Source organism: Vibrio sp. Y42_MX_L11, assembly GCF_024181785.1.
GTDB lineage: Bacteria > Pseudomonadota > Gammaproteobacteria > Enterobacterales > Vibrionaceae > Vibrio > Vibrio diabolicus.
Window position 1 is genome coordinate 1 of the sequence record NZ_JAMZAP010000028.1, and the last position, 56,379, is coordinate 56,379.

Annotated in this window: 43 protein-coding genes and 2 pseudogenes; 25 read left to right on the forward strand and 20 right to left on the reverse strand. The window is 44.6% G+C overall.

Annotation, left to right across the window (positions count from 1 at the left end; translation table 11 throughout):
- Nucleotides 1–251: 251 nt before the first annotated feature.
- The 3 genes and pseudogenes from NL643_RS20885 to NL643_RS20895 all read right to left on the reverse strand — a co-directional run.
- Nucleotides 252–530, reverse strand: a pseudogene (locus tag NL643_RS20885) (SgrR family transcriptional regulator); the annotation flags it as partial.
- A 329-nt stretch (nucleotides 531–859) separates the two neighbouring features.
- Nucleotides 860–1,477 (reverse strand): OmpA family protein, encoded by a 618-nt coding sequence (locus NL643_RS20890; protein WP_182033546.1) that lies wholly within the window; start codon nucleotides 1,475–1,477, stop codon nucleotides 860–862.
- Nucleotides 1,478–1,482: 5 nt separating this feature from the next.
- On the reverse strand, nucleotides 1,483–2,796 hold the full coding sequence (locus NL643_RS20895) for a TolC family outer membrane protein (protein ID WP_048625183.1): 1,314 nt from the start codon (nucleotides 2,794–2,796) through the stop codon (nucleotides 1,483–1,485).
- 368 nt (nucleotides 2,797–3,164) lie between these two features.
- Between NL643_RS20895 and NL643_RS20900 the strand changes: the two genes are divergently transcribed.
- The gene (locus NL643_RS20900; RefSeq protein ID WP_301339143.1) at nucleotides 3,165–10,478 is read left to right on the forward strand and encodes a VCBS domain-containing protein; all 7,314 of its coding nucleotides are present in this window, start codon (nucleotides 3,165–3,167) and stop codon (nucleotides 10,476–10,478) included.
- A 161-nt stretch (nucleotides 10,479–10,639) separates the two neighbouring features.
- On the opposite strand, the gene NL643_RS20915 is transcribed toward NL643_RS20900, so the two are convergent.
- Nucleotides 10,640–12,301, reverse strand: a complete 1,662-nt coding sequence (locus NL643_RS20915; RefSeq protein WP_253645099.1) for an electron transfer flavoprotein-ubiquinone oxidoreductase — start codon at nucleotides 12,299–12,301, stop codon at nucleotides 10,640–10,642.
- Between the two features lie 138 nt (nucleotides 12,302–12,439).
- Between NL643_RS20915 and NL643_RS20920 the strand changes: the two genes are divergently transcribed.
- A complete protein-coding gene (locus NL643_RS20920) occupies nucleotides 12,440–13,405 on the forward strand; it encodes an electron transfer flavoprotein subunit alpha/FixB family protein (protein ID WP_253645100.1) in 966 nt (321 codons plus the stop codon).
- 66 nt (nucleotides 13,406–13,471) lie between these two features.
- Here NL643_RS20920 and NL643_RS20925 read toward each other — a convergent pair whose 3' ends face one another.
- The 3 genes from NL643_RS20925 to pdhA are packed head-to-tail and all read right to left on the reverse strand — an operon-like array spanning nucleotide 13,472 to nucleotide 16,687.
- A complete protein-coding gene (locus NL643_RS20925; protein ID WP_047009272.1) occupies nucleotides 13,472–14,620 on the reverse strand; it encodes a dihydrolipoamide acetyltransferase family protein in 1,149 nt (382 codons plus the stop codon).
- On the reverse strand, nucleotides 14,617–15,600 hold the full coding sequence (locus NL643_RS20930; RefSeq protein ID WP_005395620.1) for an alpha-ketoacid dehydrogenase subunit beta: 984 nt from the start codon (nucleotides 15,598–15,600) through the stop codon (nucleotides 14,617–14,619). The genes NL643_RS20925 and NL643_RS20930 overlap by 4 nt, the downstream gene beginning before the upstream one ends.
- A complete protein-coding gene (gene pdhA / locus NL643_RS20935; protein WP_167427578.1) occupies nucleotides 15,593–16,687 on the reverse strand; it encodes a pyruvate dehydrogenase (acetyl-transferring) E1 component subunit alpha in 1,095 nt (364 codons plus the stop codon). Before pdhA ends, NL643_RS20930 begins: the two co-directional genes overlap by 8 nt.
- A 657-nt stretch (nucleotides 16,688–17,344) precedes the next feature.
- Between pdhA and NL643_RS20940 the strand changes: the two genes are divergently transcribed.
- From NL643_RS20940 to yegD, 3 genes are all read left to right on the forward strand, one after another.
- The gene (locus tag NL643_RS20940; protein ID WP_005375836.1) at nucleotides 17,345–17,665 is read left to right on the forward strand and encodes a DOPA 4,5-dioxygenase family protein; all 321 of its coding nucleotides are present in this window, start codon (nucleotides 17,345–17,347) and stop codon (nucleotides 17,663–17,665) included.
- Between the two features lie 324 nt (nucleotides 17,666–17,989).
- The gene (locus NL643_RS20945; RefSeq protein WP_253645101.1) at nucleotides 17,990–18,613 is read left to right on the forward strand and encodes a hypothetical protein; all 624 of its coding nucleotides are present in this window, start codon (nucleotides 17,990–17,992) and stop codon (nucleotides 18,611–18,613) included.
- Nucleotides 18,614–18,725: 112 nt separating this feature from the next.
- On the forward strand, nucleotides 18,726–20,078 hold the full coding sequence (gene yegD / locus NL643_RS20950; protein WP_006742470.1) for a molecular chaperone: 1,353 nt from the start codon (nucleotides 18,726–18,728) through the stop codon (nucleotides 20,076–20,078).
- A 340-nt stretch (nucleotides 20,079–20,418) separates the two neighbouring features.
- On the opposite strand, the gene NL643_RS20955 is transcribed toward yegD, so the two are convergent.
- Together NL643_RS20955 and NL643_RS20960 are read right to left on the reverse strand one after the other, a co-directional pair.
- On the reverse strand, nucleotides 20,419–20,892 hold the full coding sequence (locus NL643_RS20955) for a copper chaperone PCu(A)C (RefSeq protein WP_046875325.1): 474 nt from the start codon (nucleotides 20,890–20,892) through the stop codon (nucleotides 20,419–20,421).
- Nucleotides 20,893–20,985: 93 nt separating this feature from the next.
- Nucleotides 20,986–21,447, reverse strand: a complete 462-nt coding sequence (locus NL643_RS20960; protein WP_065646681.1) for a hypothetical protein — start codon at nucleotides 21,445–21,447, stop codon at nucleotides 20,986–20,988.
- A 438-nt stretch (nucleotides 21,448–21,885) separates the two neighbouring features.
- Between NL643_RS20960 and NL643_RS20965 the strand changes: the two genes are divergently transcribed.
- Complete coding sequence (locus NL643_RS20965; RefSeq protein WP_253645102.1) at nucleotides 21,886–22,935, forward strand: Preprotein translocase subunit SecY; 1,050 nt, start codon at nucleotides 21,886–21,888, stop codon at nucleotides 22,933–22,935.
- Between the two features lie 158 nt (nucleotides 22,936–23,093).
- Here NL643_RS20965 and NL643_RS20970 read toward each other — a convergent pair whose 3' ends face one another.
- Nucleotides 23,094–24,293 carry a DUF5666 domain-containing protein gene (locus tag NL643_RS20970; protein WP_253645103.1) on the reverse strand — a complete coding sequence of 400 codons (1,200 nt, stop codon included), beginning with the start codon at nucleotides 24,291–24,293 and terminating at the stop codon, nucleotides 23,094–23,096.
- A gap of 90 nt (nucleotides 24,294–24,383) precedes the next feature.
- On the opposite strand from NL643_RS20970, the gene NL643_RS20975 reads away from it, so the two are divergent.
- The 3 genes from NL643_RS20975 (at nucleotide 24,384) to NL643_RS20985 (ending at nucleotide 27,283) form a co-directional block, all read left to right on the forward strand.
- On the forward strand, nucleotides 24,384–25,052 hold the full coding sequence (locus tag NL643_RS20975) for a response regulator transcription factor (protein WP_253645104.1): 669 nt from the start codon (nucleotides 24,384–24,386) through the stop codon (nucleotides 25,050–25,052).
- A complete protein-coding gene (locus NL643_RS20980) occupies nucleotides 25,024–26,265 on the forward strand; it encodes a HAMP domain-containing sensor histidine kinase (protein WP_253645105.1) in 1,242 nt (413 codons plus the stop codon). The genes NL643_RS20975 and NL643_RS20980 overlap by 29 nt, the downstream gene beginning before the upstream one ends.
- Nucleotides 26,266–26,353: 88 nt before the next feature.
- Nucleotides 26,354–27,283: an SRPBCC family protein gene (locus NL643_RS20985; protein ID WP_253645106.1), complete on the forward strand. Its 930-nt coding sequence runs from the start codon at nucleotides 26,354–26,356 to the stop codon at nucleotides 27,281–27,283.
- A gap of 147 nt (nucleotides 27,284–27,430) precedes the next feature.
- Here NL643_RS20985 and NL643_RS20990 read toward each other — a convergent pair whose 3' ends face one another.
- The 5 genes from NL643_RS20990 to NL643_RS21010 all read right to left on the reverse strand — a co-directional run bounded on the left by NL643_RS20990 (nucleotide 27,431) and on the right by NL643_RS21010 (nucleotide 34,062).
- Nucleotides 27,431–27,886, reverse strand: coding sequence for a hypothetical protein (locus NL643_RS20990; protein WP_253645107.1), 456 nt, complete (start codon nucleotides 27,884–27,886; stop codon nucleotides 27,431–27,433).
- 12 nt (nucleotides 27,887–27,898) lie between these two features.
- Entirely contained in the window at nucleotides 27,899–29,677 is a 1,779-nt protein-coding gene (locus tag NL643_RS20995) for a S8 family peptidase (protein ID WP_253645108.1), read from the reverse strand.
- A gap of 249 nt (nucleotides 29,678–29,926) precedes the next feature.
- On the reverse strand, nucleotides 29,927–30,268 hold the full coding sequence (locus NL643_RS21000; protein ID WP_012842508.1) for a hypothetical protein: 342 nt from the start codon (nucleotides 30,266–30,268) through the stop codon (nucleotides 29,927–29,929).
- A 7-nt stretch (nucleotides 30,269–30,275) separates the two neighbouring features.
- On the reverse strand, nucleotides 30,276–32,189 hold the full coding sequence (locus NL643_RS21005; protein WP_253645109.1) for a tetratricopeptide repeat-containing diguanylate cyclase: 1,914 nt from the start codon (nucleotides 32,187–32,189) through the stop codon (nucleotides 30,276–30,278).
- Between the two features lie 616 nt (nucleotides 32,190–32,805).
- The gene (locus tag NL643_RS21010; RefSeq protein ID WP_047009261.1) at nucleotides 32,806–34,062 is read right to left on the reverse strand and encodes an aromatic amino acid transport family protein; all 1,257 of its coding nucleotides are present in this window, start codon (nucleotides 34,060–34,062) and stop codon (nucleotides 32,806–32,808) included.
- 381 nt (nucleotides 34,063–34,443) lie between these two features.
- Between NL643_RS21010 and NL643_RS21015 the strand changes: the two genes are divergently transcribed.
- The 11 genes from NL643_RS21015 to nirD all read left to right on the forward strand — a co-directional run bounded on the left by NL643_RS21015 (nucleotide 34,444) and on the right by nirD (nucleotide 47,817).
- The gene (locus NL643_RS21015) at nucleotides 34,444–34,878 is read left to right on the forward strand and encodes a GNAT family N-acetyltransferase (protein WP_253645110.1); all 435 of its coding nucleotides are present in this window, start codon (nucleotides 34,444–34,446) and stop codon (nucleotides 34,876–34,878) included.
- 292 nt (nucleotides 34,879–35,170) lie between these two features.
- Nucleotides 35,171–37,816 (forward strand): nitrate reductase, encoded by a 2,646-nt coding sequence (locus NL643_RS21020; RefSeq protein WP_253645111.1) that lies wholly within the window; start codon nucleotides 35,171–35,173, stop codon nucleotides 37,814–37,816.
- Nucleotides 37,817–37,836: 20 nt separating this feature from the next.
- Nucleotides 37,837–38,742, forward strand: a complete 906-nt coding sequence (cobA, locus tag NL643_RS21025; protein WP_085343667.1) for a uroporphyrinogen-III C-methyltransferase — start codon at nucleotides 37,837–37,839, stop codon at nucleotides 38,740–38,742.
- Nucleotides 38,739–39,692: a glycosyl transferase family protein gene (locus tag NL643_RS21030; RefSeq protein WP_253645112.1), complete on the forward strand. Its 954-nt coding sequence runs from the start codon at nucleotides 38,739–38,741 to the stop codon at nucleotides 39,690–39,692. The genes cobA and NL643_RS21030 overlap by 4 nt, the downstream gene beginning before the upstream one ends.
- A gap of 170 nt (nucleotides 39,693–39,862) precedes the next feature.
- Nucleotides 39,863–40,780 carry a dienelactone hydrolase family protein gene (locus NL643_RS21035; protein WP_253645113.1) on the forward strand — a complete coding sequence of 306 codons (918 nt, stop codon included), beginning with the start codon at nucleotides 39,863–39,865 and terminating at the stop codon, nucleotides 40,778–40,780.
- A 73-nt stretch (nucleotides 40,781–40,853) separates the two neighbouring features.
- Nucleotides 40,854–41,435: an ANTAR domain-containing response regulator gene (locus tag NL643_RS21040; protein ID WP_253645114.1), complete on the forward strand. Its 582-nt coding sequence runs from the start codon at nucleotides 40,854–40,856 to the stop codon at nucleotides 41,433–41,435.
- A 265-nt stretch (nucleotides 41,436–41,700) separates the two neighbouring features.
- Entirely contained in the window at nucleotides 41,701–43,065 is a 1,365-nt protein-coding gene (locus NL643_RS21045) for a CmpA/NrtA family ABC transporter substrate-binding protein (RefSeq protein WP_150918077.1), read from the forward strand.
- 72 nt (nucleotides 43,066–43,137) lie between these two features.
- A complete protein-coding gene (locus NL643_RS21050) occupies nucleotides 43,138–44,103 on the forward strand; it encodes an ABC transporter permease (RefSeq protein ID WP_253645115.1) in 966 nt (321 codons plus the stop codon).
- 11 nt (nucleotides 44,104–44,114) lie between these two features.
- Nucleotides 44,115–44,951: an ABC transporter ATP-binding protein gene (locus tag NL643_RS21055; protein WP_005450080.1), complete on the forward strand. Its 837-nt coding sequence runs from the start codon at nucleotides 44,115–44,117 to the stop codon at nucleotides 44,949–44,951.
- Nucleotides 44,952–44,961: 10 nt separating this feature from the next.
- Entirely contained in the window at nucleotides 44,962–47,481 is a 2,520-nt protein-coding gene (nirB, locus tag NL643_RS21060) for a nitrite reductase large subunit NirB (protein WP_253645116.1), read from the forward strand.
- Complete coding sequence (nirD, locus tag NL643_RS21065; protein WP_253645117.1) at nucleotides 47,482–47,817, forward strand: nitrite reductase small subunit NirD; 336 nt, start codon at nucleotides 47,482–47,484, stop codon at nucleotides 47,815–47,817.
- A 98-nt stretch (nucleotides 47,818–47,915) separates the two neighbouring features.
- Here the strand turns inward: nirD and NL643_RS21070 are convergent, their stop codons facing one another.
- Together NL643_RS21070 and NL643_RS21075 are read right to left on the reverse strand one after the other, a co-directional pair.
- Complete coding sequence (locus NL643_RS21070; RefSeq protein ID WP_253645118.1) at nucleotides 47,916–48,320, reverse strand: PPC domain-containing DNA-binding protein; 405 nt, start codon at nucleotides 48,318–48,320, stop codon at nucleotides 47,916–47,918.
- Between the two features lies 1 nt (nucleotide 48,321).
- A complete protein-coding gene (locus tag NL643_RS21075) occupies nucleotides 48,322–48,897 on the reverse strand; it encodes a TetR/AcrR family transcriptional regulator (protein ID WP_140066583.1) in 576 nt (191 codons plus the stop codon).
- A gap of 145 nt (nucleotides 48,898–49,042) precedes the next feature.
- On the opposite strand from NL643_RS21075, the gene NL643_RS21080 reads away from it, so the two are divergent.
- The 4 genes from NL643_RS21080 to NL643_RS21095 all read left to right on the forward strand — a co-directional run bounded on the left by NL643_RS21080 (nucleotide 49,043) and on the right by NL643_RS21095 (nucleotide 51,875).
- Nucleotides 49,043–49,657 (forward strand): glutathione S-transferase, encoded by a 615-nt coding sequence (locus tag NL643_RS21080; RefSeq protein WP_104970773.1) that lies wholly within the window; start codon nucleotides 49,043–49,045, stop codon nucleotides 49,655–49,657.
- 213 nt (nucleotides 49,658–49,870) lie between these two features.
- Nucleotides 49,871–50,131, forward strand: coding sequence for a hypothetical protein (locus NL643_RS21085; protein WP_253645119.1), 261 nt, complete (start codon nucleotides 49,871–49,873; stop codon nucleotides 50,129–50,131).
- A gap of 29 nt (nucleotides 50,132–50,160) precedes the next feature.
- A complete protein-coding gene (locus tag NL643_RS21090; protein ID WP_253645120.1) occupies nucleotides 50,161–51,354 on the forward strand; it encodes a PP2C family protein-serine/threonine phosphatase in 1,194 nt (397 codons plus the stop codon).
- A 107-nt stretch (nucleotides 51,355–51,461) separates the two neighbouring features.
- Nucleotides 51,462–51,875 carry an ATP-binding protein gene (locus NL643_RS21095; protein WP_240312158.1) on the forward strand — a complete coding sequence of 138 codons (414 nt, stop codon included), beginning with the start codon at nucleotides 51,462–51,464 and terminating at the stop codon, nucleotides 51,873–51,875.
- A 32-nt stretch (nucleotides 51,876–51,907) separates the two neighbouring features.
- Here NL643_RS21095 and NL643_RS21100 read toward each other — a convergent pair whose 3' ends face one another.
- The 3 genes from NL643_RS21100 to NL643_RS21110 form a co-directional block, all read right to left on the reverse strand.
- Entirely contained in the window at nucleotides 51,908–52,099 is a 192-nt protein-coding gene (locus NL643_RS21100) for a hypothetical protein (protein ID WP_012842175.1), read from the reverse strand.
- Between the two features lie 34 nt (nucleotides 52,100–52,133).
- Entirely contained in the window at nucleotides 52,134–52,469 is a 336-nt protein-coding gene (locus NL643_RS21105; protein ID WP_046875350.1) for an Hpt domain-containing protein, read from the reverse strand.
- A gap of 429 nt (nucleotides 52,470–52,898) precedes the next feature.
- Complete coding sequence (locus NL643_RS21110) at nucleotides 52,899–55,049, reverse strand: serine/threonine-protein kinase (protein ID WP_168187769.1); 2,151 nt, start codon at nucleotides 55,047–55,049, stop codon at nucleotides 52,899–52,901.
- A 312-nt stretch (nucleotides 55,050–55,361) separates the two neighbouring features.
- On the opposite strand from NL643_RS21110, the pseudogene tagH reads away from it, so the two are divergent.
- Nucleotides 55,362–56,261: pseudogene (gene tagH, locus NL643_RS21115) on the forward strand (type VI secretion system-associated FHA domain protein TagH); the annotation flags it as partial.
- Nucleotides 56,262–56,379 lie beyond the last annotated feature (118 nt).

The window sequence follows — 56,379 nt, forward strand, 5'->3', positions numbered from 1 at the left end:
TGCTGACGGAAGAAACCAGCTTCAAAGCTGGGATCAAAAGAAAGCAGAAAAAAGCGAACCGTAGCAACAGCTACCTTTCGCAAGTCCTTGCAGGGCAAGGGGTTTCGTAATCTTTCCCTGGTTAGCTCATCTACCCAAGGATACTGGCTGACGATGAGTGTATTTGAATCTTTGTTTTCTTCTGAAACTTCTGCGAGTGCTTGGCTAAGTGCGCTTACAGCGGTGCTACGGTAATGCTCAAGTAACCTCGAGATGACGTCAAAGCTACCATTGTTGATTTCATTACGAATCGTAAAGTAGAGGGCTTGATGTATTGTTACCGTCACTTTTAGTGTGCTGGCTTTCCCACGACCACGACCTGGCTCCCAATGGATCCAATTGTAGCTGTCAAGTATTCTCAGTATATTAGATATGTTGCGTCTAGAAGTTGAAAAAACCAGTTCTAAATCGTCGAGGTTTACCTGATACGTTTGAGAGTGTTTGTAATGTTTTAATAACTGGCTCAATCTACGAAGACATGTTTCTGTCATGTTTTATTATGTTTCCTCAATAGATGATTGATTTATTAAAGCTATATAATAAATTGATTTCATATTGTGGTGAAGAAAGGTGATTGCTTAAACCTCTCAGTGTTATTGATTGGCTTATCTTCTTCCCATTTAAAAGTATTGGTGGTTTTCATTTTGACTCTAATATATTACTACTAATATAGAGTAAAGGCTCACTTTTTAATTTTTGCCATAATATTAGTGAGTTATGATTAATGTTAGTGTTTGTTTTATTAGTTGTGTCTAATTAGTTAGGCGTAATGACATGAAAATACCCCCACTCATCTATGCAAATAAGCAGGGGTATAAGTTTATTTTACTTCTGGGAAGGTAGTGAATATCGTCCACTCATCTTTAACCATTCCTTGCTGGCCGACAACAGTGGCAGTAACGCGGCGGTTTAATGCGTGGCTGACACGATCCATACCCGGCTCTGCTAACTGTGTGTCGCCAAAAGCAATAATTGCTAGGCGGTCACCCGGGATTCCTTTTTCTATCAATAGATTGCGTACATTCTCTGCACGATGGCGAGATAGGTTTAAATTGTATTCTGCACGTCCTACCTTACTTGCGTATCCTTGTATCTCTATAGAAGTGGTTGGATATTTTTTAAGAAATGCAGCCAACTCATCTATCTTGTTTTTAAAAATTTGGTTAATAAGAGCAGAGTCATTATCAAACAAAATCTTAAGTTGGTATTGCTCTTCTTTATGCAAATAGGTTTCACAACCATCATTGTCCACTTCTGCCCCTATTGGAGTACCTGCGCAAAGATCACGAGCGTTTATCACACCATCTTGGTCCAAGTCGTTTAGGTCAGCAATCTGATTCGCCTTTGGTATAGGAATGTACGCCAGCTCATCTTTTGCGTATGCACTATGATGACTCATTATGACTAAAGCCAGAGTGATTAGAAGATTCTTTTTCATTGTATTTAGTACTCCACCGATTGAGTCCACTCTTCCGGTATGTCGACGCGCAATGCGTCTAAAAGCTGCCCGGTTGAAGTCAGGGTTCGATATTGTGCGTATTGCTGCGCAAATTGTGTTTCTAAGTAGTTTTTGCGTGATTCAAACAACTCGTTTTCAGTGTTCAGCAGATCAAGTAGGGTGCGCTTTCCAATACGATATTGTTTTTGGTATGCAATAACGGTGTTTGACATGGAATCAACGTGTTGTATTAAAAAAGACTTTTGTTGTTTAGTCAGCTCAAGAGCGCTCCAAGAAAGGCGGAGCTCTTGCTCCACACTTCGGTATGCTCGCTCTCTGAGGTCTTTCGCTTTATTGAGTTGATAGGCCATACTGTCACTGTTTGCAGAGTCTCGGCCACCGTTGTAAAGGTTGTATCGGACACGAAGCATTGCTTGTGTTTCAGAGTTGAGACCATTTACTCCTCCTACATCATCGTTCCAGCTTTGTTTCGCTTCAAATGAGATGACTGGGAAATAGTTTGCATCCGCTTGTTTATATTGGAACCTGGCAGAATCGACATCTGCGAGTGCTATTTTTATGACAGGATGATTGTCAAAAGCCTGCGATTGGGCCTCGTCTAGAGAATTGGGGATAAAGTTTTGGTCTGCGTGCGGAAAAATAAGGTTAGTTGGTGCCTCACCAACTAAGCGAAAGAATGCTGTTTGAGCGTCTTTATGGTTATTTTGTGCAGCTAAAACATTACTTTGAGCTTTTGCTAAACGAGCTTTAACCTGGTTAAGGTCAGCAACTGAGCCAATTCCTGACTCTGTACGCTTTTTAATATCAGTATAAATTCGCTTATGTGTGTTTAGGTTGCTAGTGGAAAGCGCAGTCAGCTTTTGTGTTTTTACTACATCCAAATAAGCTTTGATGACTTCTAACGCAACATTTTGGGCATCTGCAAGTAACTGATAGCGCACAGACTCTGCATCTGCAGAGGTACGATCAATGTCATATAGGGTTTTTGAACCATCCCAGATCAACTGGGTAAGAGTAATTGCCATATCTTTGCGGGTCATCTCGGTATCACTCTTACCAGTAGAGTCGGAAGGGTGAATGCTCTCGTAACCGATACCCGCGTCAATATCGAGACTAGGTTTATATGCTCCACGTGATTTATCGATAATATAACGACTACTCATATACTCGTTAAACGCACTTTTGATATCAGGGTTCGTTGCAAATGTTGTCGCTATTGCTTGTTCTAAAGTTTGTGCGCTAGAAACCAGTGGTATTAGCAAACCAAAACACGCGATACTAATATTACTTAGCTTCACTAAAATCTCCCCAAATAATTTAACGCCAGTTATTTTTCAAAAATAAATATTAAAGATTACTAATGTTACCCAAGGCAAACGTTTCCCTTTGCTTGCTTTTTTGGAATGTAAGCTGCTATTTCAATGAAAATTTAATGACAAGTTTAAAGAATATTAAAAATAGGTCGCATAACATATGTTTTTACGGTGCAAAATAAAACAAATTTAAAACATGAAAATTATTGATAGGATAATTGCGTGTTTTAGGTGGGTTAATTGATGCTAGCTTACGCCCAATTGTGTATATCGCTTCTTGAAAATAAGTCTTATTACTTTCTTAGTTTTATGGACTTTGAGATTTTTGTATTTACTAAATGAGGTATAAGCTCTTGGTTGGACCATCAAAATTAACCGCACAAACCTATGTTGTAATCGGCCTAGATGGTCAAATTAAAGCTTTTGCGTCTAAAGAAAACTTGTTACCGGGAGAAGTGGTCGTTGAATTAGTAGAGGGGAAGATCCAACCTCAGCATGTATATATTGCTGACACAGAAGGTGAAGCTCAAACTGATTCTACCGACAAGCTTGCGAAAATATTAGAGGCCATCGAAAAAGGACAAGACCCGAGTCAACTAGGTGATGAATATGCTACTGAAGCTGGTGAAATTACGGGTTCAAGTTTGACGGCCTCTGGTACTGTTGAACGAACGGGGGCAGAAGTACTAGCAAGTACTTTTTTTGAAACCGCCGGCGTGACGACAGAGCAAAGTACAACGCTATTTAATATTTCTCGATTCACAACCTCAGAGCTTGGTGAAACTGAAGCGTTGATTGATGGTGAAGATAGAGGTGCCGTTCAAGAAGACGTGACTCTTGGAACTTCTGGCAACCTCAGTGTTACTGATCCAAATACAGGTGAAGCGTTATTCCAATCACAGAGTGAGGTTCAAGATAGTTATTGGGGCGTCTTCTCAATTGATGCTTTCGGTAACTGGAATTATCAGCTGAATAATGAGCACGAAGAAGTGCAGGCTTTGGATCATGACAGTGACCCAATCATCAGAAGTATTACCGTTTTATCTGTAGATGGCACTGAGCATGAAGTTGTGATCTCTATTACGGGCACTGAAGATGCGCCAGTCGTGACGGGCACGTTCACGGGCAAGGTGACTGAAGGCAATCTCGGTGATGTTGCGACCGCAACAGGCACCATTGCTATTACTGATGTCGATAATGGTGACGATCCGATTTTTGCAAACACCAACGTTACGGGCACCTACGGTGAGTTGGTATTGGTGGATGGTCAGTGGACGTATACGCTGGACCAAAGCCAGGTTCAACAGCTGGACGAGGGTGATCAGGTGCAAGACATCATCATTCTCACGGCGACCGATGGCACCCAACAAAACATTGTGATTGATATTACGGGCACCGAAGACACGCCAGTCGTGACGGGCACGTTTACGGGGTCGGTGACCGAAGGTAATCTCGGTGATGTCGCGACCGCAACAGGCACCATCACCATCTCTGATGTTGATAACGGCGACGATCCGATTTTTGCAAACACTACCGTTACGGGTACTTACGGTGAGCTGGTATTGGTGGATGGAAAGTGGACGTATACGCTGGATCAAAGCCAGGTTCAGCAGCTGGACGAGGGTGAACAGGTGCAAGACACCATTACTCTCACAGCGACCGATGGCACCCAACAAAAGATCGTGATTGATATTACGGGCACCGAAGACACGCCAGTCGTGACGGGTACGTTCACCGGCAAGGTGATCGAAGGCAATCTCGGTGATGTCGCGACCGCAACAGGCACCCTTGCTATCTCTGATGTTGATAATGGTGATGAGCCAGTGTTCAGCAACACTACCGTTACGGGCACCTATGGTGAGCTAGCATTGGTGGATGGGAAGTGGACGTATACGCTGGATCAAAGCCAGGTTCAACAGCTGGACGAGGGTGACCAGGTGCAAGACACCATCACCCTGACGGCGACCGATGGCACCCAACAAAAAATCGTGATTGATATTACGGGCACCGAAGACGCGCCTATTGTTGACGGTACGTTTACTGGCAAGGTGAGCGAAGGCAATCTCGGTGATGTGGTGACCGCAACAGGCACCATTGCTATTACTGATGTTGATAATGGCGATGAGCCAGTGTTTAGCAACACTACAGCGACGGGCACTTACGGTGAACTGGTATTGTTGGATGGAAAGTGGACGTATACGTTGAACCAAAGTCTGGTTCAAGAGTTAGATGAGGGTGAGCAGGTGCAAGACACCATCACTCTCACTGCAACCGATGGTACCCAACAAAACATCGTGATTGATATTACGGGCACCGAAGACGCGCCTATTGTTGACGGTGCGTTCACCGGCAAGGTGACTGAAGGTAATCTCGGTGATGTTGCGACCGCAACCGGCACCATTACTATCTCTGATGTTGATAATGGCGACGATCCGATTTTTGCAAACACCACCGTTACGGGCACCTATGGTGAGCTGGTATTGGTGGATGGGAAGTGGACGTATACGCTGGACCAAAGCCAGGTTCAACAGTTGGACGAGGATGAGCAGGTGCAAGACACCATCACCCTGACAGCAACCGATGGCACCCAACAAAGCATCGTGATTGATATTACGGGCACCGAAGACACGCCAGTCGTGACGGGCACGTTCACGGGCAAGGTGACCGAAGGCAACCTCGGTGATGTTGTGACCGCAGCAGGTACCATTACTATCTATGATGTTGATAATGGCGACGATCCGATTTTTGCAAACACCACCGTTACGGGTACTTACGGCGAGCTAGTATTGGTGGACGGGCAGTGGACGTATACGCTGGACCAAAGCCAGGTTCAACAGTTGGACGAGGGTGAAAAAGTACAAGACACCATCACTCTCACGGCGACCGATGGCACCCAACAAAACATCGTGATTGATATTACGGGCACTAATGATGTTCCTGAATTTGTTAGTGGGAGTAATGACAACTTTGGTCTGGATGCCCAAGGTAAAACCGACATCGATAGTTACCAGTTTAGCGTTGATGAAAACAGTCAATCGGGTGTAATTGGAAAAGTAAATGCATTCGATGTCGATCAGGACAGTCAGATAACGTATCACTTAAACGGTCATAGCGAACTGTTTGAAATCAACAGTCTTACCGGTGAGATCAGTGTCAAAAATGGTGCAAATCTGGACCATGAATCTATCGATAACTACCAGCTAGAAGTGGAAGCTCGTGACCAGTTTGGCGGTAAAGACACCGCTCAGGTCGAAGTGTTGGTTCGCGATATTAATGAAGCCCCTATTGCTGAAGATGATAAGGGCATTGAAAAAACAACCAAGACACTTGACCAGAGCAACTGGGATGATAGCACTGATATCACAGTTGATTATTATGTGATTGATACGCGATCTGGAAACAAGGTTTCTGATGCATCGAAAGCTGATTATGTTGGTGACGGCGACCACAAATATGGCGTTAGTTCTGCGCTAGACAGCGGCTCAGACTGGGTTCAAGATGGTCAGATTCGATATGATGATGCAACTGGACAAAGTGAAGCAATGCGCTTCTCCTTCGCTAATGGTCAGGTTGCCGATCATGCTGAAGTTGAAGTGAAAAACCTATGGACAGACACTTCGAACGGTAGCTGGGAGCCTGGTATTGAGCGCGGTGTTTGGAAGGCTTACTACAAAGGTGACTTGGTTGCGACAGGTGTGTTTGAAGGTACCCGTGGTGGTAATCAAGTAGTCAACATCAATGCAGATGGGCGTTTCTTCGATAGTATTGAAATGTCTACTACCAGCTATAAAGACGGTGTCATTGATCCTAAAGGCTCAGAGTACTTTATTACTCAGGTATCAGCGGACCTGACGACCTTTGATGAAGCTTACCAGACCAACGGCTCAGGCACGTTAGAGCTGGATGTTCTGGCGAATGACAGCGACCCGGATGGTGACGCTCTGACTATTATCGACTATCCATCAGAAAGTTTCCTCAGTCTGCAAGATGGTAAATTGGTCTTTGATGCGGCCAAGTACCTAGAGTCACTGCCAGCTGATCAACAAACCCTGAAAACGGGTGAAGTGAAAGATTATACCTTCGAATACACCATCCGTGATGACGACGGCCTGACTGATAAAGCAAAAGTTACCGTTAGTGTGATGGGTGAGCCTATGTCGCTCAGTGATGCACACGCAGCATTGGATGAATCTCAAGTTGATACGGATACTGGCGTACATGCTGAAGGCAACTTTATCGCAAACCTCGGTTCTGCAACGGAGGCTGAATATCACTTCAACGCCGATCAAAACCTAGGTGGTTTCACCAGTGATGGTAAAGAGGTTGTGTTTGAAGTGAGTGCAGATCAGAGCACTCTAACTGGTTATACTGGAACAGGTGCCGACCGCATCAAAGTGGTTCAAGCCAACATAGATAGCAAAACGGGTCATTTCACAGTTGATCAACATATGCCTCTTGATCATGCGGAGCAGGGGGCGGACATGCTGGATATCCGCGCTAGCGTCGAGGTGGATGCCGGAGGTCAGTCTGAGAGTGCCACCTTGCATCTGAATGTGACGGATTCATTACCGTCATCGTCTTCAGCTCACTACGAAATAAATGATGTTGATTCACAAAGTAATAGTGTTGTGATTGCACTTGATGCGTCAGAATCAATGCTCGACTGGGTAACAGATGCAGACGGACAATATGTTACTCGCTGGCAACTTGCTCAAGACTCTATTAAGTCAATGTTTGAGCAATACCAAGATTTGGGTCCAGTAAGTTTTAGAATTGCAACTTACAGCGGACAACCATCTGGCCAGATTTCTGAGTGGCTAGATTCTGCCGAGGCCATTGATTCCTTTATCTCTGGTATACATCCATATGCATCGACGCCATATAACCAGGCCGTTGACCAAATAAATGAAATACTTAGTGATCCAGAAGATGATGCATTGCTTAGTAATACCGATACCCAGCTTTACTTTATCTCAGATGGTCGACCTTCCGATTTTACCTATTGGACAAATCAAACGAACGTGGGAGAAATTCAAACCCGTGAAAACTTGATTAAGTGGTCAACATCAGATGATTTTGAAAGTGAACAGCGTTATCAGGACATAGTGAATGGTCGGGTTCAGCCTACTTCTGAAGAAGAGGGCATCATTCTGCAAAATGCGATGGAAAATGGCATCAGCAGTAGCGGTCAGGATGTTGAAAATATCTGGTCTGTCGGTATCGGTAATGGTGCGTCTCTGGAACACCTGGAGTCGATCGCGACAGATAAAGGCAGTGCTATTGTCGTTGTAGATGATTCTCAGATTGGGGATTTGCTTAGCAAAACGGTCTCAGGCCAGTTGCAAGGTAACCTTCTGGATGACAATGGCGGTGATGCTCAGTGGGTAGATCACATCACTATCGATGGCGAGATATATTACTACAACAAAATAAACGGTGATGTCACTACCAGCGATGGCACGAAAATATCGGATCATTCTCTGGCGCAAATTGATACCAACCACGGCAAGCTGACCATTAACTTTGAAAATGGTCACTACGACTATCAAGCGAGCAATGTTGTAGGTCATCAACAAGAGAAGCTTGACGTTACGGTTATCGATGCTGACGGTGATACTACAAATAGTGAAGTTACCATTGATATCCGAGATCGCGCACCAGAATTCATCAGTGTCGGTGATACAGACCAAACCCATGGCACCGATGCCAACGGTATGCCAACAGAAGATACAGCAAGCTTTGACGTCGCTGAGCAAGAAGTTGGGGTATTAGTCGGCCAGGTGGAAGCGTTTGATCCGGATGGCAGTGACACCATAAAGTATGAATTGAGTGGTGGTGATGCTGATCTATTCCGTGTTGACTCTAATAGTGGTGAGATTTGGCTGAAAGATGGTGTAAAACTGGATCACTCGACTCAGCAAACGTATCAGTTGGAAGTGTCTGCAAGCGATGGTGTGGATACCGATACAACTCAGGTTATCCTGAATGTCACTGAGAACCATGCCCCAACCTCATCTCCAGTTCAGGGCTTTGCTCAGATGGAAGACTTACCGATCAATAAAGTGACGGTAGTGTTCGACCACTCGAACAGCATGACCCGCACCTTTGACGGTGAAAATACCGTGGGTCGTGAGGCAACCGCACCGAAAACTGAATCGAGAGCTTACAAAGCAGCAGCAGCGTTACATTCCATGGTTGAAAACATGATTGCCGATGGAGGAGAATCAAATACCTATATCCGCCTGGTACGTTTCGACGGAGATACATCCACACATAGCTGGCTGACCTTGAGTGAAGTTGAGTTGATGACACGCCCACCAGAGATGAATGGCCGTGATCCAAACGATTTAAGTTTCCAAAATGAAGTGTCAGAATATGTGCGCAACTGGTGTGACGTAGAATACGGTACCAATACGGATTACGATAAAGCTTTAGAGGCTGTAATGGAGCCTGGTGAGGCAAGTAATGCCGTTTACCCTTGGCAGGATGGTTGGGACTATTTCGGTCCAGAAAAACCGTCTGAGAGTAAGGACACCATATTCTTTATCTCAGATGGCGAACCCAACCCTAGCGAGGGCGCTGTTACTTCTCCTGATCTAGCCGAGCGCTGGGAAGATTACAAACAGACTCATGACGCCAAGGTATATGGGATTGGTATTGCTCTCTCTGATAATGTCAAAGCAGCAGAGGCTCTAGATGAGCTTAGCGACAAAGTGGTGTTTATCGACTCAGGTGAAGACTTGGGGCAGTACCTAAACCAGTTCTCTCCCGATCCAATTGCCGGTGAGTTACTGGCGGGAAGCCAGGACGCTGATGGTGATAGCATGACCGTTTCTTTGGCAGAAGGCGATTTCACTCTGCTGGGCGCAGATCTGCACGGTGTAACCGTAAATCAGCCGTTAGTTTCTTCATCCAGTGACGTAGATGGTCAGCTTCATATCCAGACAGCGTTCGGCACTTTGGAAGTGTCATCCAATGGCAGTTATAGCTTTACTCAAAGCGATGAGCTTACTCTACAGGGAGACCAGCAGGCGGATTTGCATTTCTTGTTTAAAGTGTCTGATGGTAAAGGTGGCATAAGTGAAAACGTCTTTACACTTACATTGAACGATTCTGGCACCGATATTGTGCAAACTGAGCGCCATGCGTCGGTGGGAGATGAGTTTGCGAATAGCATCACTGGTGGCGAACGCATTGATATTTTGCTAGGACAAGCAGGTGAAGATACGTTGAGTGGTGGCGCAGGCGATGACATTCTGGTTGGTGGGCTTGGAAACGATATCCTGACGGGAGGTCTAGGCAGTGACATCTTGACAGGTGGAGAGGGTATTGACACCTTCACCTTTACTCAAGAATCACTGGACATGACGTCATCAAGAGATGTGATTAAAGACTTTAGGCTGGATGAAGACAAGCTGGATTTGAGTGACATTCTTGAGTTTGTCGGTGACGACACAACGGATATGGATAACTTGTTGGAACACGTAAGCGCAGACTACGATAGTGCCCAAGATACTCTGAACTTGACGATTACTGGAGAAGGCAGCAACACAATGTCAGTGGCATTAGAGAACTTTGATTTATCAGGGTTGGAGCTAGGGTCGTCAGCGACATCTCATGAAATCGTTGATCAGCTGTTCCATCACCAAGTTTTTAGCGTGGATTAATATTACCTGAAGATAAAGTTATTTTAGTAAACAGCACCTGATTGAATCATCAGGTGCTGTTTTTCTTTATCTGCCGCTGTTAGCTACCGACTTTTTGCTTAACCACTTTACAAATTAGCAGTAGTAAATGCACTGCTTCTGCACTTTAAGTGGTTCTTTGGTTACATGTTTTGATAGCTTGGTCCGCCACCGCCTTCTGGCGCTTTCCATGTGATGTTTTGTGAAGGGTCTTTGATATCACAGGTTTTGCAATGCACGCAGTTGGCGGCATTTATCTGAAACTTCAACTTATTGTCCACTTCCACCACTTCGTAAACCCCAGCGGGGCAATAGCGCTGACTCGGTTCGTCATACATACCCAAATTCACATCAATTGGAATGTGAGGATAAGTCAGAACAAGGTGGCAAGGTTGGTTCTCTTCGTGCTGTGTTCCCGACAAAAATACCGACGAAGGCTTATCAAAACTGATTTCACCATCTGGTTTTGGGTATGTAATTGGTTGGCACTCTTGTTTAGGTTTTAACTGTTCGTGATCGTACGAATAGTCCTTGACAGTCCAAGGTAACGGCTTCTTAACCAGTGGTTGCCATAGGTTATGCTCAAATGTCGAAAGTGCACCGCCCAGTATGCTGCCAAACTTGTGGATGTTCGCACCAAAGTTACGTGTTTCGGTGAGCTCGTCATACAACCATGATGATTCAAACAATGACAGGTAGTCTGGCTCAGAAGCTCCAGTTTGTCGGGCGGTATATACAGCTTCTGCTGCAATGATTCCGGATTTCATGGCTGTGTGGCTGCCTTTAATTTTAGCGACATTCAAAGTCCCTGCATCACAACCAATCAATAAACCGCCGGGGAATTGCTGTTTCGGCAGAGAAGAAAGTCCACCTTTTGCAATGGCTCTTGCACCATATGCGATACGTTGGGCACCTTTTAGGTGTTGCTTGATAGCTGGATGATGCTTAAAGCGTTGAAACTCGTCAAACGGGCTTAAGTAAGGGTTGCTGTAGTTTAAATCTACGATCAAACCGACCGCGATTTGGTTGTTTTCCATATGATATAGAAAACCGCCGCCAGTGGTATTTGTCTCGCTCAAAGGCCAGCCAGCGGAGTGGATAACACTGCCAGATACATCCTTGCTGTCAGAGGGTAATTCCCATATCTCTTTTAAGCCAAGCGCGTAGTGCTGAGGTTGCTTGCCTGCGTCTAGGTCGAACCTTTGAATAAGTTCTTTACCCAGATGTCCGCGACAACCTTCAGCAAAAAGGGTGTATTTTGCCTTTAGCTCGATACCTGGCTCAAAGTTAGGTTTGGCTTGGCCGTTCTTATCTAGTCCCATATCGCTCGTATTAATGCCTGTCACGGCGCCACTCTGATCATAATTGATGTTTGCAGCGGCAAAGCCAGGAAAAACTTCCACCCCAAGACTTTCTGCTTGGTTAGCGAGCCAACGGCAAAGGTTGGCAAGGCTAATTACATAATTATTTTCGCCATTTATCATTGGACGTGGCGTAAGGAAATGAGGGACGCGAATATGGTTTTGCTCAGTAGTAAGATAAAGGAAATGGTCTTGCTGAACTGAGGCTGATAGCGGGGCATCCATTTCTTTCCAATCGGGGAAAAGTTCATCCAAGGCATTGGTTTCAAAAACAGCGCCAGATAAAATATGTGCGCCCACTTCTGAGCCTTTTTCTACAACGCAAATTGAAAGTGCGTCACCTTCACTATCTTGGTTGAGTTGAGCTAGGCGACAAGCGGCACTTAAGCCCGCAGGTCCGGCTCCCACGATCACGACATCAAACTCCATGCATTCTCGTTCCATCTATCTGCTTCCTTTCTATTATCGTCATCTGCGTGACAGGTTTTTGGTTTCTATACAGAAAACTATAGCTCAGTTGACGTTAACGTGAAGTGAACTAAGCTCAAGTAATGGATCTGACGTGTTATACGAGGCATGACCATGGACGACCGACCATTAGCAACACTTGTCATTGCGGAACATGACAACCAGTCGTTGGCTGTAGGGACGCTGTGTGCAATTAAAGCGGCATTTGATATCAAGGATGGTGATAAATCGCTTCCTGTTTCTGTATTGCTTATTGGTTATCAGTGCCAATCGGTTTTGGATGAGTTGAAGTGTGTTAAGGGCGTTGCAGAAATTATCTGGGTTGACGCAAAGGAATACGAGCATGGGTTAGCGGAAAACATTGCGCCTTTGATTTCACGAGTAGCCAGAGATTACTCGCACATTCTTGCTCCTGCCAGTACGTTTGGTAAGAATGTAATGCCTCGCGTGGCGGCGTTGCTCGATGTAGGGCAACTTTCGGATGTGATGACCATCGAGTCTATCGATACGGTGATTCGTCCAATATATGCCGGGAATGCATTGGCGAGAGTCACGTCGAACGACCTCTATAAAGTTATGACCATACGAAGTACGGCTTTTGATGCCGTAGAGCTGTTAGACACGCCAGTTGTCCCTAAGGTTACTCAAGTCGATACAGTGATTATCAACAAACTGAGTGAGTTTATTTCGCAGCAAACGCCAGAAAGTGAGCGACCAGAATTGCCAGCGGCTAGAGTGGTGGTATCGGGTGGTCGTGCATTCGGGAGTAAAGAGAAGTTTGCTTTAGTCGAACAATTGGCTGACAAGCTAGGTGGAGCGGTAGGAGCGTCCCGAGCAGCGGTCGATGCGGGTTATGTGTCTAATGACCATCAAGTCGGGCAAACCGGTAAAATTGTTGCACCTGAATTATACATTGCTGTAGGAATTTCTGGTGCTATTCAACATTTAGCGGGAATGAAAGACTCAAAGGTGATTGTCGCAATTAACAGCGATCCCGATGCGCCTATTTTTGACATCGCTGACTATGGGTTGGTCGGCGATTTATTTGAGGTGATGCCGGAGTTGCTAGCGAAGCTGTAGATATAATCTGTTCTCTCAAACAAAAGGCTTCCGAACTGGAAGCCTTTATCATTTGGTTTTTACCAGTTACTTTTCGCTCGGGCGTTGCAGGTGTTCTGCAAGCACTTTAGTAAACCTTGCTGCTTCACCACCAGTACAAGCGCGATGATCAAACGTTACGGATAGCGGCATTGCTTTCACCGAAATTGCTTGACCATTTCTTATCACCACTCGGTCGAGTATTCGACCAGCACCAACAATAGCGACTTGCGGAGGTGTGACGACAGGTGTCGCGTAAATGCCGGCAATCGCTCCGAAGTTGGAAAGCGTAATCGTCGCGTGCTGCAATTGCTCTCGACCGATTTTTCTCTCTCTGATCCCTTCAACAGTTTGATCGAGCCAACGACGAACATCTTGTGGCTCGTATTCATCTGCGTGGCGCAATACGGGTACGTACAAGCCATGACGGCTATCTACAGCAATACCAAGGTTAACTGTATTGTGCACGCAACGCGTCATGGTTTCTGCATCAAACCAAGCATTTAAAGCGGGCTCTTCCTGACACGCATGAACAATCGCTTGAACTAGACGGATACTGATGTCTTCGTTCGGCAGCCAGTCTTCCAACAACGCTTCTTCTGTAATGGTCACGGCAGCAACGTGCTCGTGTGACTCAGTCATCGAGGACACCATGGTGCGTCGAGCACCTTTCAATACTTCTGTGCCCGGACGCTGTTTTCCGGCTTCGTCGTAAATGTCGGCATCAACGATAAGACCGTTTGGACCACTGCCTGACACGAGATTAAGATCTACCCCAAGTTTTTGTGCCAATAGACGAGCCGACGGTAGAGCAGTAACTAGATTACTCTCAGTCGTGTTGTGATTGCCTCCAATCCAGAAGTCATCGACGTTAACGTGATGCGCTTGATGAGAAACATTGCCGACAACGGTTGCGGCGTCAGCGGTCTCTTTTTTCTCTACCGTTGCCCCGCGCTCTGCGCCAGTTTCGTCAATTTCGAGTAGCAATGCGCCAATATTGACGATATCACCTTCTTCCCCATGGCGGCTGACTACACGGCCCGAGTAGGGGGCGGGAACGTCGACCGTCGCTTTTGCTGTCTCGACAGTTAAGATCACTTGATCCAACTTAACCATGTCACCGACATTAACGTGCCATTTTACAATTTCTGATTCAGCGAGGCCTTCGCCGAGATCGGGTAAGTTAAACGTCTTCATTTCCAATCCTCCACGAGTTCGCGCGCTGCGGTCACAATGTCTTCTTCCTGAACCATGAAATAATCTTCGTTACGGTAATAAGGCATAATGGTATCCATTCCAGTTACTCGTTTAGGTGGGGCTTTTAGTAAGCACATGGCGTGTTCGGCTGTTCGAGCTAAAAGCTCAGAGCCCACACCACAAGTTTTACTCGCTTCATGAACAACGAGTAAACGTCCGGTTTTTTCTAGTGAGCTGAAAATCGTTGCGGTATCAATTGGCTTAATGCTCGCCAAATCAATCACCTCGACTTCAATTCCTTGACTAGATAAGGTCTGTGCGGCTTGAAGTGACTCTACGACGCATGCGCCCCAAGTAACAAGCGTGATATCTCGCCCCTTACGTAAGGTGAAGCAGGTGTCGAGTGGAAGTGCTTCGCCATTATCAACGACTTCAGACTTTACGGTTCGATAAATGCGTTTCGGTTCGAAGAACATAACAGGATCATTGCTTCGAATCGCGGCGAGAAGCAGGCCGTATGCGCGCTGAGGTGAAGAAGGAATCACTACTTTAAAGCCAGCAGTGTGCGCAAATAGCGCCTCTACACTTTCTGAGTGGTGCTCTGGAGCGTGAATACCGCCACCAAATGGCGCACGAAAAACCGCAGGGCAAGTGAGGCGACCACGAGTTCGGTTACGCATGCGTGCCGCGTGGCACATTAAGTGCTCCATTGCCGGAAAAACAAAACCTTGAAATTGAAATTCGGCGACAGGTCGTAATCCTTGCGTTGCCATACCGACCGCAACACCGCCGATTAACGCTTCAGCGAGTGGCGTATCGATCACTCGTTTGAGACCAAACTCTTGTTTGAGCCCTACGGTGGCACGGAATACGCCACCATTATCACCTACGTCCTCACCTAACACGACAACATTTTGGTCTTGTTGCATTTCGTGGTGCAGAGCGAGGTTTACTGCTTCAACTAACGTTAGCTCAGCCATGTTTGCCTCCCTGCATTCGCATTGCTTTGTTGATGAGTTCATCTCTTTGAGCGTGAAGCTCTTGGGGAAGCGATTCATACAAATAATCGAACCCAGTTTCAGGTGCTTGTGACGGTAAGCTGAGGTAGCGCTCAACTGCCAGTTCCACTTGTTCCTTGCAGTATTCTAGCCATTGTTGCTCTTGTTCATCGCTCCAAGCTCCTTGATTAAGGAGATACGTTTTAAGACGTGCTATAGGTTCGTATTGCCATGCGGTTTGAACATCGTCCTCTTTACGATAACGAGTCGCATCATCGGCAGTAGTGTGGTCACTTAATCGGTAACTGACCGCTTCGATGAGTGTTGCGCCTTTCCCTTTTCTCGCTCTCTCAAGTGCGGTCTTGGTTGCATCATAAACGGCGACGACATCGTTACCATCTACCGTAATGCCCGGTATACCAGCGCCTTGCGCTTTTTCTGATAAGAAATCGGCAGCACATTGAAGGCTACGCGGCACTGAAATTGCCCACTGGTTGTTATTCACAACGAAAACAAGTGGAATATTCCAAGCACCCGCACAGTTTATTGACTCTAGAAAATCCCCTTTGGATGTACCGCCATCGCCACACATGACTAGCGCAGCTTCATGGTTACCTTGAATTTTCAATGCGGAAGCCACCCCGACAGCGTGCGTACATTGCGTCGCAATGGGGACGCAGAATGGAAGATCTCGGCTAGGAACTGGGCTGCCCTCAGGAGCAAAATCACTACCGCGCTCATCACCGCCCCAGTATTGAAGATTCTTCTCCATGCCAATACCACGACACCACATTGCAGGCATATCGCGATAGTAAGGGACAAATACATCATCGGCTTTCAGCGCTCTGCCGACCGCAATGCCGATGGCTTCAGCACCTAGGTGCGAAGGGTAGGTCCCTAACTTTCCGGTGCGTTGCAACGCAACGGCTTTGTTGTCGTAAGTACGAGTTAATACCATGTCTCGGTAAAACCCGACCAAAGTTTCAGTGTCAGCCCAGTTGGGTAGTTGGCCGACTAGGTCCCCATGATGGTCGATAAACCGATGCATGGGTAATGCCTGAACGTTCATCTCAAGCTCCTTTTGACGCTGCGTGTCTTTTGGACTGCAGCTGTTCATATCAAACCAGAGTTTGTATGGGTACTCAAACTCTGATATCAGCGCAAAGGCCATACCTAAGGTTGCTTGTGTTTTCTATAGCTGTAGGCATCTGTACGTCCTTTAAACTATTTTTCGATAACACCGCTGCGGCTATTTCATCGCAAGACACAGAGAAACATTTTTTCTGCATCTAACCCTCTAACTAAATCGTGGTATAGCCAGATACAATAAGTGTAAACAAATTGTTAAATTGTGCTTCATTTTGACTTTTGACCAGTAGTAAAGTTTTGCTTACACCCTGATTTGGCAGAGTAATGTGCTGTTATTTTGTTGGTGGTATTTTTAAACTCGAATTTAATTACTGGTTAATGAAACATATTTGCAACAAAATTTGGCTGTAAAATTTGACAAAGTGAGTCATTATTAATGAATCAACTCAAGTAGTTGTTATGTGTTGTATTGAGATTTTTTGTTGTGCCCGAAACTCCGGCCTTATGAGAATACATAACTTCTTCCCAACAGAGTGGAATCAAGGTAGGGTGACGGCATTACAAATGTATACCCTCGGCGGTCCTTGAGCTTATCAGCAGTAGATGGCGCTCAAGTCGAAGTGATTATGGAGAAATTATGTATCACGCTCATGTTTATTTTCCTTTAAGAGAACAAGATAAAGCGCAAGCCTTGAACGAGATCATCCGTCAAGAGCGTCAAGATGTGCTGCGTGTGTTTCCTTTGGTTGGAAGATTGGTTGGCCCACATAAAATGCCGATGTTTGAAATTCATCTAGAGTCATTGAGTGAAGAGTTTTTGGCTTGGCTCGATACAATTCGAGGTGATTTTTCTGTGCTTATCCATCCTGTGAGTGAAGAAGAGTTGCTCGATCATACGGAACGCGCGATTTGGCTGGGTAGAGAGATTGGTGTATTTGAAGAGAAGCTAGAGAAATAGCTGTTCCTCCCGCATGTATGACCGCTTTGAATGCTTCTCCCCTCATCGCGGTCACCGTAGCAAGTTAGCGTTTTCATGTTCGTTAATAAGTCGCGATTTCCTTTTCTCCATTCTGCAGGCCCTGTTTTTGTGTGCTAAACCTACAAGTAGGTTTTTGAGCTTAAGCATCAGTGAGACCATGTTTCTGTTTAGCATGTCGTTAAATAAGTTTTGGCAGCAATAAAATAATAAGTTCAGATAAATGAAATAGGTATAGCAGGGAAGTGCAGTTTACGACCCCAACGCCATTGGCAGTGGAGCCGATAATTTCTGAGGGGGAAGGGTATGTTTTCGATACTCTTGGTCATACTTTCACTGTATATATTTTGGTTGTTGTTTCGCAACGGACCTGCATTCGCCGAGCGCGTCGCTCATCAAAAACGTAACTGGGTTGGACCTACCGCCAACAAAGAAGAATGGCGAGGATATTGTACGGATGTATTTCAGCCGTTCAGTTCTCAAACGACTTTTTACGCCATCGCTTATTTTGCGAATTATATTGCAGCAGCAAATGCGATATCTTGGTCAACAGTATATGAAGGGGATTACCCGATCATCATAAGCCGATTTGGTAGCTACTTTATTTTAAATACTCACGATTCACTAGTGGTTGCAGGGTTTATTGCGCTTGCTTTCTTTATCATCAATTGGCAGCTTGCCATGCACTGTTCTGGTATTCTCAGTCAGTATCTAGTGCGGATTCTTATTATCAATCGAACGCGCTTTGTTGCAATTAGCTTAGTATTTTGCAGTTACTTTGCGTATCTCTTGACTGTTGGTATTTTCTGGTTGTTCCATGACGGTTATTCGATCTGGCACGGGTTAACGCTTACTCCTGTATTCTTATTATTAGCGTTATTGGTTGCGGTTGTTTTGCCATCTATGAAAAAAGAGAGCAATAAACGTTAGATAGACTTGCCACGTTAAATTACACACGATTTTAGGATAGTAATTCCTATGCCATTAAGTTAGCATTGCCAGCTTTTTAACGGTCTACAGGCCCTTATTAGTGGGAGGAACTATGTTTATCGGCTTTGACTATGGCACTGCAAACTGTTCAGTGGCAAAAATGGAATCGGGTGAGCCAGTAATGCTTAACCTAGAAGGGAGCAGTCCATTTATTCCTTCCACCCTTGCTGCACCGACTCGTGAATCGGTATCCGAGCACTTATTTCGCCATCGAGATATTAAACCATTAGATCAAGTTGGTGAGCAGGTTTTACGCCGGGCAATCAATTTAAACCGAGAAGAAAGTATTGATCTCGAATCTGACGACATTGCATTTGGTCAGGCGGCGCTTAATCTCTATTTGGAAGATCCTCGTGATATCTATTACGTAAAGTCGCCGAAGTCTTTTCTTGGCGCTTCTGGCTTGCGTGACGTGCAATTGGCTTTCTTCGAAGATCTTGTCTGCGCGATGATGGACAATATTAAGTCGCAAGCCGAAAACGATGCGCAGCAAAGTATTACCGATGCTGTTATCGGCCGGCCAATTAACTTCCATGGGCGTGGCGGTGAAACGGCTAACATTCAGGCTGAACGTATTTTGTTACGGGCAGCGAAACGTGCTGGCTTCCAAAATGTGGAGTTTCAGTTTGAGCCTGTCGCGGCGGGCCTAGAGTATGAAGCGACACTCAGCGAAGACAAAACCATTCTAGTGGTCGATATTGGCGGTGGTACAACGGACTGCTCGTTGATTCAAATGGGTCCGTCTTGGCGTGGCAAAGCGGATAGGACAGCGAGCTTGTTAGCTCATAGTGGCCAGCGCGTCGGCGGGAATGATCTTGATATCGCGTTAGCATTTAAGCAGCTCATGTTCCCGTTTGGCATGGAAAGCAAAATGGAGTCAGGTATTGTGATGCCGACCACCCAATTCTGGAACCCGATAGCAATCAACAATGTAGAAGCGCAGAGTGATTTCTATTCTCGAGAGAATCTATCCGCGTTGAAGTTGCTTCAAAAGCAGGCTCAAGAGCCAGAAAAGCTTGCTCGTTTGCTAGAGGTGTATCATGAGTCTTTAGGCTACAACATTGTTCGCCGTGCCGAAGAAGCGAAAGTGGCGCTTTCAGAGCAAGCATCTTACCGAACTGGCATCAACTTACTGTCAGAACTGATTGAAGTCGATGTGCAACGAGACGAAATGATCGAAGCGATTCAGTCGCCGAAGAATAAAATGACGGCGTTGGTGACAGAAGCGGTAGAGCAAGCTGGGGTGAAACCCGACGCTATCTTTATGACTGGTGGTTCGGCACGCTCGCCAATCTTGCGCGATGCGGTACAAACCGTACTGCCAAATATTCCGGTTGTCAGTGGAAATTATTTTGGCTCGGTAACTGCTGGCCTAGCTCGTTGGGCTGAGGTCTGTTTCAAGTAGAAAGAAAACTAATTGCGCCATGGGCATTGTTACCAAATTTATGGCTTCGCTTAGGCTTATCAAATGATGGTTGGAAGACTTCGCTGAGAGATTGAATTTCATGTGAGTAGGGAACCTTTTGGGGGTTCTTAGATATTTCAACGTCATTCTGAACCGCGAGGGACGAGCGTGATTCAGAATTTATTGTCCGAGCATGCTGTTATGTATATGACTTCGTCTCGCTAAGCGCTACTCGCTGCTATTCTTCTGAAGAATCGGGTTATGATCTATCGGAATAATGATTTCTACTAAGCTGAAATAAAAATGCCCGCTAAATCAGCGGGCATTTTTGTTTACGTCATTAATGGTGCATGTGTTTTTCCATGTGACCTTGTTTTTCAACCGCCATTTCTACTTCCACTTTACCCGCGTTTTTGAATGTTAACGTCATAGGGAAGCGGTCACCTTCTTTGAGCGCTTGTGTTGGATTGAAAATCATTAAATGGAAGCTGCCTGGCTTAAACAACACTGAGTCATTGGCTGGAACGCGCACTTCGTCAATCTTAATCATTTTCATCACACCATCTTCTTTCTTATGCGTGTGAATTTCGACATGTCCTGCGATTGGGCTTTCTGCTGCGATCAATGCATCTTCACTGTCACCGTGGTTGGTTAATTGAAAAAAACCACCGATAACAGGTGCGTTTGGTGGCGCTTCGCGGCTCCATGGATGGTCGATATGAATTTTTCCTGCTTCATAATCGTGCGCTAAACTCAGTGGGCTAGCGATGACAGCAATAAGCGCGATAGCGGCGGTTTTTAATGATTTAAGCATGTGTTTTTCCTTTTGAATGAATAGCTTCTCTGAATGGACAACAAACAGAGTCATCGTTATTTTTGAATAAAGTTGTTAATGATTAGATGCCTGTTAGGCAGGAAAAACACTCGGCGGAGAGTGCTTAGGCGCGATGTGTTTGTAAACGAGCCTATCGCATTTTGAAAATCGGTAAGGCGTCAGGGCGTTCTTGACTCGGCGCAGCCAATGGATGGTAGTCAGGTATAGCCCAATCGCAACCAAAAGAAAGAATTGAACCGCTTGAAGAAGCGGACACTCAAACTGAAAGCCTTCATGTAAATTAAGATCTTGAATGAGCGTAGAAGAAGGTTGAGCGTTAGCTTCAATCAGCGTATTGATATCCACCCATTTGAAACCATCTGCGGTACACAGTAAGACCTTTTCACTTTGAACTTTGTTAAGCCAGGTTGTGCTGTGAACTTGTGTTGGGTTAAGAGTCGCTGTGGACGCTAAATACAACTGAAACAACACCGCGATAATAACCGCAATAGCGTGCAAGCGATGGTGTTTATGCTGTATTAGAGTGTTTTCCATACAATTGAGTGCTTATCTTCTTCGGCGCGGGATACTAACAAATTAACCAAACAATGTAATTATCACTTTACTAAAAGGTGATGCAAGTGTGCATTATTTGTTTTATTGCCTATTTTTAACGCTTTAATGTCTTGATTCGGCTGGCATTCATAACCTCCAATTCAACTTGTCAGTCTTGCCTAGTCGCTTTTGAAGATAGCGAATTAATCTCTCTTATATGTCACTGAAGCTTCGGTTAGTGAGTGTCGTGGTGGTGTTTTTACGTGCTGGATTTGGCTGATATCGATTCAAAATGCACACCGAATCTTCACTTGTTTTCCATTAACGGAATTATGACAGTAATTTAATAAAGGATACGGTATTCTGCGCTCCTTTGTACATGCCAGAACGTCCGTCCTACTTAGTCGGAGGGGCGATTAATCTTAAGAAATTTCTCAAATGAAATACGAACAACAGATTGGATATCGATACCCTAAAGGTCGATTTGCCATGGTGAGTGTATACGCATTCACTGGTGCTGCGATTTTAGCATCGACTATTTTTTCTCTATTGCTGTTTTTGTCGATCGACGAAAACCCGATGATGCAAACCTTATTTGGTGGTTTAGCGATTATTTTTGAAGCGGGTAAGTTCTACGCTTGGTATGAATACGGTGAGCGCCGAGCCCATCGCAACTATACAGGGGCGGCCACCGCTCTCGTGTTTTATTTAGTCTTAGCTGCGATCTCCATTGGCGGTAGTATTGGTGGCATTAACAGTGCAACAAACAGCGCACAAAGTCATATTTCGGTAGAGCAGGCGAAAGTGGAAGCGTTTAATCGCCAAATTGCGGCAATCGATAAACAGATTGAGCTCAACAATATGGCAGCGCAGAAATACATCGAGATGGAGCGTATCGCGACCGGTGTAACTCGCATTCAGGAGCAAAACAAAACCTTACGCGAAGAGCAGCAACGCTTGGCTATGGAACGTGATAGTTTGCCACCGGTCACGCAAGGCTCAGTGATTGGTTTGATTGATAGCCTAGCCAACGCATTTGGTACCACCTCTCAGCAAGCTCAGCTTGGCTTGGTTGTATTTCTTTCGATTCTGTTGGATTTCTTTGCTGCATTTTTTGTCGGCCTGATTGGTGAAGAGCAACGGTTCAGACATTTCTATCGCCGAAATGAGGGCATGATACTGAAAACGGTTCGCGATATCGATCCAGAGCCAGCGGGATATCTTCCTCATATCAAAGAGGAAGAAGAGCAAGAAATACCAGTAACGCCGGAGCCAGAAGAACCAAAGGAACCGAAAACGTTGTTAGAGCAAGTGAGCGATGCACTTAAAACGCATCAAATTACGTGCACAAAAAAAGCCGTTGCCAAACAATTTAAGCTATCTGCGGAAGAGGTAGACAAGGTGTTTGAGGAATTGGCAGAGCTCGGTTTAGTGGGTAAAAAAGCCAACCACCATTATCATTGGATAGGTCAGACAGAGGCCGCATAATTGGTTATCAATTAGAGATCGGAAAGAGCGTCAATCGGCGCTCTTTTTTTACTGTAAGGTTTCGCTACTAAAGTGAGCCAAAAGAAGAGAGAGGATTTAAAAATAGAAAAACAAAAAAGTGCCACCGAAGTGACACTTTTTCTTTAGCGTAGAAGGTATCAGTTGTCGTAAACGTCCAACTCCACTTCACGGGCAATATTTTGGTCGTTGATGATTACACCATCGACTTCGACACGAGCACCATTTAGGTTAAGTTCTTCGATGCCTTGGAAGCGTGTTTGTGCATCAATCACAACGGTAGTGTTGTTTAGCAATTGATCTGCGTCGTTTTCGCAACGCTCGATGTTAAATGTTCTTGCTTCAGCATCGTAGTTTGATACGTATCCTTCACATTCAAATTCTTTACCTTGCCATTGGTTGTTATCGTCAAAGTCTGGTTGCTCAAACTCAATAACGGTAGCGATGCGTTTGCCATTTTTCATGACAGACGTTACTTCCACTTCTTGACCTTGTTTTAGGTTCGCTTTGCTGCCATCTTCAAATCGTGTTGCGTTATCGATGAAGAATGCACCTCGGTAGTTTAATGAAAACTCACTGTAATCATTTGCAACCCAAGTCACGATGCCTTCCACATCGCTGTCATTGCTTATGACGTCGTAGCCTTCAACTTCTACCTCATTTGCCATAAAGGTGCCGTTTTGCATTTCACCTTCTACTTCCACCCATTGGCCGATGCTAAGTTGGCTAATGTTGTCGTAAGATACGGTTATATTTGTACCAAGCTTAAACGTGCCAGCATTTTCATCGATACTAGTAATGCGACCTTCCAGTTCGTAGTAGCTTCCAAGAGTTGGGTAATCGTTATCTACGTCGATTTCGACCACAGACAACACTCGATAACCCGCATCAGCAGTCGGCAAGGATGACACCATCACCCAGTCGTTGATCTCTATATCATCACTTAAACCGTCAAACTGCAGATCTACGCCGTTTACTGTAAATGTTTTCTTCACATAATCAATTGCTGTAACACGTCCGGTAATGGTTGGCTCAAGTGTTACTAAGAAGCCATCGTCAGACGCTTTACGAACATCTGTTCCTACTTGAACCATCATTTTGGGTTCTACATCGGCTAATTGCATTGATGTATCGCCATAAACCACCCCAGACACATGGTATGTATATCCATTGACGGTTAACGTGTTTTCTTCAGCGTTGACCGCTTCAACAGAGCCAATCGCTACACTTGGTTTCACTACTGGTTGAGTTGGCGTGCTATCGCTATTGCTGCCACCACCTGAACCACCACAACCAGACAATGCCAAACCTACTACAGAAATAAGAGCGAGTTTTTTCATTGTATTAACCTCAATTTACGAGCTAGTTTAGGAAATTGCCTGTATCTTATTGGGCATATCGTGAAGAGATCGTGAAGAAATGTGATTTTTATGAAAATTTTAATTGTAGATGACAACCACAACGTATCGGAGACGATTGCGGACTATCTTGAGCTTGAAGGCATGATTATCGATTGTGCGTATCATGGTGAAGCCGCACTGAAGTTAATCGAGGATAGTCATTACGATGTAATCATCATGGATATCATGATGCCTAAGCTCGATGGCATTAGTACGGTACAGAAACTTCGACAAGATCAGCTCTGTGGAACGCCAATCCTCTTCCTAACCGCAAAAGATACGTTAGATGACAAAATCGCGGCATTTAAAGCGGGAGGCGATGATTATTTAATGAAGCCATTTGCGATGGAAGAGCTTAGTTTACGTGTTCATGCTTTGGCTAATCGCGGCCCAAGGCAAGATATTGGAACGCTCAAGTTTGCGGACATTTGTTTAGATGCGCGCACAGGCAAAGTGACGAGAAAAGACAAAGAAATTAAGCTGAGTCGAATTCAAACCAAGATTTTAAAGTTACTTCTCCAACGTGCTCCAGCATCGGTTTCGCGCACAGAAGTGATCGATAGTGTATGGGGAGACGAACCACCCGGAAGTGATGCACTTCGTAGCCATATTTATGGTTTAAGAACCGCGTTAGACAAAGGTTTTGAAGAATCACGATTAGAGACTATTCATGGACAAGGTTACCGACTTAAAGCATAACGAATATCCAAGTATTTATCGCAAGATCCGTTGGGGTTTTGGGGTAATGACGCTTGTGATGTTTACTCTTTTTTGGTCGCTGATTTATGTGGCAGAAAACAAACTTGAAGTGCTGAGTTTACATCACTGGCTTGATACTGAAGCTGCGCTTTATAGTGAGAATTTCGAGAAACAGGGCTGGGATGCGCCATTGCCAAACGTATTGGAGTTCAACTCATATTGGAGTGAAGCACCGACACCGGATTGGTTGCTCTCTTTTACTTCGCCCGGTTTTTACGAATATCTGCTTGGTGAAGAAGACAAACACTTTGTCGTATTGAAACACCCCTCAGGGAAGGGGCTTATGTACATTGTGTTTCAAGATGACTCCGATGATTACCTCGACGAATACGAAAGCTCGCTGCATCAGTTTACGCTACTGCTCGGTGGCTTATTTTCATTTGTTATGGTCGGGTATGGCATTTATATGGTGCGAATATTGTCTCGACCACTAGCGCAAATAGAAGACAAAATCAGCCAAATGTCACCGGCTCAACCCGCATTCCAAGTTGAAACCAAGTTCAGCGAGACACGCCAAATAGAGCAAACTTTGCTGGATAATAAAAACGATATCGCGGGTTATTTCAAACGAGAACAAGAATTTAGTCGTTTTGCATCGCATGAGTTGAGAACGCCAATCATGGTGATCAAAGGCTCAACAGACATTCTAACGCGTATTCCAGAACAACCTCGAGTCGCGCAAAAAGCCATCGCGAGGATGCAGTCAGCTTGTGAAGACATGCGCGTACTGACAGAAGCGTTTCTCTTGCTCGGTAAAGAGAAAATAGAGCCTCAGCATTACGGAGAGCATCAGCTTCTTACTTGTTTACAAAAACAACTGGAAGAGCTGGCCCCTTTATTTGCCAAGCAAGATTCGAACTACTCTTTGCACGAACAACATAGTGGTGTCGTGAATGCACCGGAGAGTTTTGTGACCATTGTAATCAACAATCTGATTAAAAACGCCTTTAGCTATAGTGTGGGAGATATTGAGATTGAGTTGGATGGTCATGCTCTTAAGATCCTGAATCGTCACGATGGTAACGAGACGTACAACGCCGGCTACGGTTGTGGGCTTGTTATCGTACAACGCATATGTGAACGGATGGGATGGGCGTTAATACTGGACGATGATGGTGTTCGATTTAGTGCGAAAGTGGAATTCTGTTCCTAGCTTTGTGCGTCTAACCCACAGTCAAACAAGAAAAAACTGGAATTTGAATTAGACTGAAGTTAGTGACGCGGAAACTTGAGGAACCGTTATGCTTTCTTATCAGGTCAGCAGAAGTATTGAAATTAATAAGAATCAAAGCGAGATTATTGGCTATCTCAAGGATTTTAATAACTGGCCTGATTGGTCACCTTGGATCATTCTTGAACCAAGCTGCGAGCTGACATTCAGCGATAATCAAGGTCACGTTGGAGCCGGTTACCAATGGAATGGTCAGCGTATTGGAACTGGTGCCATTGTATTGGAAAGCACTCAAGAACATCGGTTAGATATGGAGCTTCATTTCTTTCGCCCAATCAAGAGTCACGGAAAGGTGACTTTAATAGTGACGCCGTCACAAGGTGGTTGTTTAGTCGAATGGCAAATGCAATCACGCGTTCCTTGGTATCTGTTCTTTTTGAAAAGTATGTTTAAGTCGATGATAGAGATGGATTATCAACGTGGGCTACGCATGCTCAAAAGCAAACTTGAAACCGGACAAGTGCTCTCAGACTTGGTTGAAATTGGTAATCGAACCCAGCCTCAGGTTCATTACATCGGAATAAAAGGCGAGGCCAGCATTCCAGAATTAGGTCCGGTAATAGAAGAACAAGTTCACAAGTTAAAGCAGATAGTTGATGATAAGGGCTTATCTGTGAACGGCGAGTTATTTTGTTATTATGAGTCGATGGATATGCAGAAATGCACGTTTGAGTTTATCACTTGCTTACCACTTGATAACGCGGTAACTGCGCCAGAGGGAGCGGTTTCCGGTACCATACCTGAGAGTGAAACATTTGTCGTCGAGCACCGCGGGGAATATCAGTTTTTGGGAAATGCATGGGCTTTAGCGATGAACTTGGTTCGTCAGAGTGGTATGAAAGCCAAAACCAGTCCATTAGGGATTGAGCGCTACTTAGATAATCCGCAAGAAACCACGCAGGATAAACTAAGAACCGAAGTTATTTTATTTAAGAAATGACAGGCGCAGCCGGACACGCTCCTCTAAATATCATGCTAGTTCCGTAGTAATCTACAAAAGAAAAAGAGGGTTTCTATACCCACCTATAAAAATGCCTCAGCAATTGCCGAGGCATGGTTTTATCAGCCAACTTCTCTTGCTAGAGAATTATTGTGCACGGTACTTACCGCTGTTTAGTTCAATTTTAGACGCTTTTACCCGGCTGTCTGCGTTTAGATAGTCGCTAATGCTCAGTAGGTCTTGATCTTGAGATGCTTTTAACACCGCAGACTCTCCCTCTGCGAAGACAACTTCCAGCTTTAGCTCTTTGGCGACCGCTTTCGCTTCGTTAGGGTTGTTTACCGTGATGTAAACCAGTCCAGTGGCCTTGGATACATTGCTAAACGCATTCTTAAACACTTCATCACCGGCTTGAAGTTTTACTTCTTTGGATAGGCTCCTAGCTGTACCTGTTTGCACCTTGCGATAACCTTGGCCATTAATCTCAACTGCTTCTGAAGGCACAAACAGTTCAGGTGCGGGTTGTTGAGAGAGTTGTTGCTCAGCGTATGCGCTAGCCGTCATCATAGAAAGAGCCAGCATAGAAAATGATATGTATTTCATGTAATTGACTCCTTAGTGTCCAAAGATGCGCATCGACCAGTTCTTAATAACACCTGGCTGAGCGTTGTTTGCCATCGGAACGTCATAGATGGTTGAAGAGTTAAAATATGCAATGTAAGAAAAGACTTCGTCGCCATTCGTATCGATTGCTCGTAATGTCCATTCGCCTTTTGCATCTTCGCCATAGAATTGGTTAGACAACATTAGTTGGTCTTTGTAGCCAGTAATCGTTGGGTCAAGAGATTGACCAACAAGACCATTACGTGGTGTTTGCAAAACGGAACGAGTCCCTGATGGCGAAACGAGCTCGATAGCTAAGTCGGGCAGGCGAGAGTGGTCTAATGTCAATTTCACTTGAACGGATTCTACCTTCAGATCATCGGCAATAGCGATACTTGATGAACCGCCAGCCAAACTCGCATCGGGTACACTTACTTCTTTAGTATTGTTAACCCAAGGCGTAATAACTTGAGGCGGTAAAACACGATTCGTCATGCGAGCACGTTGCATTGCTTCATCCAAATCGACAGCTCCGAAGCCATAAAAAGTATGGAAATCTACGCCTGCAGCGTTTTTCTGCCAAGGAGAAATGGCCTCGTAGCTAACCTGTTCACTTTTGTGGTTAGTAAATTCAAGTTGTACGCCTGGATGCGTTTTATCCGTTACTTTTGCTGTCTCTGCTAGCAAAGCACGTACATCACGAGCAGAAAGTGCATGATTCGTGGACATGATTGCCGCGATGGCACCGGACGTGTTTGGCGCAGCAGACGAGGTTCCGTTCATTGTACTGGTATAGTTACAGTTCGGGTCTAGCTCCGTTCCGCCGTGTAAGCCATTGATACCAAGTCCGTCGCTGGTATTTTGCCCTTCTTCACAACCCATCAAATCGGTGGTGACCATGGCAGGGAAGTCTTGCCCATATTCACCTGCTGGTGCGGCAACCCACACGTTAGACCCCACCGATGAGTAACTCGCTCGCGTGCCATCCGCACGTAGTGCACTGGTGATTAAATTAAAATAGTTGGCGTTGTCATAAGACTGAGCGGAGTTGTGCATCGGCAAGCCTTGGTTGTCTCCACCAGCAAAGAAGTTACTTGGTAATACGAAGAATCTTCCCGCATTGAAATAGCGATAACCATTGCCGGCTGACTTAACAAATACAGCACCGCGTCCCCATGAGTTACTCTCGCTGACATTTTTTATCACGTCCATTTCAAGTTTAAGTTGAGGATCGCTTTCATCAAAAGTTATTGGGTTGATCGGGCTGAAACCATAGCTTTGGTTAAATACACGAACATCGCGTGTGGCTGGGTCCATGCCGTGAGAGATTAGCCAGCCTTCTAATGTCTGGTTGGCTAACCAGTTAAAACCAATAAGAGAAGAGTGAGAAGCAACACCGCGTCCACCTTCACCATTGTTGCCGACTGCGCTGATCAAACCGGCTACAGCAGTGCCGTGACCATTGGTATCAACCGGATAACTTAATGGGAAAGAAGAGTCTTCGACGAAGTTTCTGCTACCTGTAACTATATTACCTGCAAGATCTGGGTGATCGATCTGCACTCCAGAATCAATGACCGCGACTTTTACACCAATACCCGCAATACCCATTGCTTGAGTGAGCTTGGTGTTTAGGTCGTTCCCAGCAACAGCTGGGTTAGCTGCAAAAGCAGTTTGCCCTGTGTTGTCTAAGTGCCATTGTTCAGAATAGAGTGGATCAAACGCCGAGACGGCAGGTGCAATGCCTACTGCCAACATAGCAGCAAATAGGCGGTTAATGCGTATTTCCATTTTTGACCTCATGTCTTTGTTTGGAATTTTTTAGCTCCTGTTTCATATTCCTCTAACAGGAATAAACAAAGCTAACGACAAAGAATAAGGACGAAAACCATTTACAACTTGTTTACATCAAAAGTTAGACGAACAACATGAGTCAGTGTTAATTCACTGAAATTATAGGGTTTTTTAATGTCGAATAGCGCACGCATGAAAAGTGAAAAGCAGAAAATACGGTCGTACTGTCTGCTTTGAGAGGAAGGATTATTTAGTTGAAGCGGGTTGAATTGTCGCCATTGGTTTCTTCGGTTTGGCCTTTTCTTTGGGTAACACGTTATCAATCCACTTTTTGATGTATAGCTTATTGAACTCACTATCACACCACTTCTTGTTTAAACCACGTCGGTTAAACTCAGCGCCAATCGCAACTTTGGTTTGGTTGGTTGCACGGTTGTAGTAGAGGGTCTCGCACAACTGAGTGTTACTCATTTGCTGGGCATATACGTTAACACTGCTGCTGCGCATTCCCAGTTGAGAGGCTTGATGGTTACTACACGCAGTGAGAAGTGCAGGCGCAAAAATAGCGATGGTTAGGATTTTTTTCATTTTGCTCTTATGACGTCGGGTGAATAACGAAGCGATTTCTTCCTGCTTGCTTTGCGTCATACAAAGCTTGATCTGCGAAGAAAAACCATTGATCCCATTCTTGTTGAATAGTTTTTACGGACAGTCTGTCGACAGCTCCGAGAGAAATTGTCGCGTTTAGTGACTTAGAGTCAACCACTAGTGGCGTGTTTTCCACGATATATCTCAATCGATCCAAGAATTTAGCGCAATCTTCAGTTCTGTTTACTTCAAATAATAAGACAAACTCCTCTCCACCCCAACGGATGAGTAGGTCACCAGAGCGAGTCGATTCATTAAATAGCCTGGCAATATGCATTAACATCTTGTCGCCAATATCATGCCCATATTCATCGTTAAACGTTTTAAAATGATCGATATCTAATACGGCTAAGGCAAACGTTCTATCTGGGCTTCTACGAGCCATTTTATCCAGCCAAATGGGAAGGTAGCGACGGTTGTGCAGTTGAGTTAATGGATCGGTAGTATTTTCTTGAGTGAGTGCTTTATTAATACTCCTAACGCGCAGTACGTAACGAAAGCCAACGACACCAATCGCTGCGATAGCGATAAAGTAGAACATTTCTCTATAGCGTTGTGAACGCAGCTCTGAAGCTTGCAACGCATTTTTCGTTTCTAGTAGCTTGAGTTCTTTCTGAGCTAACTTAGCTTCGAGGTCAAACTTAATATTAATCATCTCTTCGCCGTGAATATGATGAGAAAATTCAGCTTCTAGCTCTCTTAACTGAGTCAAGTAACGAAAAGCCGCTTCAAAATTATTAAGGGTTTGATTCGCGTTTACTAGGACCGACAGCATATCAATGCGCTGTCGTATTTCTAGCTCATCGGTTGATTTAGTTTGCTCAAGTACGTTGATAGCTGTCGAAATAGCTTTATCGTATTGTTCATCTGCGAGGTATGCTTCTGCATATGCTTCATAACAAGGCATTTTCTTCGCCTCTACGTTTCCCGTGATAGGGAGAGCTACGCAACGCTGTGCAACCATCAACGCTTCATCAATTTTCCCTATCGAACTTAACATTTGTGAGAAGCTGGATAATGAATAGTGTTTGATGACGTCTGACCCCGTTTGCATTGAGAGTCGGATTGCTTCATTAAAATAGTGTTCTGCCTTTTCGCTATCTCCACTGCTTAAGTGAACAATACTTAAGTTTGCGTAGATAACCCCAATGAAAAGGCTGTTGTCATATTGATATTCGCTGTTTAAATAGGTATCGAGTGCTTGCGTAAGGTAGCTACTGGCGCGAGCCCAATCGGATGCATCGATATAGACGGTACCGATGTTATTCAGCGTCATGGCAACTTGCATTTCAAATACGGTTCTCTCTAACAACTCATAGGCGGTTCGGTAATACTTGAGTCCGCTACGTAGTTGATTCCGTGAAACCTCTAAGTTCCCTAGCCAGCGATATGCTCTTCCTTCTAGCGCTAAATAGCCGAGATCGCGGGCTTCAGCGATGATGTCATGGAGTACAAGTTCTGCATTCCAATTGTCGTCTAGTTCAATCATGGTTACCGCTTTATTAAGCTGTGCTTCAGCGACTACCCACGGTAAATTATGCTCTGTCCCAAACTCAATTAAATCAGGCATATCTTTGGGCAGCGGAACGCCTTCGTAGCGCTTTAGGTATAGGCGCGCAAAGTAATAAAGCGCAAGAGATTCCGCTGACGCATTCTGTGGCGCAACTAATTCATCTTCTTCAATTGAGCGCGGCTTACCCATTGAACGAAAATAGAGATTGAGCATGGAGCTGCTTTGAGGAGAAATGTGTTCTTCCAGGTAGCTCTGTTTTTCTGTGTTGGCAAGTACATGGGTTGGATGGAAGAAGAATCCAAGTACTGAGAACAGCGCGCAAGTTAGCGTTTTAATCGGAAAGTGCATGAGCTTATTAATAAAATGTGATCTCGTTTAACCCTAATACTAGGTAAGTCTATCACTTCTTATTGGCTAAGTGCGGATGGATTCCGAGTTACAAACGGCTTGTGAAGAAAGTTTCGCGAAAGGTGAGGCTAATATTATGATTTATAATGATAAATCTGTTCAAAAGTGGAAAGATTGATTTAACGACAAGATAAACAGTACGACGAATCTAGTGTGTCGAACATTGTTAGTGGTGTAAGTTTCATCATTTAGTCGGTGCGATTCGCATCTCGAAAGATGGCTGGTTCGCTAAAAAATTATCTTTCTGTCATAAATATTTAATGTTTGTATGGGTTGTTAAAAAACTCGATATTAGACATAGTGTTATTAAGCCAATAAAAAATGGCTTTTATAATAAACAGGAGATTAACTATGCATAATGAAATGATTCAACCTTCACACTTCGGTATTATTGGCCGCACTTGTATCGCTTCAGTACTTATGATTGCGGGCGTTTTTGCTCTTATTTAAGAGTCAATGGTAACGATGGTTACCCGCTTAAGAGTAAGAAAATTCAGGGAATCACCTTAATCTCGTATAAGGTATTCCCCTGAAAATCCAACCTAATAACTACTTTTTAGCTGAAGAAGCTAAAAATCAATGCACTTACCGCTACAATGCCCGCAGTTAAAACAAAGTAAGTTGAGCCATTTCCACGATATTGTTTCAATGCATCGATTTTGTATACCGCTAACATTGGCATAATAAATAAGATCATCGCGATAACAGGCCCTGACAACGCTTCCATCATACCAAGAATGCTTGGGTTCATGATCGCTGCTGCCCAGATTGAAAAGAAAAGTACTGCAACGCTGATACGATCAACCCGCTTTTCAGACAGTTTAGAGTGTTTGGTAATTAAACCATTTAAGCTTTCGCGTGCACCTAAAAAGTGCCCAAGAAAAGAGGAAGTGATAGCAACAAAAGCCACCAAAGGACCAAGCGTTGCGATAAATGGGTTGTCTGTTGCATTGGCTAAATAAGACAGCACCGACACGTTTTGTTCTTTAGCTTGAGCCAATTGCTCTGGTGACAGCGCTAATACACACGAAAAGACAAAAATAAGCACAAACGCAATTAACATGATGCTAGTGCGTCGAAGAATTACTTCGGATTTCGCATCCGCTTGATCGCCATAATGGCGACGTTGCACATTTGCAAAGCTTGAAATCGCAGCTGCGTGACTAAACGAGAAAATAACCACAGGAACCGCTAACCACATAGTGCTAGCAAAAGCAGACGCTTCAGGGGCGTCCATGATTGGCATGGTCCAGTTTGGTATCAAGTAAAATGAAAGAAAGGCAAGAATAGCCACTAATGGGTAAACCATAATGGCAAAAGCCCGTAGCATGACTTTTTCGCCCGCCATCATAATGGCAATTAATGCAAACACTAGTGCACCTGAAAGCAGAGGGCGAGGCAAAGAAGCCATATCAGCTTGGTTAACCATAAAACTGTCTACGGTATTGGTAATACCGACACCGTAAATTAACAGGATCGGGAAGATCGAAAGAAAATACAGCAGTGAAATAGAGCGACCCGCTTTTGCGCCAAAGTGCTCTTCCACTACATCAGTAAAGTCTGCATTTTTGATCTTGGAAGACAGTACAAAGCGAGCTAAACCACGGTGGGCAAGATAAGTCATTGGGAAAGCAAGCACAGCCATTGCGACTAACGGCCAAAACCCGCCAATACCAAGGTTGATCGGCAGAAATAGAATGCCTGCACCAACGGCTGTTCCAAACAGACTAAGGACCCAATGTGTATCGTGTTTTGACCAAGATGTTGTTGTGTTTAATTCACTGGAATTTAACGCATTTCGAGATTCTTTCACTTAAAACTCGCTTTTATAAAAATAATAATGCGGAGAATGGTATAGGTTTTGGTGTTTGTTATCACATCGGAAGTGTGGTGAATCATGCTGAAGATAAGGGGTGGTTGTAACTTATCAAACTATGAATTTTTTTAAAAACTAGAATTTTAATCTGATATCTGAGTGATAAATTGGTGTTATATTTCAAATTTTTACTAATGGGTGGTTTTTGATTTCGTGGTTAAAACTTAATCATGGATGTATATGCTAAAGAAGCTTGCTCTTACTTAATGAGCCATGGTGCATATTGTAGGGCTAGCAAGTGGCAGGTCTATGAGTCCTGCATTTAGATGAGCTTTAGGTATATACTGCCGCCACAAATGTTAAAGGAGGAATCATTGAATGGACATTCTGTCTGCACATAAAGACGACTTATTGGCTGTGTATACGCTTGAAAATACTTTGTTTGGAGAACATGCCTATCCTCAATTTTTCTTTCGACAAGCTTTTGATTGTTGGGGGGAAAGCTTACTAGTGGCGAAAGAGGGGGAGCAAGTCGCAGGGTATATTTTGCTGACGACAAGCACAAATGCGCAGCAATATTGGGTCATGTCACTGGCTGTCGATACTCAACATCGTGGTAAGGGTATTGCGCGTTCTCTGATTGAAAGTGCCATCGCGCTGTTGAAGTTGGGCTCAAGTGTGAAGTTGACGGTCGATCCGAATAATCAGCCTGCATTGTCTTTGTACCTGTCCCTTGGCTTCAAAGTATTAAAAGAAGAAGCGCATTATTTCGGTGACGAAGAGTCTAGATTGGTCATGGAATTAGTAAAGTAACCCTGCACGATAATGAACGAAACTTGCACTCAATCAGTGCGCGGTATTACTTTGCAATAGTTGTTTGCATTCTAACGTTTTGTAAATTAAAGACTTTCAATCTTGGCACCTCGTTTGCTTTGAGATAAATGTTCATCGTTAACTCGATGCGCCGCTCTCTATAGCAGGCGAGAGCGGGATAGGGTATTACTTTTGAAAATGTACTAACAGCGTTAAAGGCATTGCTGCCTCTCTCGATTCGGGAGAGGCTTTTTTTTGCCTGTAATTTAGGATTAGTCGCGCAGGAGGCGTTATGTCACAAGGGTGTAGAAAGACAACTTGTCCGTATTGCGGAGTCGGCTGCGGAATTGAAATCAGCAATAACAAGATTATTGGAGATGCGCTTCATCCGGCCAATTCCGGTTCACTGTGTGTAAAGGGTGTCGCATTAGCAGAAAGCTTAAAAATGCCTTCAAGGTTGCTCTACCCCAAGCTAAGGGAAAAAGAAGTGTCATGGCAGTCGGTCACAGACTTAATTGCACAAGAGATCCATCAAGCGAAAGCGGAGTTTGGACCAGATTCTGTCGCGATGTATGTTTCAGGGCAGTTGCTTACTGAAGATTACTACGTCGCGAATAAACTCATGAAAGGTTATGTGGGTAGCGCGAACATCGATACCAATTCCCGTTTGTGTATGTCTTCGGCGGTTGCGGCTCATGTACGAGCATTTGGCGAAGATGTGGTTCCTGTTAATTACGACGACATTGATAAGACTGAGCTATTGATCATCTGCGGTGCGAATACTGCTTGGACGCATCCTGTTTTATTTCGACGTATTCAACAAGCGAGAGAGAACAACCCTAATCTCAAGCTGGTGGTCATTGACCCTCGTGAAACGGTCACAGCACAACAAGCGGATTTGCATTTACCGATTAAAAACGATGGTGATGTGTCACTTTTTAATGGGCTGATCAAGTTTCTTATCGAGCAGCAATGTATTGATTCTGAATACATAAATTCCTATACCGAAAGTTTTTCTGCGCTTGCAGAAGAAGTTTCTGATTTGCGTTACGATGTCACTAATCTAACCTCTTCCATTGGGATTTCAGAAGAAAAACTCACGACATTCTTCCAATGGTTTGCACAAAGCCCAACCGCAATCACGTTGTTTTGCCAAGGGGTTAACCAAGCCGAAAATGGTGTCGATAAAGGCAATGCCATTATTAATGCACATTTGGCGTCAGGTAAAATTGCCAAGTCAGGTTGTGGGCCGTTTTCTATTACAGGTCAGCCGAATGCGATGGGTGGGCGAGAAGTCGGTGGTTTGGCAAACCAACTAGCGGTTCATCGCGCTTTTGACTCAGAGTCTATCAAGCAAGTCCAAGCGTTTTGGGATTCACCCGAAATTGCCACTAAGCCTGGATTAAAAGCTGTCGAGCTGTTTGAGGCGGTAGAACGTGGTGAGATTAAAGTTCTGTGGATCATGGCAACGAATCCCGTGGTTTCTTTGCCTGATAATCAGATGGTTAAGCGCGCGTTAGAGGCTTGTCCTTTTGTGATTGTGTCTGATATTACCGCGGAGTCGGACGTTGCTAAATATGCAGATGTTCTACTGCCAGCAGTTGGTTGGGGTGAAAAGCAAGGGATGGTGACTAACTCTGAACGTAGAATGTCTCGTCAACGTCAGTTTCAAGTACCACCTGGTGAAGCAAAACCAGATTGGTGGGCGATAAGCCAAGTCGGGCAAGCTTTGTGTGAACTAGAGAAGGCCCAGAATGGTTTTGCATTTACCTCAGAACATGCGGTATTCAGGGAATATGCGGCGATGACAGGTATGAATGCAGATTCGCCATTGAAGCTCGACCTGTCTCAACACGCGAACTTAACCGAGCAAGAATACGAAGAGTGGGTGCCGACACAATGGGGAGGAGAGCGCCCTTTTTCTGATGGAATCTATTCGCACCCAGATGGTAAAGCGCGTTTTGTCGTGACCAGTGAATTGCCTCAACGCTTAGAGAGAGCAAAAGGCTGGTGGCTCAATACGGGTAGACAACGCGACCAATGGCATACCATGACGCGTACAGGGCATATCGCACACCTTGCCGCCTCTGAGTTAGAGCCAACCGTGTACATGAACACACTCTCCGCCACTCAAAATCGCTTAAAAGCCGGACAGCTCATCAAGCTGTTCCAGCCTACTTCAAACACTGGTATTTATGCCAAAGTTGCCATTGATGAAGGTTTGGGGTTTCAGGAGCTGTTTATGTCAATGCACTGGGCTGGTCGATATGGAGGTGAAAGCAGTGTTAACGCGATAGTAAACAGCGTAAAAGACCCTATTTCTGGGCAGCCTGCGTTTAAGTCGTCTTATGTTGAAGTGCAAGACGCGGCGGTAAAAACCTACGGTATGTTTATCGGTACACAGTTTGATTCTGGCAAGTTTCTCTACAGCGCATTTCAAGCAGAAAGTAATTTGGGCATCTGGCGCTTTGCACACGATAAACGACCAAAAAAGCAGAGTTTTTGTCGAACGGAAAAGAGTCGCAGGATTACGATAGATATTGCCCTAGGTTGGCTAGCGGTGGATTACGACCTTGTTGGAGACGTTCGTATCATTCGTTCTGTTTTGGTGGTGTCTAGTGAACCGATTCAAACCGACTACACCAACTTTACCGGCTTGATTGGTAAGCCGATGGAGCTATCGCAACTGCTTACCATCACTCAATCGCAAAGCAGTGCCAAACTGGTCTGTAGTTGTTTCCGTGTTACTGATAAACAGATACATGACGCGATGGAGAAACAAGACTGCACTTCACTGACCCAACTTCAAAACAAACTCAAATGCGGTACCAACTGTGGTTCGTGCGTTTCTCAAATCAAACAAATGCTCGACAGCCATCTGCATCAAAAGGGCAAACTGCAAGCGAACCAGCAAAGTCTGGCGATTCAAATAAAGTAAGTCATAAAGAGGATAAGCACATGGAAGCGCCTTATCAAAAGTCTTGGTTTAAGAAAGGACAAGCGGACCAGAGTCAAGAACGCTCGTCTCGCTTTTCTAAGCATGACCAAGCAAGCAAACTGAACCAACTTTTAGAAAATCACTCCGAAGATCTAGATGCGAACCACAAAGGTTTTGTCTCTATTGTCGGAGCAGGACCGCACGACCCAGACTTGTTAACCGTGAAGGCAGTGAAAGCGATTATGTCGGCAGAGGTGCTGTTGTACGACCGTCTGGTAAACAAAGATATTTTGGAGTTGGCCTCGCCACAAGCCGATTGGATTTACGTGGGCAAACGATGCGGACAACCTAGTATTGGTCAGGAAGAAATCTGTGATTTGTTGGTGTCGCTCGCTCAGCAAGGAAAGCGAGTTGTGCGCTTAAAAGGGGGAGATCCTTTTGTATTTGGTCGTGGAGGCGAAGAAGCATTAGCGCTCGTCAAACACTCTATCGCTTACGAAGTCATACCGGGTATTACTGCTGCGATTGGGTGTTCCGCAAACAGCTTGATTCCGCTGACTCATCGCGGCGTTGCTCGCAGCGTTACCTTTGTTACAGGGCAAGTGGTAACAGGCGCATTTGAAGCGTGGAGCCAATTGATGCAAAGCGGACAAACGTTAGTCTTCTATATGGGATTAGAAAAATCGGCAGACATACAAATCGGTTTAGTCGGCGCTGGTTTGAACCAAGATTTCCCTGTTGCGGTCATCACTCATGGTTGCAGCCCTCAGCAACAAGTTCATGTTACCCAACTCAATCAGCTCAATGAGTTATCGATTACACTTAAAGGCGTGAGCCCAGCATTGATTGTGATGGGAGAAGTTGTCAAACTGCGCGAACAACTAATAGAAACCGTACAGTCAGTGACGGAATACGAGGGAATATGAGCAGCATTTTGGAGTGTATCAGAACAGTCGGTCGTGGCGAACGTGGTAGAAAACCACTGAACTTTGATCAAGCGTTTCGAGTTATGGATGAATACCTAAACGGAGAGTGCGATGATGATCAAATGGCAATGCTGCTGATGCTGATCCGCGTACAAAACGAGACTCAACAAGAAATCGCTGGCTTTGTGAAAGCATTCCAATCCCGCATGCCTGCTATTGGTGCAGACATCGACTGGCCATGTTACGCAGGCAAACGTGAGGCGGCAGGTCAGCCTTGGCACCTGTTGGCAGCGAAGATCCTTGCCGATAATGGTCATAAAGTGCTGATGCACGGCTATCACGATCGTCAATCTGGTCGTTTGCATGCCGAAGATTACCTCGGCAAATTTGCTATCAACAAAGCGGAATCAGCAGAAGAAGCAAAGCGTGTGTTAGAAACACAAAACATCGTGTATCTACCGCTCAGTGCATTTGCTCCTCAAGCAGAAACCATGATCGGTTGGAAGAATCGTTATGGGCTTAGAACGCCGATTAATACCGTGGTTCGAGCATTGAACCCGGGGCAAGCAACGGTTGGTATTCGCGGTAGCTTCCATCCTGGTTTCCAACAACTTCATGCAGAAGTCGAATATGAAATCGGTCAAACCGCTCACGCCGTTGTGTCATTCAAAGGGCAATCGGGCGAATCAGAATACAACCCGAAAGTAAGCCAAACGGTATGGTTAAGCCAAACAAGCGGCGTGACATCGCACTACTGTACGGAGCAAATGCTGTCTGAGGTGCCAATGCCTACGAACTGTCCGTTTGGGACGTCAGAAGATGACATGAACCAAATGGCGAATACGGTGTTGGCAACGATGACCGTTGTGCTCTTTGCTCAAGTGCACGATAGGGAACAGGCCTTTGAACGTGCGTTTACTTATTGGGAAAACTATTGTTGTGGCAGTTAATCCTGTGACGAGCTAACCGTGAAACGTTGTTGGATCGGAATCCTTTATCTATTGTTTGTGTAAGCTTGTCAGTGATGTATTTATCACTTGAAGTGTCTCACACCTGGTTGGGGCAAACATCAGTGAGGCCTGACGAGTTTACTTTTCGATAAGAAATGAGGACAAGGATAATGGTTCTAAAGCACTCAAATTCTAACAACAAGGCGTCACATCCCATTCCACAAGAAGCTTTCGATTGGTATGACGAATACGCACATGGCAAAATCTCTCGCCGAGAGTTTCTCAACCGTCTTGGTGGCCTCGCCGTTTTAGGTTTTAGTATGACGGCCCTAGTTGATGCTCTGACTCCAAATTATGCACTCGCAGAGCAAGTTTCCTTTAATGATCCTGAGATCAAAGCAACCTATGAAACCTTTGCCTCGCCCAATGGACATGGGGAAGGTAACGGCTATTTTGTTGTGCCACAGAAGAAGACCTTAAAGTCGCCGACTGTGTTGGTGATTCATGAAAATCGAGGTCTAAACCCATACATCAAAGATGTCGCCAGGCGACTCGCGAAAGATGGCTTTATTGCTTTTGCTCCTGACGCGCTTTATCCACTCGGTGGCTATCCGGGGAACGACGATGAAGGTCGCGCCATGCAGAAAGAGATGGACAGAGCCAAGATCGAACAAGACTTTATTGCAGCCGCTAACTTCCTCAAACAATACGAGGGTGGGAACGGTAAATTGGGCGCAGTTGGGTTCTGCTTCGGTGGATACATCGTCAATATGCTTGCAGCGGTAATGCCAGAAGAGCTGGATGCAGGTGTGCCTTTCTACGGAACACCAGCGGCGCAAGAGATTCAAAAGCAGGTCAAAGGGCCGTTGATGATTCACTTCGCAGGGCTCGATAAGCGTGTTAACGACACATGGCCTGCCTATGAGCAGCAATTGATCGCGAACGATGCGCAATATCAGGCGTTAATGTATGAAAACGTCAATCATGGCTTCCACAACGACTCAACGGCACGCTACGCACCAGAAGAAGCGGCGCTCGCGTGGGAACGCACACTAGGCTTCTTCAATGAACATCTCGCCTCTAGTTAAAACGCTTCAACTTTAATTGGCACAGTCCTTGTTATGTCTCTCTTAGTGAGTGAGATATAAACAAGGAATGTGCATGACTCGATCAACGTCAAAAACACCCATCATAGTGTGCTGTGATAGCCTCCAAGAGCAGGCTCGACTGTCCGGCTTGTTGAGCAAAGATTACGACAACATCGTTGGCTGCCAATTGGCACAACTAGAAACTTTGATGCAGCGAGAACCATCGGCACGCGTTGTGGTTGGATGGCAGCAGCCGACGGCGGAACTGCGTTTAATTGTGGATTTCTGCCGCAGAAAATCGGCACCACTTCTTATCGTCTTAAAGCAGTTATCATCGAATGACATCAATCGGTTATCAGAAAAAATGGACTATGTTCTCATGCCGAACGATAGCGAGTTTGCACTTCAACCTTGGATTGAACATGCGACATTAGTGAGAGCGAAATTCGAAAGTATGCAATCGGAAATTGAATTGCTGACCCATAAGATCGAAGAGCGCAAGCTGGTGGAAAAAGCCAAAGGTCTGCTGATGAAGATGCACAGCGTTGATGAAGAGCAGGCTTATAAAGCGTTAAGAAACTCTGCCATGCAATCGAGTCAAACGCTCTCACAAGTCGCCAAGAATCTGATTATGACATTGCAGTTAATGGATTAATTTCTCTACTACTTTGGAGTTATGGCAGAAATTCTACCGTGGTGCGTGTTGCACTAACAGCAAGCAAAAACAGTTGCTTGGTTACGAGGGTAGACTCTAATGTGCTGTATTTAAAGTAGAAAATAAGTTGGCACAGTACTTGGATTAGTTAAAACGGGTTTATTGTTGAATCGCTTATCTCAATTATCAACGGCGGTAATTGTAGACTTAGCAACGGCGCTACTGCTCTTCGGAGTAGTGGCGCTTTTTTTATGGGAGCAAACCAATGAAATGGAGTTCGATGCTGAAAGTGTCAGCAATTTCGTTATCGGTATTCACCACGGTCAGCGTAAAGGCAGAGTTGGGTGAGCCAGAAATTGAAGACCTGAAGTTTGGTTTTATTAAGTTAACCGATATGGCACCGCTGGCGGTTGCTTATGAGAAAGGCTTTTTTGAAGACGAAGGCTTGTACGTCACTTTAGAAGCGCAAGCAAACTGGAAGGTGCTCTTAGACCGAGTCATCGATGGTGAGCTTGCTGGCGCTCACATGCTTGCTGGTCAACCATTGGGCGCGACGATTGGTGTCGGCACAAAAGCAGAAGTGATTACCGCGTTCAGTATGGATTTGAACGGTAACGCAATCACGGTTTCCAATGATACTTGGGAGCAGATGAAGCAGTACATTCCAAAACAACCAGATGGCAAGCCTGTTCACCCAATCAAAGCAGATGCCTTAAAACCAGTTGTCGACAGCTATCTGGATAAAGGCAACCCGTTCAACATGGGCATGGTGTTCCCTGTATCGACGCACAACTACGAGTTGCGTTACTGGTTAGCGGCAGGCGGGATTCATCCAGGCTTTTACGCACCAGATTCAGGCGATAACAGTGGCCAGTTGGACGCTGACGTTCTTTTGAGTGTTACACCGCCACCACAAATGCCAGCAACAATGGAAGCGGGCACGATCAAAGGGTACTGCGTAGGCGAACCATGGAACCAACAAGCCGTATTCAAAGGCATTGGCACACCAGTCGTGACCGATTACGAGATCTGGAAGAACAACCCAGAGAAAGTGTTTGGTGTTTCCAAAGCTTGGGCTGAGAAGTATCCAAACACACACATTCGCGTAGTGAAAGCCTTGATTCGAGCGGCACATTGGTTGGATGAAAATGACAATGCCAACCGCCAAGAAGCAGTGAAGATGCTATCAAAAAGCGAATACGTTGGAGCCGATGCCGAAGTTATCGCCAACTCAATGACCGGCACGTTTGAATACGAGAAAGGCGACAAACGAGACGTGCCAGATTTCAACGTGTTCTTCCGTCATAACGCCACGTATCCGTATTACAGCGATGCGATTTGGTACCTGACCCAAATGCGTCGATGGGGGCAGATCTCAAGCGAGAAATCCGATGATTGGTACATGGATGTCGCAAAAGAGGTTTACCGTCCAGATATCTACCAACAAGCGGCTCAAGCACTAATTGAAGATGGTGTGTTGAGCAAAAAAGACTTCCCAGATTTTAGTGCTGAAGATGGTTTCCGTGCGCCACAAACACACTTTATCGACAACATCGTTTATGACGGTCGTGAGCCAAATAAATATCTGGAGAAGTTCTCTATCGGGCTTAAAGGAAAAGACAAGGTTTAACCATAACGATAAACGCCACAGGCGAGGGAATTCGCTTGTGGCAACAAGGATGTAAATTTCTTAGGAGTGAGTATGTCTAGTAATGTCATTTCCCTTTTTCCTGCGAAGCAGGTAGTGAACCGAAGTCGGCTGGTGCTTTTGCCCGTCATTGGCTTGCTGATCTTTTTGGCAATGTGGCACTTAGCAGCGAGAGAAGTGCGAACTTCATTAGGTACGCTACCGGGACCGGTGCAAACTTTTCAGCAGTTCAGCAACCTTGTCGATGACCATTGGCAAGAGCGAGAAAAGGAACAAGCGTTTATCGAACGTCAGGAAAAACGTAATGCTGCGAAGTTAGCCAAGAATCCGGACGCGGAAGTGAAGATTCGTCCCTACACAGGTAAACCGACGTTCTTCGACCAAATCATAACAAGCTTAGTGACCGTAACTGCGGGCTTTTTGCTGGCGACGGTTATCGCGATTCCGCTTGGCATCGTGCTTGGTCTTAATCAAGGGCTGTATCAAGCGTTCAACCCAATCATTCAATTGCTTAAGCCTGTTTCACCTTTAGCTTGGCTACCCATCGTTACCATGGTTGTAAGTGCCACTTATGTGAGTGATGACCCGATGTTTGCTAAGTCGTTCATCAACTCTCTGATCACTGTAGCGCTGTGTAGCTTATGGCCGACGCTGATTAATACCGCAGTGGGTGTAACGAGCGTTGATAAAGACTTAATCAACGTAAGCAAAGTGCTCCAACTTTCATGGTGGCAGCACATTCGCACCATCGTTTTACCTTCTGCCATTCCAATGATCTTCACCGGTTTACGTCTCTCTTTAGGTATCGCTTGGATGGTATTGATTGCGGCAGAGATGCTCGCGCAGAACCCAGGGTTAGGCAAGTTCGTTTGGGATGAGTTCCAGAACGGCAGCTCGGCATCATTGGGTCGCATCATGGTGGCAGTCATTACTATTGGTTTTATCGGTTTGATGCTCGATAGAGGCATGCTGCAACTTCAAAAGTGGCTGTCTTGGAATAAACAACAAGCGTTGAGATAAGGGAAAAGATCATGGAAAAAGCATTATTAGATCTAACGCGCTTAGGGATGCGATTCCCAACGCCAGATGGCGAGTTCATCGCGCTTAAGAACGTCGATTTACAAATCAATAAAGGCGAGTTTGTATCGCTGATTGGCCACTCTGGCTGCGGTAAATCAACGGTATTGAACTTAGTCGCAGGGCTACACATGCCAACAGACGGCGGCGTGATCGTCGATGGGCGAGAGGTGGCAGGGCCGGGACCAGACCGCGCAGTGGTGTTCCAAAACCATTCATTATTGCCTTGGCTCACCGTATATCAAAACGTTGAGCTAGCAGTAAAACAAATTGCCGGCAAGAAGGGCAAAGCGTGGATTCAGGAACAAGTGAATCACTACTTGGAGTTGATTCAAATGCAGCATGCCGCGCACAAAAAACCGGATGAAATCTCGGGTGGTATGAAGCAGCGAGTCGGCATCGCGAGAGCACTGGCACTTCAACCAAAGGTTTTGCTGATGGATGAACCATTTGGCGCGTTGGATGCGTTAACTCGTGCGCATTTGCAGGATGCACTGATGAAGATTCAAGCCGAGCTAAACAACACCGTCATCATGATTACTCACGATGTGGATGAAGCGGTGCTGCTATCCGACAAAATAGTGATGATGACTAACGGACCGGCAGCAACCATTGGTGAAGTGTTAGAAGTGAATCTACCTCGCCCTCGTGAGCGTGTCGCACTGGCGGATGATGCGCAGTATCAGAAGTGTCGACAAGCGGTGCTGAAGTTCCTTTACGAGAAGCAATCCAAAGTCGAGATTCCTGCTTCGAAAGAAGACAAACCCAAAACCGCAGCGCAAACGGCATAAGGAGGCAGCAATGAACAGTCCTTTAACGATCCCAGTAAAGAACGCATTGAGCCACATCGTTGTGGTAGGCAACGGTATGGTCGGGCAACACCTTGTCGAGCAATTAGTGCAGAAAAACGCGCATTTGGAGCACCGAATTACCGTGATTGGTGCAGAGCGTTTTATCGCATATGACCGTGTACAGTTGTCCTCTTTGTTTGCGGGTAACTCTCATGATGATTTGATGCTGAGTACCCAAGAATGGTACGACATGCATGGCATCCAACTCGTACTAGGCAGCCAAGTAACAGGCATCGACAGAGAGCAAAAGCGCATTCTACTTGATGGTGAAGATGTGCTGGGTTACGACCAACTCGTGCTCGCGACCGGCTCGTACCCATTTGTGCCGCCAATTGAAGGTAAAGACCGCGACAACGTGTTTGTCTACCGTACGCTTGATGACCTTTCACAAATCAAAAAAGCATGTGAAGGCGCAAAAACAGGCGCAGTGATTGGCGGTGGCTTATTGGGTTTAGAGGCGGCAAATGCACTCAAACTATTGGGGCTAGAAACTCACGTTATTGAATTTGCGCCCCGCCTGATGCCCGTGCAGTTAGACGATGGTGCTGGCTTAGTACTAAAAGAGAAGATTGAAGCGCTAGGGCTAACCGTTCACACCTCAACGGGTACGGAACGAATCTGCGATGGTGAAACGGCTAAGCATCGTATGGTGTTTAAAGACAAAGATCCTCTCGAAGTGGATGTGATTGTCTTCTCCGCAGGCATTCGTCCTCAAGATGAGTTGGCAAGGCTGGCTGAGCTAGAAATAGGCGAGCGAGGCGGCATTGTGATTAACAACCAATGCCAAACCAGCGATGAGAACATATACGCGATTGGCGAATGTGCCCTTTGGGAGCAGAAGATATTTGGTTTGGTCGCACCCGGTTACACCATGGCGAGAACCACTGCCGATGTCCTGACTGGAATGCCAAGCGAAGGTTTTAAAGGTGCAGACATGAGCACCAAACTCAAGCTGCTTGGGGTGGATGTGGCGTCTATCGGCGATGCACAAATGCAAACCGAAGGCGCACAAGAAATGGTTTTGCAAGATGCGGTTGCAGGCATCTACAAAAAGCTGGTGGTTGATGCGAGCGGCACCCAATTACTTGGTGCGATTCTCGTCGGTGATAACAGCGATTACGATGCGCTCTTACAGTGTTATTTGAACAAAACAGTCTTGCCAGACCACGCGGCGAACCTGCTATTTGATACCGGAATGCTGGATGGAGAGATGCCAGACAGCGCCATCATCTGTTCTTGTCACAACGTCACAAAAGGTGACTTAGTTGCCGAGATTCAAGCCGGCACTACCAACCTAACGGACCTTAAAGCCAACACCAAAGCCGGTACTGGCTGTGGTGGCTGTAGCAATATGGTCAAGTCGGTATTGGATACTCAACTGGCAGCCATGGGGGTAGAGGTTAACAACCACCTTTGTGAGCACTTTGAGCTCAGTCGCCAAGAGATGTTCCATATTTGCCAAGTGGAACAAATCAAAGACTTCGACACCTTAATTGCACTGCATGGCAAAGGGCATGGGTGTGATATCTGTAAGCCGACAGCAGCATCTGTGTTTGCTTCTTTGTGGAATGAACACATCATGGAGCCTCAACATCAATCTCTGCAAGATTCTAACGATGCCTTTATGGCAAACCTGCAAAAAGATGGCTCTTACTCAATTGTACCTCGTGTTCCGGGCGGCGAAATTACACCAGACAAACTCATCGTGCTAGGCGAAGTTGCTCAGCAATACGATCTGTACACCAAAATCACTGGCGGTCAGCGCGTGGATTTATTTGGCGCGCAGTTAGAACAGCTTCCAGAAATCTGGCAAACCTTAATTGATGCTGGTTTTGAAACAGGGCACGCCTACGGCAAATCGGTCCGCACCGTGAAATCTTGTGTGGGTTCTACTTGGTGTCGTTATGGTGTTGATGATTCAGTTGGATTAGCCATTGAGCTAGAGAACCGCTACAAAGGATTGCGAGCGCCCCATAAGCTTAAGTTTGCCGTATCGGGCTGTACTCGCGAGTGTGCAGAAGCGCAAAGTAAAGACATTGGGGTGATCGCCACCGAAAACGGCTGGAATCTATACGTTTGTGGTAATGGCGGCATGAGACCAAGACACGCTGATTTGTTTGCATCCGACTTATCCAAATCAGAGTTGATCACCATGATTGACCGAGTATTGATGTTCTACGTCAGCACCGCAGATCGTTTGCAGCGCACGTCGGTGTGGATGGAGAATATGGAAGGGGGCTTAGATTACCTTAAACAAGTGATTTTGGATGACTCTCTCAACCTATGTGATTCATTGGATGAGCAAATGGCGCGAGTCGTAGATACCTATCAGTGTGAGTGGAAGAGTACGCTGGATAATCCTCAGAAATTGCAACGCTTCCGTCCTTTCTTGAACAGCACGTCGGGCAGCAAAGTCTTGCCGTACCAGCGTGTGCGCGGTCAGCGTATTCCAGTGAAACAGGAGGTGTAAATGGCAGCTTCAACCAAAGTGAAATTGTGTCAGCTTGATGACCTAATGCCGTTCATCGGTGCCACTGTGTTAATTGAAGGCGAGCATGTCGCGTTATTCTGCATTCCTGATAGCGGTGTTTACGCCGTTCAAGATTGGGACCCAATTGGTAAGGCTTATGTGATGAGTCGAGGGATTGTCGGTGATATCGATGGTGAGATGTGTGTTGCGTCACCACTGTACAAACAGCATTTCAGCTTAAAGAGTGGGCAGTGTTTGGAAGACGAAGCGCACTGTCTAAAAACGTGGCGAGTAACGGTCGACGATAATCAGGTTTGTTATTTAGTCGAAGAATGATCCTCGAAATTAGCTTGATCGATATGAGTAAATTCTTAGCGTAAGAGACAAGCGAATAAAGCTCCAGAGACAGCACAGTATGGCTCTGGAGCTTTTTGCTATTTGGACGGATTCACTTGGAGTTCGGTATAGCCAGTCGAGTCGTCCACCGCTCTAGTGAACTCAAGTTCTGAGTAAGAATGGATGATCAATTCTGCGGTAGTATCAATCACTGTACCTTCCAGCAAATGCCCGCCCCAGACTCGCCCTTCACGATCAGACACCGAGATATGAACGTGTTGATGTTTAGGCGTTAGGGTTCCCATCACAGAGACGATTTCAAATGGCTCTTGTTTGGTTAACGTACTCTCTGCACCTGCCAAACGAAGGTTGAGGTGAGAGATACAGCCAACGCATGAAGCAATCGAGCCAGCTTTGATACCGTGCTGCTCGACCAATTTCGCTAGGCTCAGCTTTAAGTCCATGCCTTTGGTAAGACGTACTGCTATCACTTCAATCGACATATTACTTCCTAATCAAAACCAGCAAGCAGGAAAGCGCCGTATCCAAATCGGCATAACGTTTGGCTTTGCCAAGTACGCGCATACCTTGCATGTTGTTGAGAACAAAACGAGCGAGCTCTTCTGGTTTCAGCGTTTTCGGCACTAAGGTTTCTTTTTGCGCATTGGTCAGCGCATCCGCAATGATGTCGATAAGATGGTCAAATAAGAAATGCCCTTTGCGCAGTACGTCATCGTCTTCACCTGCATGCTCAATCAACGCATTTTGAATAAAACACCCACAACTTCGCTTGCGTTGCAGCTCTGCAAAGGACTTAAGGAACGATTCCAATTCAGGTAAAGACGCGTCGTCTTTTTCCAAATCATTCAGTGACGGTAGCGAGACCTTTTTCAAGTAGGTATCGAGCGCTTCGTAGTAAAGCTGTTGCTTGTCGCCATAGGTGTTGTAAAGACTGAAGCGGTTGATGTTCAACTCGTCGGTGAGATCAGAAATGGATGTATTAGCGAAACCTTTGCGCCAAAAAACGTCCATAGCGACTAATAGTTTTTCTTCTCGATCGAAGTTGGCTTTTCTTGCCATATGCGTACCTACCTGAGCGGTTTTTCTCAAACCACTCCTAAACTTATTGAACAACTTTTGGGAAATGAAGTTCTTGACTGATCGTTTATAAACTGGCTACAGTATATCCTAACCAATCGGTTAGAAAAAGAAAAAAGGATATAAAATGAAGCTCTACGAAACCGCGATAACTCCAAGTTGTAAGCGAGTTAGCATTTTTTTAAAGGAAATTGGTGGCGATGTTGAACGCATCGCTTTAAATGTGCGTGACGGCGAAAATCTAGCGGAAGATTTCAAGAAAAAAAGCGTCAATGGAAAAGTGCCATTGCTTGAGCTTGAAGATGGCACGACGATTTGTGAGAGCGTCGCAATTTGCCGCTATCTCGATGAAGCGTTTGAAAACGATTTGGCGTTGTTTGGGGCAAACCAACTTGAGCGAGCGCAAGTGGAAATGTGGCATCGCGTGGTGGAGTTTCAAGGTCTATATGCCGCTTTTCAAGCATTTAGAAACATCACAGCTATCTATGAAGATAGAGAGCGTTGTGTTAAAGAGTGGGGCGAAGAGTCCAAGCAACGCGTGCAAGAGTTTTTACCGTTGTTAGATAAGCGACTTGGTGAAAGCGAGTTCATTGCCGCTGACCATTTTACTATCGTCGATATTACAGGCTTTATTTTGATTGGTTTTGCAATTAAAGGCCTAGAAATCGATGTGCTTACTACTGCACCAAACATTGCGCGTTGGTATGAGCAAGTTTCAGCTCGGCCTGCATTTCTAAGTTGATGTACCAGCAGCGAGTAGATCATTGCTCGCTGCTATTGCCTTTCGAATTCACAAGGATATTCAAATTCTTCAGCTTTTTTCTTATTTTGTCTCCTATCGCCTATAATTGGAAAAACAACCTCAATGGGCTTCAATGCGTTTTAGAGCCTAGCGCTCTTAGTCTGTAGACGTTCTTTTCATAGTGGGAAGTCTATTAATAGACAAGGAGAGGTCATGCGTATTCAAGTTAAAACTATCAATAATGTTCTTATTGCTCTTTTAATGGTTTCGGTCTTTGGTCTCGTCGCGCTGTACCTCAATAACACACAGCAGAATGAGCAGATTGAAAAACTGCAAAGTCAGTTAATAGAGAAAGAGCATCAGATATTAATCTCCAATGAGGCGCTGTCTTACACTCGATATCAACACCAGTTATTAGCTGAAGATTATAGTCGTTTTAGAAATGAGCAATCATTGACTAGTGTTCTGCGTTAGCGTGCCCGACTACCGTCTTAAGGAGGCGAATGAAATCCATTCTTTTGGTCGATGACAGTAAAACAGTACTACTTTATATCAGTAGTGCATTAGAAAAGCAGGGCTATGAAGTTATTGCTGTTGAAGACGGACAATCCGCACTTGAAGTGCTGACTTATCGCAAAGATATTCAGTTTGTACTTAGTGACTTAATGATGCCTGGCATTAATGGTATTGAGCTGTGTCGGCAATTAAAATCGCAAGTTAGCGAACGTTACATTTTCTTTGTTTTATTGTCCTCTAGAAATGACCAAAGCTCGATCGTGAAAGGCATCGATGCTGGCGCAGATGACTTTGTGGATAAGAAAACGTCTGTCGAAGAACTTCAAGCGAGAATTCGAGCAGGTTTTCGCACTCTGCAGCTGCACAACAAACTCGTTGATAGAAATAAAGAGTTAGATGCAGCCTATCGAATGATCCATCAAGATTTACAGTCTGCTAGTCACCTGATGGAGCAACTACTCCCAGCGGAGTCGTCTATCCAGAACATGCAATTTAGTTACGCCTACAAACCGTGCTCCCAGATTGGTGGTGACATGTTGGGGTATTTTGAGCTTGATGAACAACATGTCGCATTTTATGTATTCGATGTTTCAGGTCATGGTGTTTCGTCTGCTTTGATGGCTTTTTCTATCCAACAGACGTTATCTCAAAATCTGGGACCTGATTCGATAACCATGGAGCTAAGAGATGGCGACTACTGTATCAGTGAACCAGCAGCCGTTATTGATCGGCTAAACCGACGGTATCAGCAAACTAGGAACAGTCAGCTATATTTCACCATGGTTTATGCCATTCTTAATACAGAATCAGGACAACTTCGCTATTGTACTGCTGGTCATCCTAAGTTCCTTGTTTGGCGAGCGAGCACCGAAACTACAGAGCTGGCGGGTGAAGACAACTTTATGATTGGCGCTTTGCAGCCGATGGAGTACGTTGGTAATCAAATTATTCTGAGTGAGGGGGATGTAGTATGGCTTTATTCGGATGGTTTGATAGAAGCGAGGCGAGGCGAGGTGATGTTTTCAGTACAAAGGTTGGCATCAAGTATAAAAGCTGTTTGTACTTCGCAATTAGAAGTAGAAGTGCAGGCTAGATGTGTCTTTGAACAAGTACAATCTTGGCAGAACAAAGATGAGTTTGACGATGATGCGAGTCTTTTACAAGTAAGGTGGCGTGGCTGATAGCCTAGGGATAAAGGAAAAGAATGTTCCAGAGCGAGTTTAAACGAACTTACGGTGGATCCCTTACTCGCTCTCGAAGTGCGAGCAAAGAGGTTGCTAAGTTTTTAATGGATAATCAAGTATCGTTAAGTACGGCTCGGTCATTGGAGCTTTGTGTTGTTGAGCTTATGAACAATGCTTACATCCATTCTTACAGCGAAATTGAAGGCAAGCCGATAGACGTGGAGTGTAGGATTAGATCTGACCAAATGTCAGATTTCATTGAACTTAGGGTTTCTGACTACGGAGCGTCAATCAATGAAATGACATTCAACCAACATAAAAATAAACAGATTGAGGCTCCTAACTTAATGGATGATGATAGTTGGTCTGCTTCAGGTCGTGGACTGATGTTAGTCGCTCAATTATCTGACCAGTTCAAGTTAGAAAAAGAGATTGGAAAAAACACGTTTGTTTTAGTGAAGAGGAACGGAGAAAAACTAACAACCAAGCAAGATCTATTCACCCCACCTGGTCCCTAGCGTTAATCTGACGGTTACGTTGTATATTATTGTTATTTTGTATTTGTGGTTGGTGCTGGCGACAATAATGCTTCCAACTCTTCTGGTGTCAGTATATCACTGATGTTTAGCATATTGCTCTCATCATCTAACGCCATCTTTGTACGACTAAGCAAGTACCTCTTTTGAGTTGGCGTTAAGTCTTTGAGAGACTCAATCAGCTCCTTGAAATTGCTATTGTTCATTGCCATATTTCCCCCAGTTAAGCCTTAATTTGTTTTATTGCATATTCTTCAAGTAAGCAAAAATTTGTTGATTAATGGCAGCTAGCTCTTTAGTAACTATAGCTATATCTGAGCTATCTGGCTTGTTATCGTTTCTTGTTTCTGCTTCTATTTTGGTGAAAACAATGACAGCGGTTTCTTCACCAAAGCTCTCTAGAATGCCCTTTAGACTGTGAGCCAATAAGTAGAGTTCCGGCCAACATTTGTTTGCGTACAACTCATTGATACGCTGTATGTCATTGGCGTGGTCTTCTAAGTATGTGGAAAAAACGGTGACGATAAGATCTACGTCGTTCTCCATGTATTTATTGAGAACATCAAAATTAATCATGTTTACCTCTGACTAACCGCGAGGTAGAAAAATGTATCGGATAGGAAGGTTGATGTTGGGGGAGTTGAGCGCTGAACAGTGTGCTTATCACTTGAGCTAGACTCATAAAAACAAAGTTATTGTTCGGTACACTTTGACTTATATACAAGTGTCTATGATCTAATCTTTTGTGCAAAGCATTTTGCACTCGTGTCGTGGCAACACAAGTTACGTGATAGTGGGTTCCAAATAAAATGCTGGGTTGGGAACAGTCTTGTCTACCTAGTTTAAAGTAATCATCAAACAAGTAAGCCAAGCGCTCGCCAACTTTGACTATTCCTTCAGTCAAGGTTAACTCTCCTAATTGAGTACAAATACAAGCTAGCAACCTAGTTGCATAATGGCAAGTAGCTTGACGCAAAAAAGGGGCCTTGCGCCCCTTTTGTACAATTAGCTTTGCTTGGAGTCCTGTTCTACCTGCCTCATTAACTCGTTCGCCTTCTTCATTGCACGTCTTGCGCTTGTGGTCCTTCTCTTATTGAGTAGTATGTCGGAGAAGCGCAGGTATTTATCTGCAGTTTTGAATCTCAAATCGTTAATATCTTGAAAACCGATAGGAAAGTTCTTCGAAAACTGATCAACATCTTTCACTAAGTTATCGAGGTGAGTTGTTGTTCTTGCCTTTTCTAGGCGGTAATAGAAGTTTTCAAATTCCTCTTGGAACAAAATTCGAGCAGCCTCGTCCGGAAATGGTAGAGGATCGTTAGAGTCTAGCGCGGTCTCATACAGTTTCATCTCGAGGACTGCATCTTTCATCGCGTTGCTTATTTTTAAGTTGTTTTGATGCTCTTCAACGTTTGAGAAGAAAGTATTCCCAACCTTAATTAGCGCAACAAGTGCTGCAGCATCTTTATTTTTGAGTGCTTCAGTTAGGTGTTTACCAAAAACATCGCTAGATAATGAGCTTGGTGTAAATGGGTAATCCTGATGAATTTGATTTAACTCATCTTTCAGTTCATAGATGGACTTACTGTCTTCTTCTTTACTGTATCGAGACTTTTCCAGTTGGCTATTGATTTGTCTGGCTATCGAAAGCAATGTGGAGTGCTTGCTTGATTGAATATCTAACGCCAGAACTTCAATTTTATGTGAGTCAGGGTAGTAGGCTTTTGCTTTGTTTAGTACAGACTCGATTTCATCATAATTTGGATAGTTGTTAGCATCAGAATTCAGAACCTGATCAATCTCAGATTCAAACTCACTTAGAAGGTAGCTCTTGTGCTGTCGTAGTAAGCCAGCTTTAATCACCGGGTGTAAGTTTTTCTCACTATTAATCAGTGACAAGCTTTTTTCTGGCGGTGTATCAAGCAACCATTCCTGCCCATTAATCTGATCATTTTGCTTGTTAATAGCTATTTCTAAATCAGAGATGGTTTCTTGTTGTTGTTGATAGCCAAATACGATTCCGGTAACCAATAGTACGCTTGCAGCTACACCGCTAACGATAGGCCAATATCGCATGTTCAACTTTTGTTTTAACTGCTCTGGGGTAAGGTCTTTGGGGATGATGCCAGTTGAAAAAACGCGTGCAAAGATAGGCCACTTAGATGCTGGCATATTAGCAGGTTTCGAGACCTTCATTTTCTTTTTGAGAGCTTCATTAACAGGAGTTCTTGAATAAGGATGCTTGCAACTCAATAACTCGTAAGCAATACAAAATAGCGCAAACATATCGTCGCTTAAGTTTGGCTCTTTACCCGACAACAAGTTGAGCGATGCGTAGTTTGGAGTATAACCAAGAGTCTCCACATTTTCGGATTTACGTTTAGCTGCGTATTGATCTTGCTTTAATTGATGAGTTTTAGATACACCAAAGTCGAGTAATTTAACATTACCTTCAGACGTTAAAATGACGTTAGCGGGCTTTAAATCGGCATGCACGACACCAAGTGAATGGGCGTAAGACAGCGCGTCAAGTACCTGATTTAGAATCGATAAAGTTGCGTTAAACTTCAGCCCATGCGGCCTAGATCGTTGTATTAAATTCTCTAATGTTTCCCCGTTAATATATTCCATCACTAAGAAATATATTTCGCCATCAACACCAAAATCAAAAACCCTAATAATATTAGGGTGGCTTAATCTTTGTGTTTGCTGAGCTTCACGTATCAACATGCGTGCAGTCTCTGGTTGAGATGCAAACTCTTTTTGTAAAATCTTTAATGCTACGTAAGGGGTTTCTGAACCTGAAGATTCTAATATCTTATCTTTAGCCAAATAAACATCACAAAGTCCGCCATGGCCAAGAACCGACTCGATTTCATATCGATTTTTGACAGTTGTGCCTATTAAATTCTCATTAATAACATCTTTGTCATTATTTGATGTGTTATTTTTATTGTTTGTTTTCTTATTAACTAACGGAGTGTTTTCTTTTTGAGACAGTTTTGTATTTGTTTCATTTTTATTTTGAACGGAGCCTTCATTGCTAGCAACTTTATTTGATTGGATTGCATTGTCTCGTTTTTGAGTCTTTACAATTTTAGTTTTGTCTCCGCTATCTTTATTATTTATAGAATTGTTTTTATTACTGTCTTCCATCACAAGAACTCCGTATAAATGATGGGGGAATATATACCTTTCTGCTCAATGAAAAGTCATTATGTTAGAATTTCGCGGCCAAACTAACATTCGTTTTTTTATTGATGAAAGTCTAAGTGTCAAAAATTTGAACTTGGTTGGATAATTAAAATTGTTGAACATTACGTGATTGCTTTGATAAAAAAATGATTCATTATTCCGTGCATGATTTTCAATGGCAGGTTTAAGGTTTTTATTAATCTTACTGTTAATAAGAAAGTGACTAATAATAAAATTAAAAATAATATTTAGCAGGTCTTTGGCGAGGTTTACATGAAGTTGGTTTTAACCATAACAAGTTTTCACAAATTTACTCCAGAGATTGAGAGTGAGTTTGTGTTTGAATCAAGTGATGAGCATGCCAAAGTTACATTTGGTCGGTCTGAGCAATGTGATTGGACACTGCCAGACCCTGAAAGAGTAGTATCCGGAACTCACGGAGAGCTCATCAAGTTTGGTGATAAATACTTGATAAAAGACTTATCAACTAATGGCACGTTTGTTAATAACGCTGTGACACCTGTGGGCCAAGGAAATGAGATTGCACTAAGTGACGACGATACGGTTAGTTTAGGGGATTACCAAATTTCAGTAAGTATTCAAACTAGCACTGAGGCATTCAATAATCAGGAAAATAACTTTCGTTCCAGTTCAGAACCTGAAGCATTCTCGAGTTCATCTGAAGCAGAGTTTGTAGACCTCGGCCTTAGTGCCAGTGAGCTTTTGAATGAGAGTGTTCCTTCTGACTTTCAATTAGATATTGGCTTAGTCGATGATTTTATTGATATCCCCAAACCAGAAAAACAGAGTGTAGATCCTACACCTGTACCGGAAACCCCGCGACAGCTAGAACGTCAACCAACTCCCAAATTTGATAGTAAAGGGAGCGAGCTTGCGGCGTTCATTAAAGGAGCGGGTATTGATCCAACGATGATTCCCAGCGACAACAGAGAGCAATGGTTTGAACAACTGGGGGAATCATTTTCTTTGATGTTAGTTGGTTTAATGGAAACGCTGCACAATCGAGCGGTATTTAAACAAACAAATCGACTTAGTCATACTGCGTTTCGGAAGTCAGAAAATAATCCTCTGAAGTTCTCTGCGAATTTAGAAGATGCAATTCATAACTTATATAACCGTCAAACTGCAAGTTTCCTAAAACCAAGTGCAGCAGGGAAAGATTACGAAACCCCTTGCCCTGCAAGGACTTGCGAAAGGTAGCTGTTGCTACGGTTCGCTTTTTTCTGCTTTCTTTTGATCCCAGCTTTGAAGCTGGTTTCTTCCGTCAGCA

What these genes read in the sequence shown, in the direction of transcription:
- NL643_RS20890 (WP_182033546.1), bottom strand. Translation starts at nt 1,477, where the DNA reads ATGAAAAAGAATCTTCTAATCACTCTGGCTTTAGTCATAATGAGTCAT.
- NL643_RS20915 (WP_253645099.1), bottom strand. Translation starts at nt 12,301, where the DNA reads ATGGAACGAGAATGCATGGAGTTTGATGTCGTGATCGTGGGAGCCGGA.
- NL643_RS20920 (WP_253645100.1), top strand. Translation starts at nt 12,440, where the DNA reads ATGGACGACCGACCATTAGCAACACTTGTCATTGCGGAACATGACAAC.
- NL643_RS20925 (WP_047009272.1), bottom strand. Translation starts at nt 14,620, where the DNA reads ATGAAGACGTTTAACTTACCCGATCTCGGCGAAGGCCTCGCTGAATCA.
- NL643_RS20930 (WP_005395620.1), bottom strand. Translation starts at nt 15,600, where the DNA reads ATGGCTGAGCTAACGTTAGTTGAAGCAGTAAACCTCGCTCTGCACCAC.
- pdhA (WP_167427578.1), bottom strand. Translation starts at nt 16,687, where the DNA reads ATGAACGTTCAGGCATTACCCATGCATCGGTTTATCGACCATCATGGG.
- NL643_RS20940 (WP_005375836.1), top strand. Translation starts at nt 17,345, where the DNA reads ATGTATCACGCTCATGTTTATTTTCCTTTAAGAGAACAAGATAAAGCG.
- NL643_RS20945 (WP_253645101.1), top strand. Translation starts at nt 17,990, where the DNA reads ATGTTTTCGATACTCTTGGTCATACTTTCACTGTATATATTTTGGTTG.
- yegD (WP_006742470.1), top strand. Translation starts at nt 18,726, where the DNA reads ATGTTTATCGGCTTTGACTATGGCACTGCAAACTGTTCAGTGGCAAAA.
- NL643_RS20955 (WP_046875325.1), bottom strand. Translation starts at nt 20,892, where the DNA reads ATGCTTAAATCATTAAAAACCGCCGCTATCGCGCTTATTGCTGTCATC.
- NL643_RS20960 (WP_065646681.1), bottom strand. Translation starts at nt 21,447, where the DNA reads ATGGAAAACACTCTAATACAGCATAAACACCATCGCTTGCACGCTATT.
- NL643_RS20965 (WP_253645102.1), top strand. Translation starts at nt 21,886, where the DNA reads ATGAAATACGAACAACAGATTGGATATCGATACCCTAAAGGTCGATTT.
- NL643_RS20970 (WP_253645103.1), bottom strand. Translation starts at nt 24,293, where the DNA reads ATGAAAAAACTCGCTCTTATTTCTGTAGTAGGTTTGGCATTGTCTGGT.
- NL643_RS20975 (WP_253645104.1), top strand. Translation starts at nt 24,384, where the DNA reads ATGAAAATTTTAATTGTAGATGACAACCACAACGTATCGGAGACGATT.
- NL643_RS20980 (WP_253645105.1), top strand. Translation starts at nt 25,024, where the DNA reads ATGGACAAGGTTACCGACTTAAAGCATAACGAATATCCAAGTATTTAT.
- NL643_RS20985 (WP_253645106.1), top strand. Translation starts at nt 26,354, where the DNA reads ATGCTTTCTTATCAGGTCAGCAGAAGTATTGAAATTAATAAGAATCAA.
- NL643_RS20990 (WP_253645107.1), bottom strand. Translation starts at nt 27,886, where the DNA reads ATGAAATACATATCATTTTCTATGCTGGCTCTTTCTATGATGACGGCT.
- NL643_RS20995 (WP_253645108.1), bottom strand. Translation starts at nt 29,677, where the DNA reads ATGGAAATACGCATTAACCGCCTATTTGCTGCTATGTTGGCAGTAGGC.
- NL643_RS21000 (WP_012842508.1), bottom strand. Translation starts at nt 30,268, where the DNA reads ATGAAAAAAATCCTAACCATCGCTATTTTTGCGCCTGCACTTCTCACT.
- NL643_RS21005 (WP_253645109.1), bottom strand. Translation starts at nt 32,189, where the DNA reads ATGCACTTTCCGATTAAAACGCTAACTTGCGCGCTGTTCTCAGTACTT.
- NL643_RS21015 (WP_253645110.1), top strand. Translation starts at nt 34,444, where the DNA reads ATGGACATTCTGTCTGCACATAAAGACGACTTATTGGCTGTGTATACG.
- NL643_RS21020 (WP_253645111.1), top strand. Translation starts at nt 35,171, where the DNA reads ATGTCACAAGGGTGTAGAAAGACAACTTGTCCGTATTGCGGAGTCGGC.
- cobA (WP_085343667.1), top strand. Translation starts at nt 37,837, where the DNA reads ATGGAAGCGCCTTATCAAAAGTCTTGGTTTAAGAAAGGACAAGCGGAC.
- NL643_RS21030 (WP_253645112.1), top strand. Translation starts at nt 38,739, where the DNA reads ATGAGCAGCATTTTGGAGTGTATCAGAACAGTCGGTCGTGGCGAACGT.
- NL643_RS21035 (WP_253645113.1), top strand. Translation starts at nt 39,863, where the DNA reads ATGGTTCTAAAGCACTCAAATTCTAACAACAAGGCGTCACATCCCATT.
- NL643_RS21040 (WP_253645114.1), top strand. Translation starts at nt 40,854, where the DNA reads ATGACTCGATCAACGTCAAAAACACCCATCATAGTGTGCTGTGATAGC.
- NL643_RS21045 (WP_150918077.1), top strand. Translation starts at nt 41,701, where the DNA reads ATGAAATGGAGTTCGATGCTGAAAGTGTCAGCAATTTCGTTATCGGTA.
- NL643_RS21050 (WP_253645115.1), top strand. Translation starts at nt 43,138, where the DNA reads ATGTCTAGTAATGTCATTTCCCTTTTTCCTGCGAAGCAGGTAGTGAAC.
- NL643_RS21055 (WP_005450080.1), top strand. Translation starts at nt 44,115, where the DNA reads ATGGAAAAAGCATTATTAGATCTAACGCGCTTAGGGATGCGATTCCCA.
- nirB (WP_253645116.1), top strand. Translation starts at nt 44,962, where the DNA reads ATGAACAGTCCTTTAACGATCCCAGTAAAGAACGCATTGAGCCACATC.
- nirD (WP_253645117.1), top strand. Translation starts at nt 47,482, where the DNA reads ATGGCAGCTTCAACCAAAGTGAAATTGTGTCAGCTTGATGACCTAATG.
- NL643_RS21070 (WP_253645118.1), bottom strand. Translation starts at nt 48,320, where the DNA reads ATGTCGATTGAAGTGATAGCAGTACGTCTTACCAAAGGCATGGACTTA.
- NL643_RS21075 (WP_140066583.1), bottom strand. Translation starts at nt 48,897, where the DNA reads ATGGCAAGAAAAGCCAACTTCGATCGAGAAGAAAAACTATTAGTCGCT.
- NL643_RS21080 (WP_104970773.1), top strand. Translation starts at nt 49,043, where the DNA reads ATGAAGCTCTACGAAACCGCGATAACTCCAAGTTGTAAGCGAGTTAGC.
- NL643_RS21085 (WP_253645119.1), top strand. Translation starts at nt 49,871, where the DNA reads ATGCGTATTCAAGTTAAAACTATCAATAATGTTCTTATTGCTCTTTTA.
- NL643_RS21090 (WP_253645120.1), top strand. Translation starts at nt 50,161, where the DNA reads ATGAAATCCATTCTTTTGGTCGATGACAGTAAAACAGTACTACTTTAT.
- NL643_RS21095 (WP_240312158.1), top strand. Translation starts at nt 51,462, where the DNA reads ATGGATAATCAAGTATCGTTAAGTACGGCTCGGTCATTGGAGCTTTGT.
- NL643_RS21100 (WP_012842175.1), bottom strand. Translation starts at nt 52,099, where the DNA reads ATGAACAATAGCAATTTCAAGGAGCTGATTGAGTCTCTCAAAGACTTA.
- NL643_RS21105 (WP_046875350.1), bottom strand. Translation starts at nt 52,469, where the DNA reads ATGATTAATTTTGATGTTCTCAATAAATACATGGAGAACGACGTAGAT.
- NL643_RS21110 (WP_168187769.1), bottom strand. Translation starts at nt 55,049, where the DNA reads ATGGAAGACAGTAATAAAAACAATTCTATAAATAATAAAGATAGCGGA.